Raw genomic sequence first — 47463 nt, 5'->3', positions numbered from 1 at the left:
GAGTTCCGGCAAGAGCGTCGCCACGTAATCGGCGAAACCCGGCCTGGTCTTTTCGTCGAAGTCGAGCCTCGGTGTGGCGCCCAGCGTGATTTTCGCCAGAGGGCGTCCCTTGCTGTCTGCGACGGCGCGAACCTTGTCCGCCTTCCTGGCCTTCGTCGCCGCTCGGCGCGCCAGCCGCTCGTAAAGTCTGCGGAACCGCTCATCCGAATCGGCGGCGCGAAACGCAACGGAGGTGATCTCGTCCTGAGCGATCACCACGGCCGCTTCACGCTTCAGAAATTCAGCGAGCGCCATCCAGCGGGGTCGCCCTGCTTTCGGAGCCGGTCCAATGGCGCTGGCAATGTGCACGGGTACCGCTTCAGCCACCTGCAAGAGCCGCGTCATCTCGGCTTTGTGCAAGGAGAGAGAGCGCTGCACCACTCCCCGATCAAAGCCGTGACGCATCAGCCCATCGGCAAAAAAGGCCCGTTCGATGAAGGAGAGATTGCGCCGCTCGGTGTTTTCCTTGCCCTGGGCAAGCACCAGTTCATCGTCATTCAGCGTCCGTACGATCGCCTGGACAGGCCGCTTGAGACGCCCGGCCGCGCGAACGCGCCGATGACCGTAGGCGACCTGGAAGCGGTCGTTCTTGGTGGGGTGTGGGCGCAACAGAACCGGCACTTGCTGGCCGTTCTCGCGCATGCTTTCCACCAGCGCATTGAAGTCTTCGTCGCCATCGTCCTCGCGGCTCAGACGGTCGCGCACGAGCGAGGGGTCGATCAGATCCGGATCGATCTCGACTATGCGTTCGCCCTTGGCAAGACTTTCGCGAATTGCGCGAGCGTCCTCGACCTCCCGGCTCATCGAGGACAACGACAACCCCATCGCCTTGACCGCGCCGGAGGAACTGCGCGGCGCCTCCGTCTTCGTTGGTACGGGTGCCGATTTCGTTTCCGGTGCCTGCGGTGCGGGCGTCGGGCTGGGCGAGGGAGCGTCACCCTCGCCTGAACCGCCGAACAACGCCTTGAGATGGTCCTTGCGCTTGCTCATGCGCTATCTCCCGCGGCGTTGCGGCCCCAGGCGGCTTCCACCAGCGCCTCGACCTCGGCGTTGACAGATGTCAACGCTTCCATCGCACGGTCATAGGTGGAGCGCGTGAAATTGTCTCGGCCGACTTCATAGAGCGTCTGTTTGGTCAGACCGGCATCGGAGATCGCCGTCGATTTCACCATGGGTGCCGTCAGCACACGCTCGCCGAACTGGGATCGCAGGAAGCCGACGATCTGCGTCTGCGGCCCGTCATTCGGCTCATACCGCGTCACCAGGTAGCGCAGGAAATCGAAGTTCAACGACCCGCCCGCCTCGCGTACGACGGAAAGCAGATCCGCCGTCATGTAAAGAAACTGGCTCATCGACGCGACGTCGAGCATCTGCGGATGCACGGTCACGATCACCGAAGTAGACGCGCACAGCGCCGAGAGCGTCAGGAAACCGAGCTGCGGCGGACAGTCGATTACGACGACGTCATAATCGTCGGCAACCGAGGCGAGGGCGGCTTGAATGCGCGCGAAAAAGAACTCGTCGGCTCCGCCGCCAGCCTGCCGTTCCGCCAGCATGCGCGGTGTCGTGTGCTCGAACTCATGCAGTTCGAGATTGCCCGGCACCAGGTCGAGCCCGTCGAAATAGGTCTTGCGGATGATCTGTGAAAGCGGGCGGCGTTCCTCATCGTAGCGGATCGCGCCGTAAAGCGTGTCGTTGCCCGACAGATCGATCTCCGGCTGGTAGCCGAACAGGGCGGAAAGCGACGCCTGCGGATCGAGATCGACCGCCAGCACGCGATAGCCCGACAGGGCCAGATGCTGCGCCATATGCGCGCTCGTCGTCGTCTTGCCCGAACCGCCCTTGAAATTGGTCACCGAGATGACCTGCAGATGCTCGTGTTCGGGATCGCGCCATTTTACATAGGAGCGCGCCTTGGCGAGATTGCCCTTGGTCCGTGCTTGCGCCGCCAGATGCTGGCGCAGCGCATTGATATCGGAGAGTGCGTAATAACGCCGCCCGCCCGGACCGGTTTCCGGTTGCGGCCCTTCGCCGGCGATGGAAAGCTGACGCAGATAACCGTCGGACACGCCGATCAGCCGCGCGGCTTCACCGCTCGAAAATGTGCGCAGTGTTTTCTGGGCGGCCGGCGGGAAAAGCCGGTCGCGCATGACACGTAGTTGTTCGGAAAGCCGCGCGGCGTCCGCAGCGATGGCCTCGTCGGCTGCGAGCACGCTCTCAGCGCCCGCGCTTCCCGTCGCTGCCTCCGCCATCTTATCCAACTCCCGCTCTCCTTCATGGTCGCTGGCGATATCCATGCCGCGCCGCTCCTCGTTTTCCGTTTCAGCCATGCGCCCGTTGACAGCTGTCAACATGGCGCAGCTCATTGGCGAACGCAGCGCGTTATGCTTCATTCCACCCCGGAAGCGACGCAGCGCTTCCAGGAAATGATTGCGCAACGTAACCCGATTCGCAGGCGCTGGGCGAGTGGCCTACGCTTGAGGGGCGAGATACGCTCAAAATGCAAACGCGCTGCGACCTCGTCTGAAACCGGCAACAACCGCAATTAACAGGACTGTATTCTTGTTACGCCGTTTTCACACAATCGCCTGCAATGCCGTAACCAATGCCACAGGAACGCATGGTGGCGTCAAGAAGTTTTTGGTTAACAAAGGGTTAACGATAAACCTGTCCGCGCCGCGACAATCGATGCCCGCGCCGAATAATCCCGCACTTACCGAAACTTAAATGGAGTGCGGGAGCGGCGCACCGAAAATCTCCACCCCGATCCCGCTGAAAAAAACATCTCCGGCCGGGAAACCGATCGCCCGATTTGACCCGTAAAGACACGATGCGGCAGGTTTGGAGAATCACACGGAGCAGGGGAGGGGGCCCACCGTGTCTGTGCCGAAGCCGGTTAGAACCGGTAGAAACGTCACGTCCCCTTCGGTAAGGCCGACCGTCTCTCGCACGTCTTCATTCAGCGGGCCGCGCCCGAACCCGTAGCGTTTCTGGATGACGGGTCGATGGACCGGCAGACAAGGCCACCCCGAGCGGACATCTAAAACCTGTTGATGGCCCCGGCCGCCTCGCCGGCCAGCGGTGCAAACCGGCGGCAGAAGGTCTCTGCGTCCCATTCGCTCAGCGATCCGGCAATATGAATCGCGCCCAGAGGCGTGCCGTCCGGCGCCACCAGCGCGGTAGCGATGGCGATCTCGCCCTGGAGAATCTCCTCGAGTGCCAGTGCATAGCCGTTCTCGCGCGCCTCCTGGACCTTCGCCCGGATCGCGCCGGGATCGGTGATCGTCTTCGGCGTGATCTCCCGGCGCTCCGAGCGCTCGATGATCTCGTCCACCTCCGCATCGCTCATATGCGCCATCACCGCACGCCCACCCGACGTGCAGTAGATCGGCACGCTCTGCCCCACCAGTGTGGCGAAGAACGTCTCGCGCTTGCTTTGAAGGCGCGCTGCGTAAACGAGCCGCAGCCCATCGCGCAAACTCAGATCCACGCGCTCGCGCACGGTGCGCCGCAATTCCATCAACACCGGCGAGGCGCGCGCCACAAGCGGATTGAGCCGCAGATAATCGCGCGTGTGATCGAGAATGCGAATGCCCGGCACATAACCGCGATCGTCGGCGTCGCGTTCCACATAGCCGAGCTGGCGCAAGGTGTGGACAACCCGCTGCGCGCCGCTCTTGCCCAGACCGCCGGCCGCTGCGATCTCGTTCAGCGTCAACGGCTTTCCCGCTGCGTGAAAGGCCGAAAGCACCTGCATTGCCCGTGCGATCGCCTGCACGAAGAGTGGATCGCTCTCATCGATGCTTGTGCTCGGCGGCACACCGTATTCCGCCTTCTGAATATAACGCACGCATCACCCCCATTTTTCGCCCAGAATTCGTTTGACTCTGGAACGACTGCACATCTATCGTATTATCGATACGAATGTATCGTACAGCGATACTTGGTTCTCCACCCTATCACGCATTTTCCGGGCGTCGACCCGAAAATGCTTTCGTGCAGAAGCGGGGCTTGTGAATGCGGCGTTGCATTTCGATTGGCACTCTCACTTGCGGAGAAGCCTCATGAGCAAGAGGGTCGCGCTCGCCGGCTTCCTGCATGAAACGAACACGTTCGCCCCGTCCCGAGCCACCTATGCCCAGTTCGAGCAGGGTGGCGGCTATCTGCCCATTTCGCGGGGAACGGAGATCCTCGAGCGCTGCCCGGGTGTCAATCTGGGCATTTCCGGTGCCGTTGCCCATGGTGGAAAGGCAGGCTGGGAAATGGTTCCGGTTCTGTGGACCGGCGCCATCCCTTCGGCTCACGTCACGCGCGACGCCTATGAGCGTATAGCCGGTGAGATCGTCGACGGCATTGCCGCGGCCGGGCCGCTCGACGGCGTCTGCCTCGATCTTCATGGCGCCATGGTCGCGGAACATCTGGACGACGGGGAGGGGGAACTGATCGCCCGCGTGCGCGCCGTGGTCGGGGCGGATGTCCCAATCGCCGTCAGCCTGGATCTGCATGGCAACACAACGCAGCGCATGGTCGATGAAGCGGATCTTCTCGTCGCGTTCCGCACCTACCCCCATGTGGACATGGCCGAAACCGGGCGGCGCGCGGCCGAAGGGCTCGACAGGCTGATGACGCGTGGCCGTCCCTTCGCCCATGCGTTCCGGCGGCTTCCCTACCTGACCTCCATTCCCTGGCAGTGTACGTTCATTGAGCCGGCAAAAAGTCTCTATGAAGAAGCCGCGGCACTCGAGTCCGAAACTGTTGTCAGCGTGTCCTACTGGATGGGCTTTCCCGCCGCCGACATCGCCGAATGCGGTCAGACCGTGCTCGCCTACGCCGAGACACAGGACGCCGCCGACCGCGCTGCGGATCGTCTTTATGCGCGCATCGTGGATGCGGAAGAGGCCTTTGCCGGCCGTGCCTTCACGCCGGATGAGGGCGTGCGCGAGGCCATGCGCATCGCCGAAACGGCGGTCCGGCCGGTCGTCATCGCCGACACGCAGGACAATCCGGGCGCAGGCGGCGATTCAAACACCACCGGCATGCTGCGCGCGCTTTTAGGAAACGGAGCAAGCCGCGCCGCCATCGGCATGATCGTCGATCCACTGGCGGCGCTTGCCGCCCATGCGGCGGGTGAGGGGGCGGAGATCGCCATTCCGCTCGGCGGCCAGTCCGGCGTTCCGGGCGACGAACCCTTCACCGGCACCTTCCGTGTGGAAAAGCTGTCCAATGGCGATCTGCATGCCACCGGCCCCTATTACGGCGGCACGCATATGAATGTCGGGCCGTCCGCCTGCCTGTCGATCGACGGGGTGAAAATCGTCGTCGCCTCGCACAAGGCACAGATGGCGGATCTGGCCATGTACCGTTTCGTCGGCATCGAGCCGACGGAGATGGCCATTCTGGTCAACAAGAGCTCGGTGCATTTCCGCGCCGATTTCGACCCCATCGCCGAAACCGTGCTCGTGTGCACGGCGCCGGGACCGATGCCGCTCGACCCCGCCGACCTGCCATGGACCAAACTCGCAGACGGGATGCGGCTGTCGCCCAACGGACCGGTTTTCCGCCGCGCCGCTTCAACACCGGCGATGGAGGCCTGACACGCATTCAACGCGGCACAAGAACCGCGACAACCACGTCACCACGAAACGCAAACTTCACATGCAAGAAAAGAGGGAACATCATGTTGCGTATTCAGGAGAGACTTCACCACTTAAGGAGTGCCGCGCTTGGCGTTGCCGCCGGTGCCGCGCTGATGGCCGGCATGAGCACAGCCGTACCGGCGTTCGCCCAGGACAAGACGATCACAGCGGTGATGCATTCGGGCTTGCGCGTGCTCGATCCCATCATCACCACCGCCCACATCACCCGCAATCATGGCTATATGATCTACGACGTGCTTGTGGCCGTGGACGAAAACTTCGAGCCGCAGCCGCAGATGGCCGACTGGACCGTCTCCGACGACAATCTCACCTATACATTCACGTTGCGCGACGGCCTGAAATTTCATGACGGCGCGCCGGTTACGGCAGCCGATGCCGTCGCTTCGCTCCAGCGCTGGGGCAAGCGCGACTCCGGCGGCCAGCTCATCTTCGATGTAACCGAGAGCCTCGAGGCGACCGACGACAAGACGATCGTCTGGAAGCTGACGAGCCCGTTCCCGGCCCTCCTCGACACGGTGGGCAAGCAATCGGCCGTGCCGCCCTTCATCATGCCCGAGCGCGTGGCGAGTGGCTCTTCAGACGAAGCCATCACCGACTATACCGGCTCCGGCCCGTTCGTTTTCGTCGCCGACGAGTATCAGCCCGGCGTTTCCGTCACCTACCGCAAGTTCGAGGACTACGTTCCGCGCGAGGGCGAGGCGAGCTGGATGGCCGGCGGCAAGAACGTCAATGTCGACCAGGTCAAGTGGGTCACCATGCCCGACGCCCAGACCGCCATCAACGCCCTGATGTCGGGCGAGATCGACTATATCGAACAGGTACAGATCGATCTCCTGCCGCTGCTCGAAGCCAGCGAAGAGGTGACGGTCGAGACCCGCGAGGATCTGGGTTACCAAACGATCGGCCGGATGAACTTCAAACATCCGCCCTTCGACAATGCGAAGATCCGCCAGGCCGCGCAAATGGCGCTCAGCCAGGAGGCGGTGCTCGCCACGCTGATCGGCGACCCGAATTACTACAAGGTCTGTGGTGCCATTTTCGGCTGCGGCACGCCGCTGGGCGATGAATCGGGGTCCGACACGCTGACCTCGGGCGGCGACATCGAGGGTGCAAAGAAGCTGCTCGAAGAAGCTGGTTATGACGACACGCCAATCGTGCTGATGCAGCCAACGGATGTCGTCAGCCTGACCGCCCAGCCGGTGGTCGCCGCACAGGCCCTGCGCGAAGCCGGTTTCAATGTCGACATGCAGGCGATGGATTGGCAGACGCTCGTCACCCGCCGCGCCAGCCAGGCGAAACCCGCCGAGGGCGGCTGGAACATCTTCTTCACCAACTGGATGGTGCCGGAGATCAACTCGCCGCTGATCAGCCCGATGTTGAACGGGCGCGGCGACGACGCCTGGTTCGGTTGGCCCGAGGACGAAAAGGTCGAGGAACTGCGTGCAGCCTTCATCGCTGCCGACTCGCCGGAGAAGCAGAAGGAAGTGGCCGTCGAGATCCAGAAGCACACGCTGGAAAACGTGCTTTATGTTCCACTCGGCCAATATGTCATCCCGCAGGCACGCAGCAACAAGCTGACCGGCATGATCCCGTCTCCCGTTCCGGTGTTCTGGAACATCGAAAAGGCAGACTGATCGCCTGAACTCCTGCCTCGCCTGGTTGCCGGGCGGGGTCAGCTGCGGGGCTTTCGGGCATTTTGCCCGGCGCGATTCCTGTTCTCTCCCTGATCGGGATCGCGTGCCCCGCTTTTTTGCAAGGCGCCCATTCTGTGCGGGTCACACAAAGGACACCAGGTTCCGATGTTAGGTTACATCACCCGGCGTATTCTGGCCGTCATTCCGGTCATGATCATCGTCGCGATCTTCGTTTTCCTTCTGCTGCGGCTGACGCCCGGCGATCCGGCAGCCATCATTGCCGGCGACATGGCCACGCCCGCGCAACTGGAACGCATCCGCACCTCGCTCGGGCTTTCAGATCCCCTGCATGAACAGTTCATCACCTGGGTCGGGCTTCTCATGCAAGGAGAGCTCGGCACGTCGCTGATTTCCAGCACCCCGGTCACCCAGATGATCGGCCAACGCATATGGCCGACGATCAACATCGCGGTGCTGACCATTCTGCTTTCGGTGCTCATCGCCGTTCCCATGGGCGTGCTTGCGGCGTGGCGCCACCGCACATGGGTCGATTATGCGGTCATGACCTTCTCGGTGCTCGGCTTCTCGATCCCCGTCTTCGTCATTGGCTATATCTTCATTCAGATCTTCTCGATCGAGCTGCGCTGGGTCCCCGTCCAGGGTTATGTCGCGCCTTCGGAGGATTTTGGAAAATTCCTCTCCCGCGCCATACTCCCCTGTCTCACCCTTGCCACAATCTATGTTGCGCTCATCGCCCGCATGACCCGTGCCTCCATGCTCGAGGTGTTGGGCGAGGATTACATCCGCACCGCGCGCGCCAAGGGCGTGAAGGAGACGGTGGTGCTTTTCCGCCATGCGCTCTCCAACGCCGCCGTGCCGATCATGACGATCATCGGCACCGGTTTCGCGCTCCTGATCGGCGGCGTTGTGGTGACCGAAAGCGTGTTCAACATTCCCGGCATCGGGCGCCTTACGGTCGACGCCATCCTGGCGCGCGATTACCCCGTTATCCAGGGTATGATCCTGCTGACGAGCGGTCTTTATGTCTTCATCAATCTGCTCATCGATCTTTCCTATACATTTTTCGATCCGAGGATCCGCTACTGATGGTCGCCTCCCCACAACCCGCCTCCCGCATGCAATGGCTGTTTGGTGCCGTCGCCATGCCGCGCGGCTGGCGCGCCGGCGCCGGGCCGATCATCGCCGCCATAGTGCTTGTCGTCATCGTCCTGCTTGCGGCGCTCGCGCCGCTCATCGTGCCGCACGATCCCATGGCCATCGACGCCCTGCAGCGCCTGAAGGGTCCGAGCGAAACCTATCCGCTTGGCACCGACGCATACGGACGCGACGTGCTTTCGCGTGTCGTCACCGGCGGTCGGGTGTCGCTTTTCATTGGCGTGTCGGCGGCAATCGTCAGCGTTCTGATCGGTCTTCTGATCGGCCTCGTCTCCGGCTTTTTCCGCATGGCCGACGCCATCATCATGCGTATCATGGACAGTCTGATGGCCATTCCTTCCATCCTGCTCGCCATTGCCCTGGTCGCGCTCAACGGCCCCAGCATCTGGTCGGTCATGGGCGCCATTACCATTCCCGAGATACCGCGTGTCGTGCGCCTGGTGCGCTCGGTGGTTTTGTCGGCGCGTGAAGAACCCTATGTGGAAGCCGCCATCGCGCTCGGGTCGTCCATGCCGAAGATACTGTGGCAGCATCTGATGCCGAACACGCTTGCTCCGCTTATCGTGCAGGGCACTTATATCTGCGCCTCGGCAATCCTCACCGAAGCGATCCTCTCCTTTCTCGGGGCCGGCGTTTCGACCGAAATTCCCACCTGGGGCAATATCATGGCCGAGGGCCGCGTCTACTTTCAGCTCAAGCCCTCATTGATCTTCTGGCCAGGTCTCTTGCTTTCGCTATGTATCCTGTCGATCAACCTTCTGGGCGACACGGCGCGCGATATGCTGGATCCGCGCCTCAAGAAGCGGGAGGGATGATGGTGAACTTCAAGACCCGCAATTTCGACGATGTGCCAAGCGTTCTGGAAATCGAGGATCTGACCGTCCGGCTTTCCGGGAACGATACGACCGCGCCCGTGCTCGATCGCGTGTCGCTCAAAATTCGTCACGGTGAAACCGTATGCCTGGTGGGCGAATCCGGGTCCGGAAAATCGGTCACCTCGCTTTCCGTGATGGGATTGCTGCCAAAGGGCGCACTGGAGGCGACCAGCGGGCGGATCGGACTTGAAGGCAAGAACCTTCTCGACCTCGGTCCCCAGGCCATGCGCGACATGCGTGCACAGAAAATCTCGATGATCTTCCAAGAGCCGATGACGGCACTCAATCCGGTGATCCGCGTCGGCGATCAGATCGAGGAGGTGCTCAACACGCACACCAAACTCTCCGGAAAGGAGAAGAAGGCACGCGTTCTCGACATCATGAACCAGGTGCACCTGCCCGATGTCGAACGCATCTACCGATCCTATCCGCATCAGCTCTCCGGCGGCCAGCGCCAGCGCATCATGATCGCCATGGCGCTCATTCTGGAGCCGCAGCTTCTCATCGCCGACGAACCGACAACCGCACTCGACGTGACGACGCAGCAGCAGATCCTCACCCTCATTGCAGAGCTCCAGGAAAAGCACGGTACGGCGGTTCTCTTCATCACGCACGATATGGGCGTGGTGGCCGAGATCGCCGACACGGTTCATGTGATGAAACTCGGCAAAATCGTAGAGCAGGCGCCGGTCGAGGAATTGCTGCGCCGTCCCCAGAAGGATTACACGCGTGAGCTTCTTCAGGCCGTGCCGAGCCTTACCCCACGCCCACCGCGCGATGTGGCGGGTGACGATACCGTGCTTTCCGTCAACGGACTTCAGAAAATCTACGGCACGCATGGCGTTTTCAAGCGCGGCGACCTGACCAGGGCGGCAACCGATGTGAACTTCGCCATTGCACGCGGGCGCACGCTCGGCATTGTCGGCGAAAGCGGCTCGGGCAAGTCCACCGTCGCGCGCTGCATCATGCGCCTGATCGATCCGACAGACGGAGAAATCCGCGTTGCCGATCAGGAGATCGCCACATTGTCGCGCCGCGCGCTCAGACCGCTACGCCGTCACATCCAGATCGTCTTTCAGGACCCCTTCCGCTCGCTGAACCCGCGATGGACCATCGGGAGGAGCCTTGTCGAAGGCCCCCTCAACATGGGGTCGAACAAGAGAGCGGCGCTCGACCGCGCCGCCGAACTTCTGGCCCTTGTCGGCCTTCCGGACGATGCCATCGATCGCTATCCGCACCAGTTTTCCGGCGGCCAGCGCCAGCGGGTCGCCATTGCCCGCGCCATCGCCATGGAGCCCGACGTTCTGGTTGCGGACGAAGCCGTTTCCGCGCTCGATGTTTCAGTGCAGGCTCAGGTGCTCGATCTTCTGGATCAACTACAGCGCAAACTCGGCATCGCCATTCTGTTCATCACCCACGACCTGCGCGTCGCCGCCCAGATCTGCGACGAGGTGGTGGTGATGCAGCATGGCCGCATCGTCGAGCATGACAGCGCCGCCAATGTGCTTTCCGCGCCCAAACACGCCTATACGCGCGCGCTGATCGAGGCCGCACCGGGCCGCCAGTGGGATTTCGCGAATTTTAAAGAATTGCAGACCGTTTGACGCGAAAAGCGTCAGTTTGGAGGAAAAATGCCCATTTTGTCGAAAATCGCCGATTATGCGGATGAGCTGACAGACATCCGCCGCGACTTCCACCAGCATCCCGAAATCGGCTTCGAAGAAATCCGCACGTCCGGCATCGTGGCCGAGCTTTTGAGAAAGTGGGGCATCGACGAGGTTCACACGGGCCTCGGCAAGACCGGCGTTATCGGCGTTATCAAAGGCAAGAAGGAAGGCGACCGCACCGTCGGTCTGCGCGCCGACATGGACGCGCTTCCCATGGACGAACTGACCAATCTTCCCTACGCCTCGAAAAACCCAGGCGCGTTTCATGGCTGCGGGCATGACAGCCACACGACCATGCTTCTGGGCGCTGCGCGCTATCTTGCCGAAACGCGCGACTTTTCCGGTCGCGCCATCATGATCTTCCAGCCGGCGGAGGAGGGGCTCGGCGGCGCGCGCGCCATGCTGGCGGACGGGTTGTTCGACAAATTCCCCTGCGACGAAGTCTACGGCATGCACAACAACCCGCTCGCCGACCCCAACAAGTTCGGCGTCAAGCCGGGTCCGGCCATGGCCGGGGCAACCTTCTTCGATATCGCCATCAACGGCGTGGGCAGCCATGGCGCCATGCCGCATCACGCGCGCGATCCCATCGTTATCGCCACGGCCTTGGTGCAGAACCTGCAATCCATTATCAGCCGCAATGTGCAGCCGACGCAGCCCGCAGTGCTCTCGGTGACGCAGATTCATTCCGGCTCGGCCTACAATGTGGTGCCCGACAGAGCGGTCATCTCCGGAACCATCCGCTATTTTTCCGACGACGTGCGCGATCTGATCCATGACCGCGTCGAAAAACTCTGCGCCGGCTTCGCCGCCAGCTATGAAGTGGAGATCGTGCCGGACCTGCGCCCGATCTTCGACGTGCTGATGAATGATGCCGACCTCTCCGAAGCGTATCGGCAGGCGGCAGCCGAGATAGTCGGCGAGGAGAATGCGACCATCACAAAGGACCTGGTTACGGGCAGCGAGGATTTCGCCGACATGCTCAAATCCGTGCCCGGTGCCTATTGCACGCTCGGTCACAAAGGCTCGGTTCCCGTTCACAATCCGGGTTTCATTCTCGATGACGACATGCTGCCCGTGGGGGCAAGCATCATGGCACGCATTGTCGAAAAACGCCTGCCGCTCTGAGCCCGACACGGGAGCGCTTCCGCTTTTCGCTGAAATGCGGGAGCACTCCAACTTAATGTTTTTGCGCAGTTCCGAACGGAAAACCGGTTTCCACTTTTCCTGGAATTGCTCCAGTTCAGGACATAGACGATGAATTTGAAGAAACTGCCGTTCGACACGGACGCCATGCTGGCCGGGCTGAAACCGTGGATCCTTTGTGAAAGTCCGACCTTCGATGCCGATGCGGTGGATCGCATGGTGGATCTGGCGGCCTACGATCTTGCCGCAGTGGGCGCGGAGATCGAACGCATTCGGGGCCGCATGGGTTTCGGAGGTTCGGTTCGCGCGCGCTTCCCTCACAAGGATTTCGGCAAGCCGGGCATTCTCATCTCCGGCCATCTCGACACGGTGCATCCCATCGGCACACTGGAGAAAAATCCCTGGCGCATCGAAGACGGACGCTGCTACGGCCCCGGGATTCAGGACATGAAGGGCGGCAATTATGTGAGCATCGAGGCGATCCGCCAGCTTATCCTGGCAGGGATCGAAACGCCGCTGCCCATCACGGTCCTGTTCACCCCCGACGAGGAGGTGGGCACGCCTTCGACACGCGAATTGATCGAAATGGAGGCCCGCAAGAACAAGGTCGTGCTCGTGCCCGAGCCCGCGCGGCCCGACGGCGGCGCAGTGACGGGCCGCTACGCCATCGCCCGCTTCAACGTGAAGACGGCCGGCCGGCCGAGCCACGCCGGTTGGGCGCTCAAGGATGGCCGCTCGGCCATTGCCGCCATGGCACGCAAGATACTCGAAATCGAAAGCATGACGGGAGACGACTGCACCTTCTCGGTGGGCGTCGTCCATGCCGGCCAATGGGTCAATTGCGTGTCGTCTTCCTGCGATGCCGAAGTGCTTTCCATGGCCAAACGTCAGGCGGATCTCGACCACGGCGTCGAACGCATGCTGGCGCTTTCGGGCGAGGAGAACGATGTCACGATCGAAGTGACCCGCGGCGTGACCCGACCGGTCTGGGAACCGGACAAGGGCACGATGGCCATCTATGAACTGGCACGAGACATTGCTGGTGAGATCGGCTTCGAGCTCACCCATGCAAGCGCCGGCGGTGGCTCGGACGGGAATTTCACCGGCGCGCTCGGCATTCCCACCCTGGACTCCATCGGCGTCCGCGGGGCGGGTCTGCACACGCTCGGCGAACACATTCAGATCGACAGCCTGGTGGAGCGCGCGCAGCTCATGGCCGGACTCCTGACGCGGTTGAAATAGAAAAGCGCAGGGCCCGCTCGCTTCACCGCAGGATGTCCCCGGGGTTTTCGCGAATTCGGCGGCCGTGCGCATTCTCCGGCACTCGCCGCTGACGAGCGCCCGAAGCCTCCATACCGTGACATTCGTGAAGGTCTCTCAGCGCGGATCGAGCGACGGACACCGCATTACGAGGGGCAATAGGAGAACGGCCTCCTTTCAGGGTCGAGAAATAGCTGCCGCGTTCACCCCGAAGCGCCCGCGCCGCGTGCGCTCTCCGCGACCAGCCAGCGCTTGAAGTTCTCCATGGCCGGCGTTTGCGGACGATCGGAAGGCCAGGTCAGGTGGTAACGCCCGGCCGTCACCGTCGTGCTGAATGGTTGCGTCAATCGCCCATCGGCGATCTGACGCGTGAACATCGCGACCGGCAGGAGCGCGACGCCCGCTCCTTCGACGGCCAATTGCGCCAGAGCGATGGAAGAGTCGAGGACCGGCCCGGCAATGGGCGGACAGGGCAATCCGGCGGCCGCGAACCAGCCCGGCCATTCGGCACTGCGATAGCTTCTCAAAAGCACCGTCTGCGCCAGATCCGCCGGCTCCGAGAGGCGTAGCGCAAGGGCGGGCGCACAAAGCGGTGCCATGGGCGCAGCCACGAGCGGGATTGTATCGCTGCCCGTCCAGCCGCCATTGCCGAAGCGAACGGCCATGTCGAGCCCTTCGCGCAAAATGTCGACCCGGTTGTTGTTGGTCGAGATACGCAGATCGATTTCCGGATGGGCGTTCTGGAAAGCGGCGAGACGCGGCAACAGCCAGCCAAGCGCGAAGGTCGTGTTCACGCCGACTTTGAGAAGCTCCACATCGCGCCGCCCGGTAATGCGCGAAAGGGTGCGGGCAATACCATCCAGCCCATGTTCAAGCACGGGATATAGCAGGCGCCCCTCGTCGGTCGGTACAAGTCCGCCCGAAGCCCGTAGAAACAGGGCGGCGCCCAGGCGATCCTCGAGCCGCGCGATCTGATGGCTGACGGCGGCCTGCGTGACCCGCAACTCCTCCGCAGCCTTGGTGAAACTGCCCTGTCGCATGGCGACCTCGAACACGCGCAGCGCGTTCAGGGGTATATCCGCTCTGTCCATCGATATTACTTTATCTAATCGCAATCCTGATAATTTGTCGTTTGTCGCACCGATACAAGGCGAAATATAGGATCGTCATGACATTGCGTGATGTCATGCAAAGGGCAATGCGGGGCTTCCGCGCTGGGCGATGCATCACGGCACGCCAGCATACACAAGGAATGAAACATGAGAATTTTCACATCCGTTCTGTCGCGACTGGCGGCAGGGCTCACTCTTGGTCTGTCATTGCTTGGTTCCGCCGGCGCTCAGAACGGCGAGGCACAGCTTTCCGAAACGATCAGCCGTGTCGAAAACACTCTCGGCGCGCGGGTCGGCATCGTGATCCGCGATACCGGCTCGGATTGGACCTGGAGCCACCGCGCCGGGGAACGCTTCCTGATGAACAGCACGGTTAAGACCGTGATCTGCGGCGGCATCCTCGCAAAGGTGGATGAGGGCGCGCTCACGCTCGATGAAGCCTTGCCCATCCGCCAGTTCGACATCGTTTCCTATTCGCCCGTCACGCAAAAGCATGTGGGAAAGACCATGTCGATCGGGGACCTTTGCCTCGCGACGCTGGACATAAGCGACAACGCGGCAGCGAATCTGTTGATCGGGCGTCAGGGCGGGCCGGAGGCGGTCACAGCTTTCCTGCGCCGCATCGGCGACCCGATCAGCCGCCTCGACCGGTTGGAGCCGAAACTGAACACCTTCGAACCCGGCGACCCGCGCGACACGACAACGCCGGAAGCCATGGTCGAGACCTGGGAGACCTTGCTTCTGGGCGATGCGCTTACCTCCGCCTCCCGCGCGAAACTTGCCGCGTGGATGAGCCATGGCGGCGTCACCGGCGCATTGTTACGCTCATCGCTGCCGCAAGGCTGGGCGGTGTCCGACAAGTCCGGCGCGGGGAGTCACACGCGCAACATCGTCGCCATGGTGACACCGCCCAGCCGTGCACCCTGGCTCGTATCGATCTTCATTTCCGATGCGGATGTGGATTTCGAAACCCGCAATGCCGCGCTGAAGGATATCGGTGCGGCGGTCGCGGGTGTGCTTGAAAGCCGATAGCGACAAATGCCGAAGGGCGACGCTCAGAAATCGAGCGGCGCTCCGTCCACCACTTCCTTCATCACGAAGAAGGTGCGGGTCTGGCGCACGCCGGGCAGGGCGATCAACCGGCTGCCGTGCAGCCGGTTGAAATCGGCCATATCCCGCACCCGGATCTTCAGAAAATAATCGAAGTCGCCGGCAACAAGATGGCAGTCGAGAATGAACGGCAATTTGCGGACGGCCGCTTCGAAAGCCGAGAAGCTCTCCGGCGTGGACCGGTCTAGGACCACGCCGACCATGACCAGCGCGCCCCGCCCAACATGCTGCGGAGCGACCGCCGCATGGACGCCGCACGCATAGCCTTCCCTGAACAACCGCTCGGTGCGTCGGTGGCAAGTGGCGGCGCTGACACCGACAAGCTTTGCCAGATCGGCATTGCTCAAACGGCCGTCACGCTGCAGATGGCGGAGAATCCGCATATCCGTGCGATCGAGCCCACCTTCTGCGGAAGATTCTTCCATTTTGAAGCTCATTTTATAGGAATTCCGATATCAACCAGGCAATATATGTTCCCGGAGAGAAAAATCACCGAAAACTTTGAAAGCACCTTTCGAGCATTCTCGACTAGCGTTGCAAGCAAATCAGCCATTATGGAAAGGCTTGCCATGCTGGAGAAATTCGAACGCTACCCGCTCACCTTCGGCCCAACCCCAATCGAGAAACTGGAACGCCTTTCCGGGCATCTGGGCGGCGGGGTTTCGCTTTATGCCAAACGGGAAGACTGCAACTCCGGCCTCGCCTTCGGCGGCAACAAGCTGCGCAAGCTGGAATACATCGTGCCCGACGCCATCGCGTCCGGGGCGGACACGCTGGTTTCCATCGGTGGCGTTCAATCCAACCACACCCGCATGGTTGCGGCCACGGCAGCGAAGATCGGTTTCAAATGCCGGCTGGTCCAGGAAAGCTGGGTACCGCACGAGGACGCAGTCTATGACCGGGTCGGCAACATTCTCTTAAGCCGCGTCATGGGCGCGGATGTCGTGATGGTGGACGAAGGCTTCGACATCGGCATCCGGCAGAGCTGGGAAGATGCGCTTAGGGATGTGGAAGCGCAAGGCGGCAAACCCTATCCGATCCCCGCCGGCGCATCGGTGCACAAATATGGCGGACTGGGATATGTCGGCTTCGCCGAAGAGGTGCGTGCGCAGGAGAAAGAACTCGGTTTCTCATTCGATTATATTGTCGTCTGCACCGTGACCGGCTCGACCCATGCCGGCATGCTGGTGGGATTTGCCGCCGACGGGCGTGCGCGCAATGTCATCGGCATCGACGCGTCCGGCACGCCGGGCCAGACCCGCGCGCAGGTATTGGAGATCGCCCGCAACACGGCAAAGCTGGTGGAACTTCGCCGCGATATCGACGATGACGATCTGGTGCTGATCGAGGATTACGCCTATCCGGCCTATGGCGTGCCCTCGGAAGAGACGAAGGATGCGATCCGCCTTTGCGCAAGGCTCGAAGGCATGATGACCGACCCGGTTTATGAGGGGAAGTCCATGCAGGGCATGATCGACCTTGTGAAGACGGGTTATTTCCCCGAGGGTTCGAATGTGCTTTACGCGCACCTGGGCGGCGTGCCGGCGATCAACGGCTACAGCTACGCTTTCCGCAACGGATAGCGCTCCTCAAACGATCCTGAACACCGTGCCGCTGCCGGCATCGCGATAGAAATCGACACGCTCGCCGTTCCAATGATAGTCGATGTGCCGTCCCTGTAGGGGATTGGCCCCGCTGTCGGGATAGAAAAGTCCGGCGCATTCGCCGCCCTCGTGGCGTACGCTCGGATAGACGAGCCCCTGTGAGCCGGCTGCGCGCAGCCGGATGGAAAGCGCCTGAGCCTCGCCATAATCGTCCGGTGCGAGCGCTTTTTCCCAGCCGCCGCGCAGGTCGTGAAGCTCGGCCTCCACGTCGAGCAGAATCTCGCGAAACTGGGAGGTCCAGCCGGCCGGCTCTCCGGTCGCCGCCATGAAACGGGCGTGGTGGTGAATCGTCTCGAAAAGCGCGGTCTCGAAGGATGCCGCCACATAGAGAACCCCGAAGCGGCCATCGCTGAAACGGGTCGGCCGGTCAGGACTGACATGGGTAAAGGGCGCCATCAGAAAGGTTGAGCCCGGCCCGGCGACACGTCGATCCTCCGGCACAAGATCCAGATTGCCGATGGTCTCCATGATGCGCGGATTGGATTTCTGTTCGGCAGAGATGAGAAGGGGCCAATCGGCAGGATCGGCGATGTCCTCGAAAAGATCGATCGGCGGGAAAATGCTGCGGATGATCCGCACGGCACCGTGCCATTCGATTCGGGTGAGGGGAGGGGTCCGAACGTCGTTCACCAACCGCCCCGCTCGGCATCGAGATAGCGGCGCACACGCATCAGGTCGGTGAGTTCGCCACCCAGCATGATGTCGAGCGCCGAACGGCCGGCGAAAGCCTCATTGGGCTTTTCGATCCACCGGTAAGCGCGCTGCGGCTCACGAAAGACGAGCCGCAGCGCCTTGTGAATGCCCATCAGGTTTGAAAGGCGTGCCTTGCCGTCGCGATCGATGCGGCCAAGCTCGCCCGCTTTCCAGCGACGGTATGTGCGCAGCGGCAGATCCAGCAAGATCGCCGCCTGTTCGTCGGTGACGTCCCACAGGCGGAAGAGATTGACCGTGGCACGAAACATCGCCGCCGCCTCGTCATCCGTGATCGGGGCGGGGCGGAAATCCTGCAATCGTGTATCGACCGGCTGCAATTGCGCCACGGCATGTCTCCTTTTGGCATTAAATAGTCTATTTGATGCCAATTGGCAATATTGGACATCAGGAAGGATGGAAGGGCTGCAAGCCGCGGGTTCCGAACGCCCTGTGGAACGATGAACGCTCGAAGGAAAATAATACCAGTTCAAAACCTGTGAAAAATTTGCCATCATACGCGCCGGGCGGAACGACTGAGGAGAACGGAATGGACGAGGCGGCACTTCTCGACTTCATGCGCAACCATATCGCCAAGGGCAATAACGCCGAACCGCTTTACCGCCGGGTCGAGATGGCGCTGGCCGAGGCCATTCATTCGTCACGGCTGAAGCGCGGCGCCGTCATCCCCAGCGAGCGCACCCTTTGCGCGGCGCTTTCCATGTCGCGTGTCACCGTGCGGCGCGCCATCGAAGATCTGGAGTCCGACGGTCTCCTGCACCGGCGGCACGGCGCGAAGACGGTGGTATCGTCACGCCTGGAAAAGTCGTTGTCCACCATGACGAGCTTTTCCGAAGACATGCGTTCGCGCGGCCTGGAACCCGGCTGTATCTGGATTTCCAAGGAGATCGGGCGGCCTTCGCCGACGGAAATGATGGCGCTCGGAATTTCGGTCGCCGATCAGGTCGCGCGGCTGAAGCGCATCCGCACTGCAGACAACACCCCCATCGCCATCGAGACGGCGGCGCTGCCGCTGCGTTTTCTGCCGAAACCGGGAGACGTGGGGGAGTCGCTCTATCGGGTTCTGGAAGCGCGGGGCGCCATGCCCGTGCGCGCGGTGCAGCGCATGCAATCGACCCCGATAACTCCGGAGGAATCGCGCCTTCTCGAAGCGCCGCCGCAGACCAGTCTGCTGGTGATGGAACGCCGCTGTTTCCTGGAAGACGGGCAGATCGTCGAGTTCACGGAAACGAGATATCGCGGCGATGTCTATGACTTCGTCATCGAGCTGCACAGATAATACCAGTTCAAAACTGGTTGTTATCTGGTATTTAATTTGCCTATGATACCCTCATCAAACGGGGGAAAAAGCGTGCCAAACCGCATTCAAACGCTCGAAAACGGATTGATCGTTTCTTGCCAGCCGGTCACCGGCGGGCCGATGGATTCGGCGCCCATCGTTGTGGCCTTTGCGCTCGCCGCTCTAGCCGGCGGGGCGCAGGGCCTGCGCATCGAGTCGGCCGCCTATGTGCGCGCCGTGCGCGCCGCCACCGACGCGCCGATCATCGGGCTGGTGAAACGCGATCTGGACAATTCGCCCGTGCGCATCACGCCCTGGATCGAGGATGTGGATGCTCTGGCCGCGGCGGGGGCCGATGTGATCGCCTACGATGCGACCCAGCGCGAGCGTCCTGTGCCGACCGCCGCACTGATTGAGCGCATCCGCGCAACGGGCAAGCTCGCCATGGCCGATTGCTCGATCGTCGCCGATGCCCGGCAGGCGCTGGATGAAGGGGCCGACATGGTGGGTTCGACGCTTTCGGGCTACACCGATGGACCAGAGCCCACGGAGCCCGATCTTGAGCTGATCGGCGCCATGCGTGCGCTCACGCCCTACGTTGTGGCGGAGGGCTGCATCCGCCTGCCGCGCCACGCCGGCGAAGCGTTGAATGCCGGTGCACGGCTGGTGGTTGTGGGCTCGGCCATCACCAGGCCGGAGCATGTCACCTCCTGGTTCCGGGCCGATATGGACGGTGCCGTGGGAGTGCGCCCATGAACGAGGCGGGAGCGGTTCTGGCGCTGGATATCGGTGGAACGAAAATGCTCGCCGCCCTCGTTCGCGGCGAAACCGTTGGCGACAGCCTGACCCTGCCGACACCGAAAGGGCAGGGCGGCCCTGCCGAATGGCTGGAAGCGCTGTTCTCCCGGATCGCGCACTGGCAAGGGACTTACGAGAGTGTTGGCGTGGCGGTGACGGGGATCGTTGACGACGGACTCTGGTCGCCGCTCAACCGCAGAACGCTCGACATTCCCGACCGCTTTCCGTTGTTGCAGACGGTGGTCGGACTTTCGGGAAAACCGGCCATCGCCGCCAATGATGCGCAGGCCGCTGCATGGGGCGAATACCGCATTTGCGATGAGGCGGGCGATCTCGTTTTTCTGACGATCTCCACCGGCATTGGCGGCGGTGTCGTTCTGGATGGCAAGTTGAGGACGGGTCTCGCTGGCCATTTCGGCCTCATGCAGGGGCAGGATTTCGACGGCGCGCTTGAAGATCATGTCTCGGGCAATTTCATCGCCGCGTCGGCCGATGCCCATGAACCGGGGGCGACCGCGCGCGAGGTGTTCGAGGCAGCGGCAAAAACCGAAAGCTGGGCCGAGGCGATCGTCGACCTTTCGGCGCGGCGCGCGGCCATCCTCTGCTGCAACATTCAACTCACCTTCGACCCGGAGCGCATCGTGATCGGCGGAGGCATCGGGCTGGCGCCGGGCTACCGGGCGCGCATCGAGGCGCATCTTGACGAGATGCCCGAAAGGCTGAGGCCGCGGCTTGTGCCGGCAAGGCTCGGGGACAAGGCCGGGGTGGTGGGGATCGCCGACCTCGCACTTCGCAACACGACACAAAACCAAACGAAACAATGAATGGGAGAACGATCATGAAACCTGCCACACGATTTACAGCCGCTCTGGCCGGAAGCGTTTTCGCGGCCGGACTATGGGCCGGCGCGGCCAATGCCGAAGTCACCGTGCTCGGCTGGCCGGGCGGACCGGAGGAAACGGCACTGCGCGCCGCCGCCGATGCCTATAATGCAAAGGACGACGTGAGTGAGGAAAACAAGGTCGAGCTCCTGTTCTTCAACCGCGACGGCTTCTGGGACAAGCTGCAGGCGGACCTTGCCGCCGGTTCCGACGCGTTCGACCTGAACCTGCTCGCCACCTATTCGATCGGCCGCTACGCGCCGTTCATGGAGCCGGTGGAGCTTTCCGATGGAGCACAGGCGCTCTATGGCGATGCGGTTCTTTCCACCATGCAGTTCGACGGCAAACAGTATGGCGTGCCGACCGACCTTTCGCTGCACTTCATGTATTACCGCAAGGACCTGATCGACGCGCTGATGAGCGATGACGACGCAAAGGCGCGCTATGCAGAGATCAGCAAGGAGCATCTGGGAACGGCACTGGAGCCGAAGAACCCGGACGACTGGACCTGGGACGACTATGCGGCGACCGCGCTCTATTTCACCAAGGCGGTGAACCCCGACAGCCCGACGCGCTATGGCACGGTTCTCCAGATGAAGAACCTGCTCTTCAACATCATGGTGTGGCAGTCCACCGCGCGCTCTTATGGCGGCGACTGGATGGATGCCGATGGCAAAATCACGGTGGACTCGGAAGCTTTCCGCAAGGGGCTTGAGCTTTACAAGACTCTCTACGATGCCGGTGCGACGCCGCGCGATTCTCTTTCCTACGAATTCGCCGAGGCCAATGCCGCCTATGCGGCTGGCCAGGTGGCGGCCATGGTGCAGTGGAACGCGGCGGCGGCCGACCTGACCGATGCGGAAAAATCGCCAGCCGTGGGCGAGGTGACAGCGACCATCGCCCCGCCGACCGGACCGGAAGCCCGTGCAACGCACATTCACGGGCTGGGGCTTGGCCTCAACAAAAGTGCGGAAAACAAGGAGGGCGCGAAGGCCTTTCTGAAATGGCTTTCGACCGAGGAGGCAGCCCTCATCTATGCCCGTGCGGGCGGTGCGCCGGCCCTTTCGGCTGAGGCGGTTTCGGAAGTCGCGGAAGAGCGGCCCGATCTGGTGCAGCTCGGCGAGTATGCCGGCGCCTATGGCTATGTCATGAATGGCGGCGCTTCGGCCAACGCGCTTGCGATCTACGAATTGCAGGCGAAGGAGTTCACCGGCTACTGGTCGGGCCAGCAGGATCTCGATACCGCGCTTGCCAATGTCGAGAAGGGCATGGCTGACCTTCTGAAATAGCGCCGGCGTCGGCCCTTTTCCTCACCTTCTCCCCTTGTCCGGGGAGAAGGTGCCGGCAGGCGGATGAGGGCAAGCGCCGACTGCCGAACCGACCCGGAAACCAGACCAAGAAGCACAATGCAAACGACCCATCGCCTCGAATGGACGCTGCTTGCGACGCCGCTGATGGCGTTTCTGCTGGTCTGTCTCGGTTTTCCGGCCATCGTGAATCTGATCTATTCGGTCTCCGACATCAGCTTCGAGACACTGCGCAGCCCGGAACTATCGGGGTTTGGCAATTTCGCAGCCGTGCTGACCGACAGCGGCTTCTGGCTTGCCAACTGGTTTTCGCTGCGTTTCGGCCTTCTGACGGCCATTCTCGAATGCCTGATCGGGCTGGGGCTCGCCGTCTTCCTCGCGCCTCTTTTCAAGGAGCGTAGCTGGCCGATCGCCATTCTCATGCTGCCGCTGATGGTCGCGCCCGCTCTGATGGGACTGATGTATCGCCTCGTGCTGCACGAGTTCGCCGGGCCCGTGCCGCATTATCTGTGGGCGTGGTTCGGCAACAGCCCGGCCTTTCTCGGACCGAACTCGGCCTTCTGGACGCTGATTGTGGTGGAGACGCTGCAATGGACGCCGTTTGCCTTCCTGCTTTTTCACATGGCCTATCAGGCCATTCCCGAAGAGTTGCGCGAGGCGGCTTCCATCGACGGCGCGACGGGCTTTGCCCGCTTCTGGCGCATCGAACTGCCCTTGATGCTGCCGACGCTGGCGGCGGCCCTTCTGATCCGCTTCATCGACGGATTCCGCGTGTTCGACAATGTCTACGTGCTGACCGGCAGCGGAGCAGGAGGCTCCACCACGTCGCTGTCGATCTACATTTATGAAGCCTTCTTCAAACAGGCGGCCATCGGCAAGGCGGTGGCGGCATCGGTGATCCTCTTTGCCGCATCCTTTGCCGTGCTTTACGGCCTGAACCGCCTCGCCCGGCGCAGGAGACGATGATGCTCAACGCGATCCGCTGGGCGGTGTTCGCCCTTGCCGCCTTGGCGATGAATTTTCCGCTTATCGTCACGCTGGTGACGTCGTTCAAGAGCGCGCGCGAAATCTCCACCAATCCGGGCCTGTGGATCAACGCGCCGACGCTGGAAAACTATGCAACCGTGCTGACGGTCTCAGACCGGCTGAACATTTTCCTGTATCTTGCCAACAGCTTTGCCGTGGCGGCGATGGGCACGCTTCTGGCCGTGGCGCTGGCGCTGCCGGCGGCCTATGCCATCGTGCGCGGACGGTTCGGCGAAAAAACGCTTCTGCCGCTGATCGTGAATTTGAGGGCAGTGCCGCTCGTCATCTTCGCCATCCCCATCTACATGATGTTCCAGTTTCTCGGCCTGCTCGACACGCGTTTCGGCCTCGGTCTGGTGATGACCATCGTCAACATTCCGCTGGTGCTGATCATCCTCGTCAACGCGATATCCGATGTGCCTTTCGAGATTGACGAAGCGGCGATGATCGACGGCGTAAGCCGCACAGGCATTCTGTTCAAAATCGTCGGGCCCGTCTGCCGGCCGGCCATCGTCACCAGCATGATCTTCGGTTTCATCACCGCCTGGAACGAATTCCTGTTCGGCCTGATGCTGACCACCTCGAAGGCCGTTCCCGTGACAGTCGGGGCATCGTTCTTCTTCGCCGCGTCCGGCGGCGGCGTGCAATGGGGCGTGGCGGCAGCGGTAATGATGGTGGGCGCGCTGCCGCCCATGCTTCTCGGCCTCTTCATGTACCGCAAGATCAGCGGCACGATGATGGCCGGCGCGGTGAAGGGATAAATCAGCCGCCGTTCTTTGCCCGATAATAAGCGACGAGCGCATTGGCATGACCGTGTCCGAGGCCATGTGCGGATTTGAGTTCCGCCACCATCTCCATATGCTTCTTGCCCGCCATCCCGCCTATGATCCGCAGCCAATGATCGATCGGCTGGCCGTAGGTCTTTTCGATTGAGGGGAAGTAGGAAGCAGGGCCTTTCACTTTGGGTTCTTCCGACACGGTCGATTTCTCCTGCAGGCTGGATTGCGCATTGTAACTGCAAGACGATTGAAATGTTCGCGCTCCGACAGGGGCGCGTAAATTTCACACGATCCGCGCTTCCGTCTCCGGATCGAACAGCACCGCCTTGTCGAGATTGAAGGCGAGGCGGGCCGATTGTCCGGCTGAAATCGGCGCATCGGCGCGCAGGCGAGCAATGATCTCGCGGCCGCCAAGCCGCGTGACCGCGAACGTGTCGGAGCCGGCAGGCTCGATAACCTCGATGTCGCAATCGAGTTCGCTTACATGCCGCGCATTGCGGTCGGCGCTGTCGGGGTCGGTCAACGCTTCAGGCCGGATTCCGAACACCACGTCCTTGCCGTCGCGGCCGGCGAGCGCGCCATTTGCACCGGCCATCGGCAGGGTTAACGGTTCGCCGCCCTCACGTTCCATCATGATGGCGACGTTTCCATCGCTCGCCTTCACCTTTGCCGGGATGAGGTTCATGGAGGGCGAGCCCATGAAATCGGCCACGAACAGATTGTTGGGCGTGTTGTAGATCTCCGCCGGCGTGCCGAACTGCTGAAGAACGCCGTCCTTCAGGACTGCGATCTTGCTCGCAAGCGTCATCGCCTCGATCTGGTCGTGCGTCACATAGACGATGGTCGTGCCCATGCGCTGGTGCAGACGCTTGATTTCAGTGCGCATATCGACGCGCAGCTTGGCATCGAGATTTGAAAGCGGCTCGTCGAACAGGAACACCATCGGATCGCGCACCAGCGCCCGGCCCATGGCGACGCGCTGGCGCTGGCCGCCGGAAAGCTGGCTCGGTTTGCGGTCGAGCAGCGCCCCGATCTGCAGCGTCTCGGCCACTTTGGCAATGGCCGCGTCGCGCTCCGCCTTCGCAATGCCACGGATTTCCATACCGAAACCGATGTTCTCGGCCACCGTCATGTTGGGGTAGAGCGCGTAGGACTGGAACACCATGGCGATGTCGCGCTGCGAGGGATGCAGGTCGTTCACCACCTTGCCGTTGATGCTGATCGAGCCGTCGGTGATGGACTCCAGCCCGGCGATTGTATTGAGCAGCGTGGACTTGCCGCAGCCCGATGGGCCGACGAGCACCAGAAACCCGCCTTCCTCGATCTCCAGATCGATGCCCTTGAGCACATCGACCTTGCCGAAAGATTTCCTGAGATTGTCGATCTTGAGAAAGGCCATGGCTTATCCTTTGACGGCGCCGGCCATCAGGCCGCGCACGAAGTAGCGTCCGGAGACGATGTAGACGATCAGGGTCGGGAGCGCGGCGAGGATCGCACCGGCGAAATGGACATTGTATTCCTTCACGCCGCCCGACGAGGAGACGAGATTGTTGAGCGCAACGGTCATCGGCTGCGAGTCGAAATCGCCGAAGGAGACGCCGAACAGGAAGTCGTTCCAGATATTGGTAAACTGCCAGATGACCGTGACCACAATGATGGGCGCGGAGGAGGGCAGGAGAATGCGCCGGAAGATCTGGAAGAATCCCGCACCGTCGATCTGCGCCGCGCGCACCAGTTCCGTGGGGAAGGCGGCATAGTAGTTCCGGAAAAAGAGCGTCGTGAAGCCGAGCCCATAGACCACATGGATGAGCACCAGCCCCTGCGTCGTGCCGGCGATGCCAAGCATGCCCAGTATGCGCGCCGCGGGAATGAGCGCGATCTGGAACGGGATGAAGCAGGACAGAAGGATGAGGCCGAAGACGATATCGTCGCCCCTGAAGCGCCATTTGGTGAGCACATAACCGTTGAGCGCGCCGAGAATGGTGGAAATGGCCACCGCCGGAACCACCATCAGGATGGAGTTGAAGAAATAGGGTTTGAGACCCGTCGGCTGCACGCCAACCTGCGCGCTCGACCAGGCCTTGGCCCAGGGCTCCAGCGTGAAGACACCGGGCAGCGAGAGCATGTTGCCCTGACGGATCTCGTCGAGCGGTTTCACCGAATTGACCAGCATCACGTAGAGCGGCAGGAGATAATAGACCGCGAACACGATCAGCACGGTGTAGAGCAGGGCGCGGGCAAGCCTGTTGCCGCTCGCGCCAGCGGTTTTCTCGGCGCTCATCTCTGCCTCCCCGGCTTAAGCTCGGAATAGAGATAGGGTATGATGATCGAGAAGATCATCACCAGCATGATGATGGCCGACGACGCGCCGATGCCCATCTGGTTGCGGGTGAAAGTGTAGGAATACATGAAGGTCGCCGGCAGTTCGGTCGCCTGTCCGGGCCCGCCGCCGGTCAGCGCGATGACCAGGTCGTAGGACTTGATCGCCAGATGTGCGAGCACCACGAAGGCGGACAGGAAAACGGGGCGCATCATGGGAATGATGATACGGCGATAGATGGTGACATTGGAGGCGCCATCCATCTGCGCGGCCTTGATGATCTCGCTGTCGACGCCGCGCAGACCTGCCAGGAACATGGCCATGACGAAACCCGACGATTGCCAGACGGCGGCGATCACCACCGTGTAGATCGCCAGTGTGCGGTCCTTGATCCAGGCGAACTCGAAACCCGCCCAGCCCCACTGATGCATGGTGTTTTCAAGCCCGATGCCGGGATCGAGAAACCATTTCCAGGCCGTGCCGGTGACGATGAAGGAGAGCGCCATCGGATAGAGGTAGATCGGTCGCAGGAACCCTTCGCCGCGAATTTTCTGGTCGAGCAGGATCGCCAGGAAGAGACCGAGCACGGAGCAGATAACGATGTAAAGCGTGCCGAAGATCGCCAGATTGGTAAGCGCCCGCCACCAGTGGCGCAAATTCCATAATTTCTCGTAATTCTCGAACCCGACGAAACCGTAGGACGGCAGCATGCGCGAGTCGGTCATCGACAGGAAGAACGTGTAGAGAATGAAGGCGTAAACGAAGATCAGGATCAGCGCCATGCTGGGGCTGAGCACCAGGCGCGGAATGATCTCCTGCAAGCGATTGCGGTTCATGCGGGGTTTCCGGTCGAACGATGTGGCGCGGCGCTACCCCTCGCTGGCCGACAGCACGGAGAGGGAGTGCGGATGAGCGTGAACGCTGCCCTGGTTCGGCATTCAGGACGCTCAGGCGGAACGCGACACGCTCCGCCTGACAATCCAAAGCCTTGCACCTTACTGTGCCGCGGCGACGGCGTTCTGAAGCTCTTCGACCGCCTCTTCGGACGTCAGTTCGCCGTTGAAGTGCTGCGTGACGACGTCGTTCACTGCATTCTTCACCGCCGCCGGCGCGCCGTGGCCGTGCGCCATGGAACCGAACAGCGAACCGCTCGAATTGGCTTCCGCGAGATCCGCCATGCCCTTCTTGCCGCAATCGTCGAAAGCGTCGTTGGGCACATCGGTACGCGCCGGCACCGAGCCCTTCACCACGTTGAAGGCGGACTGGAACTCGGGGTCCATGACCGAAGACGCCATCATCTTCTGGGCCTTCTGCTTGTCCTCGCCGACCTGGAACATGACGAACTGGTCGGAATTGAACGTTACCGAACCCTGCGTGCCGGGGAAGCGAATGCAGACGAAGTCCTCGCCCGGTGTCTTGTCGGCCTTGAGGAACTCGCCCTTGGCCCAGTCGCCCATCATCTGCATGCCGCCCGTGCCTTCGATAACCATGGCGGAGGCCAGGTTCCAGTCGCGGCCGGAGAAGTTGTCGTCGACATAGGTACGCAGCTTCGCCATGCGGTCGAAAGCTTCCTTCATCTTGTCGGAGCCGAGCGCTTCGGGGTCGAGATCGTTGAGGGCGGCCTTGTAGAAATCGTTGCCCAACGAAAGCACGACAGCCTCGAACACCGTGGCATCCTGCCAGGGCTGTCCGCCATGGGCGAGCGGGGTGATGCCGTTCTCCTTCATCTTGTCGAGCACGGCGACGAGCTCTTCCCATGTCTCGGGCGCCTTGCCGCCGGCGGCATCGAGCGCGGCCTTGTTGATCCACACCCAGTTGGTGGAGTGGACGTTGACCGGCGAGGCGATCCAGTTGCCGTCATATTTGGAGAAATTCTGCAACGCGGAGGGCACCACATCGGCCCAACCCTCTTCCTCGGCGACATCGTTGAGATTGCCGACCACGTCTTGCTCGGCCCAATCGAGAATGTCGAAACCGAGCATCTGAACAGCCGTCGGCGCATTGCCGGCGGTGACGCGGGCGCGCAGCGCGGTCATGGCAGCTTCACCGCCGCCACCGGCCACCGGCATGTCCTGCCACGTGACGCCCTTGGATTCGAGGTCTTCCTTCAGCACGTTCAAGGCGGCTGCTTCACCACCAGACGTCCACCAGTGCAGCACCTCCACACTGTCTTCGGCCATCGCACTGCCGGCGGTGAGAGACAGGACGGCTGCGCCAGCCGCGAGCGCGGCGAATTTGCGAATGATCATGATACTCCTCCCAATGGGATCGCTTGCTCCTTTGCGATCTATCTATTTATAACGTTATAAATCCCATGGAGGTCAATCAGATTCTTGTCCGATTGAAGGGAGGAGACAAAACTTTGAAAAACAAAATGAATTTACGTCACGCATCGTCCCGCCATGAGCGGAAACATAAATTTATATCGATTGAAATGCGAAAAATCGGCGAATCCGGCGCCATCAAGGGCGGTTCGACAGCTCCCGGGAGAAGATGAATGGCGCGCCGATCCGACCGCCCCACCTTGCGAACCATTGCGGAGATGACCGGCCTCGCCGTCACCACCGTCTCGCGCGCGCTGCTCGATGCCCCGCAGATCGCATTGGAAACGCGACAGCGCGTGCAGCGTGTGGCGCGGGAGATCGGCTATCAGCCCGATCGTGCCGCGCGACACCTGCGCACCGGTCGCACCAATGTGATCAGCTTCGTGCTCGATCCGCACGACGAATTGCTCGGCTTCAGCACCTCGATGATCAGCGGCCTCGCGCGTGCCCTGCGTGACACACAGTATCATCTCGTAATCACGCCTCATTTCGCAGAAGCGCCGGCGATCGATCCCATCGAGTACATTCTTCGCAACCGCATGGCCGACGGCGTCGTCTTTTCACGCACCGAGCCGAAGGATCCGCGCGTCAAACTTCTGATGGAGAACGATTTTCCGTTCGTGTCGCACGGGCGAACCGATCTGGGCCTCGATCATGCCTTTGTCGATTACGACAATGCCGCCTTCGCCCGGATCGCCGTCCAACGTCTCATCTCGAAAGGCCGACGGCGGCTGGCGCTCATCCTGCCGCCCCAACGCTTCATGTTCCATTGGCACCTGCGTGCGGGTTTCCTCGAGGCGGTGACCGAAAACGGTGTCGCGTGGGAATTGCCAAGCGACATCAATCTCGACAGCAATTCGGCCGATCTCTACACGTGGCTGACTCGGCGATTGAGCCAGCCGGAACCGCCGGACGGCGTGGTGTGCGCGGGTGAGGTTTCGGCCCTTTCCATCATGGCGGCGCTGAGCGATCAGGGCCTTACGGTGGGCAAGGATCTCGATCTCGTCGTCAAACAAACGTCTCTGCTCTACGACGAGGTGAGGCCGCGCATAGACGCGGTCTACGAAGACATCGCCGAGGCCGGCGAAATGCTCGGACGGCTCCTGATCCGCAGGATCGCCGGGGAAAAGCCGTGTACATTGCAACATCTGCAGGAACCGGTTCCACGCTTCGCCGATCTCAACCGGGGCACCCGTACCGCTATCGGGACGAGGCAAACCGCATGAGGCCGAGCTAGACCTGCTCTGACGCGCCGTCCTCCAAAAGCCCGCGCAAGGCGGAAACCATGTCGGAAACTTCCTGATTGTTTACCACGTTGATGGAAAGCAGCTCCATCGCCCGCACGCCGTGCACCACCAAAAGGGCGATCACCGCAAGGGACGGATCGCTCGCGCTGGCCTTCATCTGGTCGAGCACCACACGCTCATAATCCTGCACCGGCGCCAGGAAGTCGGGATTTTCCGCCAACGCCGCCAACAGGCCGGAAGGGGGCGGCTGACGTTCCTTCCGCTCTTCGACAAACAGATCGATATAAGCCTGCACCACGCCGTTGGTGCTGTCCTCGTGCACCCGCCGGCGCTCCTGAAACTTGTCGTATTCCTCGCGAATGAAGTCTTCGACAAGCGCTTCGAAGAGTTTGGACTTGCTGGCAAAATGATAAAGCAGGCCGCCCTTGGACACGCCCGCGCGCGCGGCGACCGCGTCGAGCGACATGCTTCCGGCTCCGGCCTCACGCACGATTTCAGCCGCCGCCGTGAGAATTTTCTCACGAGCGCCGGAGGTCGATTTTACCATTCCTGACATCCTGCAGGTTGACAATACCGTCCAGACGGTACAGTAAAGCGGCGACATTTGGCAAGCCGAGATCGCGATATCCTCTTGTTCGAGGACTACAAGATCGCTATCTGCGCCACTCTTATGTTAATTAATCGATTAATTCCGAACGCCTCCGGGGTCTGACGACATGATCAAGCGTCTTCTCATCGCCATTGTCCTGCTTGCAATCGTTGCAGGTGGCATAGTCGGCTTCAACATGTTCCGGGATCAGGCGATCCAGCAATACTTCGCCGACATGCCGGTTCCCACCGTCACCGTTTCGACCGTAGAGGCCGAGGAGGCGAGCTGGACGCCGGCAATCGAAGCCATTGGCACCGTCAATGCCAACCAGGGCGTGGATCTGGCGGTGGAGACCACCGGCATCGTCACCGACGTCCGCTTCGAAGCGAACCAGCAGATCAATGCGGGCGACGTGCTTCTTCAACTCGAGGACAATATCCAGCAAGCCGATCTTAGCGCCACACGCACGCAAGCCGCGCTCGATCAGCAGGCGCTCGATCGCGCCCGTGAGCTGCGCAACCGCGGCGTGAGCTCCGGCGTATCGCTTGAAAACGCAGAAGCCGCAGCACAGGCATCAGCGGCCCAGGTAGAGAAGGCGGAAGCGGTTCTGCAACAGCGTCAACTGCGCGCGCCGTTCTCCGGCACAATCGGCATTCCGCGCGTCGATACCGGCCAGTATCTCTCGCCGGGTGCGATCGTCGCCACGCTGCAGGACATCGAGACGATGCGCGCCGACTTCACCGTACCCGAACAGCAACTCGGTCTCCTGAAGATCGGCCAGCCCGTTCGGCTTTCGCTGAACAACGACAGCGAGACGTTCGAAGGCGAGATCACGGGCATCGACCCGAAGGTCGACCCTTCCAGCCGTCTCGTTTCGGTGCGGGCGCGTATCGACAACACGTCCGGCAAGCTCACACCCGGCCAGTTCGTTCAGGTGGCGGTCATCCTGCCCGAGGAAGAAGGCGTGATCTCGCTGCCGCAGACCGCCGTCGTTACCAGCCTTTACGGCGACTACGTGTTTGTCGCCAGGAAGCCGGAGAACGCACAGGAGGGTGAAGACGGAGAGGAAAAGCTCGAAGCACGCCAGGTTTTCGTCAATGTCGGCCGCCGCAGCGGAGACCGGGCGGAAATCCGTTCGGGCATCGAAGCTGGCGATGTCGTCGTGACGGCCGGTCAGAACCGCTTGTCCAACGGCACGCCGGTCGCGATCGACAATACGATCAACCCCGGCACGCAGGAAACCGCAAAAGAGCCGGCTGACGAGACGCCGAAGAAGGAAGAGGCGGCAGCTCAATGAGTTTTTCAGATATCTTCATCCGCAGGCCGGTCCTATCGACCGTCCTCGGACTGCTCATCCTGCTGCTCGGCTTTCAGGGTCTGTTCAACCTGCAGGTTCGTCAGTATCCGGAGGTCGAGGAGACGGTTATCACCGTCACCACGGTCTATCCCGGCGCGAGCGCCGACCTCATTCAGGGCTTCATAACCGCGCCGATTTCGCGCGCCGTGGCGACGACCGAAAACGTCGATTATGTCACGTCGCAGAGCCGTCCATCCTCGAGCACGGTCAGCGTGCAGATGCGGCTCGGTTCCGATCCGGACGTCGCTTTGACCGAGGTCATGTCCAAGGTCCAGCAGGTGCGCAGCGAGCTGCCCTCCGAAGCCAAGGACCCGACCATCGTCAAAGGCACGGGCATGCAGTTCGCCACCATGTATCTGGCGATGCAGAACCCGAACATGTCCAACGAGCAGCTCACGGAATACATCGAGCGCGTGATCCGTCCGCGTATGTCGACCATTCCAGGCGTTGCGGAAGTGCAGATCATCGGCGCAGCGAACTATTCGATGCGCGTGTGGATCGATCCCGTGCGTCTTGCAGCCCGTGAACTGACGGCATCCGAGGTGCTGGCGGGCATTCAGGCATCGAACTTTCTTGCCGCGCCCGGCAAGACCGAAAACGAATACGTCGCCTATGCGATCTCGATGGAATCGACCTTGCAGACGCCGGAAGCTTTCGGTGCCCTGCCGCTGAAGGCGAAAGGCGACGATGTCGTGCGCCTGCGCGACGTGGCCGAGATCGAGCTTGCCGCCGAAAGCACCGATATGGTCGTCAGTTTCAACGGCCAGCCGGGTACATTCATCGGTGTCTTCCCGACACCGGGCGCCAACCCGCTCGACATGGCGGGCGCGGGAACCGAAGAGGTGCCGTCGATCCAGTCGAGCCTGCCCGAAGGGATGAGCATCGAGGTTCTGTACGACGCGACCGAATCCATCAGCGCATCCATCGACGAGGTCTTCAAGACCATCATGGAAGCGGTGCTGATCGTTGTCGTCATCATTCTTCTGTTCCTCGGCTCGTTCCGTTCGGTGCTGATGCCCATCGTCACCATTCCGCTGTCGCTGATCGGTGTCTGTTTCATCCTCTTCACACTGGGCTATTCGATCAACCTCCTGTCGCTGCTTGCCATGGTTCTGGCCATCGGCCTGGTGGTCGACGACGCCATCGTCGTGGTTGAGAACATCCATCGACACATCGAGGAAGGGCTTTCGCCACGGCGCGCCGCTTTCGTGGGCATGAAGGAGATCACCGGCCCGGTCGTCGCCATGACGATCACCCTGGCCGCGGTTTTCGCGCCATTGGCATTTACCGGTGGCCTTACGGGCTCGCTCTTCCGCGAGTTCGCGATGACGCTCGCCGGCGCGGTGGTTATCTCCGGCATCGTCGCTCTGACGATCACGCCGATGATGTCGGCGCGCATACTCAAGCGTGGCAATCACAGCCGGTTCCAGGTGCTCGTGGACACCACGTTCGACCGGCTTGCCAACTTCTATGAACGGCTGGTCAGCGGATCGCTCAAATACCGTCCCATCACGCTTCTGGTGGTTCTGGTGCTTCTTGGGCTCACCGGCTTCATGTTCATGAACACGTCCGGCGAGCTGGCGCCGGAGGAGGACGAGGGCGCGCTCTTCTCGCTCGTGACCGCACCGTCCTATGCGACAACCGACTACACCACGCTCTACACAACGCAGATGCGTGAACTGACCAAGGATCTGCCCGAGCTGAAGGCCAACTTCTCGATCGTCGGCTTCGGCGGACAAACCAATTCGGGCATCGCGCTGTGGGCGTTCAAGGATTGGGCGGACCGCGAGCGGTCGCAAAAGGAAATCCAGCAGGATATCCAGGCGCGGCTCTCCAAGATCGCCGGCGTCGAGGCGCTGGTTTTCGCGCCGCCCTCGCTTCCCGGTTCCGGCGGCGGTCTGCCGATCTCGCTGGTCATTCAATCGACAAACGATTCGGCGCGTGTCTTCGAGGTGGCCGAGAAGATCAAGGAAGAAGCCCAGGCTTCGGGCCGTTTCATCGTCGTGCAGAACTCACTCGCCTATAACGCGCAGCAGGTTGTCGTGACCGTGGATCGAAACCGGGCCGCCGCGCTCAATCTGCCGGTCTCCGACGTCGGTACGACTTTGAGCCTGCTCGTCGGCAGCGGTTCGATCGCGCAGTTCGACCGCGATTCCAACAGCTACGACATCATCATGCAGGTGCCGCAGGAATATCGCGAGAATCCCGAACGGCTGGGCGATTTCTTCGTGCGAAGCGCCACCGGCGAGATGGTGCCGCTTTCGGCTGTGATCACCGTGTCGACCGACGTTTCCGCCGCCGCGATCGAGCAGTTCAACCAGCTCAACTCGGCAACGATCTCGGCACTGCCGGTGCCCGGTGTCTCGACCGGTGACGGTCTTGCCGTGATCGAGGACATCGCACAGGGTGAGCTGCCGGACGGCTTCTTCGTCGAATATTCCGGCCAGTCGCGGCTCGAGGTGGAACAGGGCAACACCATTCTGATCGCCTTCACGCTTGCCGTGGTGGTCATCTATCTGGTGCTTGCGGCGCAGTTCGAGAGCTTCCGCGACCCGCTCATCATCATGATGACGGTGCCACTTTCCATCTTCGGCGCCATCCTGCCGCTCAACCTGGGCCTGTCGACACTCAACATCTACACCCAGGTGGGCTTGATCACACTCATCGGCCTGATCACCAAGCACGGCATTTTGATGGTGGAGTTCGCCAACCAGCAGCGTGAGGAACACGACCTGTCACGCGTCGATGCGATCGTTGCCTCGGCAAAGGTGCGCCTGCGTCCGATTCTCATGACCACGGCCGCCATGGCGCTGGGCGTGGTACCGCTGATCATGGCTGCGGGCGCCGGTGCGGCGGCACGCTATTCAATGGGTCTCGTCATCTTCACCGGCCTCATCATCGGCACCACATTCACCCTGTTCGTGGTTCCGATGTTCTACACCTTCATCGCGAAGGCGAGGCTGGTAAGGGAGGAAGACGAAGACGACCCCCGTAGCCGACAGGCACAGCCAGCGCCGGCAGGCGAATGAACCGTGAGAAAGGCCCCGCTTCGGCGGGGCCTTTCTTTTGCCATGACAACGGACTCATTTTTTGTTTTTTCCGGCAATCCGAATTGATTGGAACAGCGCACCGCTTCCTTCCTTCTCGCCACATTCTTCATGACTGTGGCACCAGGGATGAACCCGGGGTCGGGCATTTCTAAAACCCGTAAGGGCAGATACCCGAAAGGAAGGAGTTCCATGATGATGCTTCGAACACGACTGCGCACAGTTGCCGCCGCATTCGCCATTTCCGCCGGTGCGGCAATGATCTCGCCGGCGCTGGCGCAGGACGCGGTGCCATCGCCGTCACCGGCTCCACAGGCCCAGGCATTCAACGATCAGAAGCTGCAGGCCTTCACGGTCGCCTTTCTCGCCGTGAGCGATGTGAAGGAGCAGTATAGCCAGCGCTTCCGCGATGCGCCCTCGGACAACGAGAAACAGCAGGTCCAGGCGGAGGCCACCCAGCAGATGGAACAGGCCGTCGACCAGACGGAAGGCATTTCCGTTGACGAGTACAACCAGATCATCCAGTCGGCCCAGACCGACGAGGCCCTGGCGCAGAAGCTGAACGGCATGATCGGCAACGCTGCCAAGCCGCAGAACTGAGCCGACACGGCGTTATAAGGCAGGAGATGAAAAGGGCGTCCTCAGGCGCCCTTTTCGAGTTCCTGGAACAGCGCGACAACCGCATCGCGCGCCACGGCGATGTGATATCGCAGAGCCTCGCGCAGCACGGCGCCGTCGCGATTTCTCAGCGCCTCCATGATCGGCTCATGCGTTTCGGCCATGCGCTGCGGATCGTCATAAAGCTTGCCGATCAGGGTAATACCGGCGCGCATTTCCGTGGCCAGCTCATCGTAAACCTTGATCAGGCGCGCATTGCCGCCAGCTTCGCATAGCATGCGGTGAAACGCGAAATCCTCGAAAATCTGGGTCTCGATAGATGCCTGATCGGCCGTTCCGTAAAGGCGGCCCAACTGCTTTTCCAAGGCGACAATGTCGGCTTCGGTCGCCCGTTCGACGGCCAGGGATCCCGCGTGGAGCTCGAGGCCGATACGCAACTCGTAAATGTCGCGCATCTCGGTTGCGCCGAACGTGCGCACGAAGAAACCACGACGCGGCGAGAAGGTGACGAGCCCCTGGCTTTCAAGAAGCCGCGCCGCCTCGCGCACCGGCGCGCGGCTGGTGCCGAACTCACGCGATAATTGCAGTTCCGTCAGCCGCGCACCCGGTTTCAATTGGCCGGTCACGATCGCCTCGGTGATTTGCCGGGCGATCTGTGTGACCAGATCCGTCGTGGACACTTCCGAGAACACGTTCACCGTTGTCGTCCTTGAAATTCTCATTCCAGCGCATTGCCACAAAGGCGCAGCGTCTTCCATGGAAGTATGACACGCCAAATGCCGATTGTCGACAATTGACACTTCGTCGCGCCTGTGCTTGCCTGTTGCGCATACAAACGGCTCTGAGGGGAGCCGAAACGCACAGTCAAATACCGTTCGACGCGTGGGCGGTTCGCGCAGGGAGACATCGATGAACGTTCAATCGCAACCTGTAACCGGGACCGATGCCGAGCAGCCCCGTGAACGCATCGAACTCGCCGCTGCCTATCGGTTGATCGCGCACTACAATCTGGATGACAGCATCTTCACGCACATCTCGGCCCGCGCGCCGGAGGATGAGGGCGAGCATGCCTTTCTCATCAATCCGTTCGGCCTGCGTTTCGACGAGGTGACGGCGTCGAGCCTCGTCACCGTGGATATCGACGGCGATATCCTGCGCGACAATTACGGCGCCGGCATCAACAAGGCGGGCTTCACCATTCATAGCGCGGTGCATGCGGCCCGCCCGGATGTGCACTGCGTGCTGCACACGCATACGGTGGCGGGCGTGGCCATCTCCTCCATGGAAGAGGGCATCCTTCCGCTGAACCAGTGGTCGCTGCAGTTTCACAATCGGCTCGCTTTCCACGACTATGAGGGCATTGCGCTCGATCTGGCGGAGCGCGAGCGGCTTGTGGCCGATCTCGGCGAACGCAATGTCATGATCCTGCGCAATCACGGTCTGCTCACATGCGGCCGCACGGTGGGCGAGGCCTTCGCGCTGATGTTCAACATGGAGCGCGCCTGCCGCGCCCAGCTCGCCATCATGTCGTCCGGTGGAAAGCAGGTCCGCATCGCCGAGGAACTGGCCGAGAAGACCGCCCGTCAATACGAAGGCTGGGACACGCATCACACCGGCAACAAACCCGATCCGCAATGGGACGCCTTCCAGCGCCTCGCCATCAAGCACTATCCCGACCTCGTCGCCTGAGGCGGGAGAAAAGCAAAGCCAACTTTCCGGCACGGTCAAAGGAGAACGGCCTTTCGCCGGGCAGCAAAAAAAAGGGGAACGAAAGCCATGCTGAAACGACTGACGACACTCGCCGCGGCCATGCTGGTCTCGACCGCGCTTCATGCCGAGCCCGTTGAGGGCGGGCGAGCCAATGTGGTGATCCAGCCCGAGCCGCCGAGCCTGATGATGGGCCTGGTGCAGAACGGCCCGACCCAGATGGTCGCCGGCCAGATCTACGAGGGCCTGCTGCGCTACGACGAAAAGCTGCAGCCCATGCCGCAGCTCGCAAAGTCCTGGGAAGTCTCCGAGGACGGCCTGACCTACACGTTCAAACTGCACGACAACATCAAGTGGCATGACGGCGAACCCTTCACGTCCGCCGACGTCGTGTTTTCCGCCGATGTCTTTCTGCGCGAAACCCATGCGCGGCTGCGCACCTCGCTCGAGCATGTGGAATCCATCACCGCGCCGGACGACACGACCGTGGTCTTCAAGCTGAAGCAGCCCTTCGGCCCCTTCCTCGGCATCTTCGAGGCCGGCACGATGCCCATGGTGCCCAAGCACATCTATGAAGGCACGGACTACAAGAACAATCCGGCCAACAACACGCCGATCGGCACCGGCCCGTTCAAGTTCACCGAATGGGAGAAGGGTTCGCACATCCTGCTCACCAAGTTCGAGGACTATTACGAGGAAGGCAAACCGTATCTCGACGAGATCTACTGGCACGTCATTCCCGACGCTGCCTCGCGCGCCGTCGCTTACGAAACCGGCGTGGTCGATATTCTGCCCGGCGGTTCTGTCGAGAATTTCGACGTGCAGCGCATCGCCGACATGGACAACACCTGCATCACCGACAAGGGCTGGGAGTATTTCGGCCCGCTCTCCTGGATGTGGCTGAACAACCGCGAAGGGCCGACCGCCGACAAGCGTTTCCGCCAGGCTGTCATGTACGCAATGGACCGCAACTTCGCCCGCGACGCGCTTTGGAACGGTCTCGGCAAGGTTGCGACCGGCCCCGTCTCCTCGTCCACGCGCTTCTATACCGACGACGTGAACCAGTACGACTACGATCCGGAAAAGGCCAAGGCCCTGCTCGACGAGATGGGCTATGACGGCGAGACGGTGCGTCTTCTGCCGCTGCCTTATGGCGAAACCTGGCAGCGCTGGGCCGAGGCCGTGAAGCAGAATCTCGGCGAGGTCGGCATCAATGTCGAGATCGTTTCCACCGATGTCGCCGGCTGGAACCAGAAGCTGGCCGAGTGGGACTACGACATGGCCTTCACCTACCTGTACCAGTATGGCGATCCGGCACTCGGCGTTGCCCGCAGCTACATTTCCACGAACATCGCCAAAGGTTCGCAGTGGAACAATGTCGAGGGCTACGAGAACACGGAAGTCGACGCGCTCTTCGACAAGGCCGCGGTTGCCGTGACAGCTGAGGAGCGCCAGACGCTCTACACGGAGGCACAGCAGAAACTGGTGGACGACGTGCCGGTCGCCTGGCTGCTCGAGCTCGGCTTCCCGACGATCTATCGCTGCAACGTGAAAGATCTCGTCACCACTGCCATCGGCGTGAACGACGGCTTCAAAGACGCCTATATCGAGAAATAGGCCAACAGCCTGATCCGGATGCGCGGGAAAAACGTCCCGCGCATCCCTGCCTTGGTTCTGATCCTGCAGGGGCTCGATGCTACGCTTCATACTCATGCGCCTGGGCAAGGCGGCGATCATCCTGATCGCCATCCTGACGCTCAACTTCTTCCTGATCCATGCCGCGCCCGGCGATCCCGCTGCGGTGATGGCAGGCGAGGCGGGGGCCGCCGACGCCAAGTTCATCGCGCAATTGCGCGAACAGTTCGGCCTCGACAAGCCGCTGCTGACCCAGCTTGGAATCTACCTCAAGGGCGTGCTGCAGTTCGATCTCGGCTTTTCCTATCGCCAGCAGATGCCGGTGGCCGACCTGATCCTCGACCGGTTGCCCGCCACGCTGCTTCTGACCATGACGGCCTTTGTCATCTCGCTGCTTCTGGGCACGCTGGCCGGCGTTCTCGCCTCCGCGCGGGTCGGCAAATGGTCGGACACGGCGATCTCCACCCTTGCACTGCTTTTCTATGCGACCCCGCTCTACTGGGCGGCACTGATGGCGGTGCTTCTATTCTCCGTCTATTTCAACTGGCTGCCGGGTTTCGGCTACGAAACGGTCGGGGCCAACTATACCGGCTTCCGCCGCGCGCTCGACATCGGCCAGCATCTGATCCTGCCGGCAACCACGCTCGGCCTGTTCTTTATGGCGGTCTATATGCGCATGACGCGTGCCTCCATGCTGGAAGTCAGCCAGCTCGATTTCGTCAAGACGGCGCGCGCCAAGGGGCTGAAATCTTCGATCATCCAGCGCCGCCACATCTTCCGCAACGCCATGCTGCCGGTCGTTACGCTGGCAGGTCTCCAGGCGGGCCAGCTCGTCGGCGGCGCGGTTCTGACCGAGACCGTCTTTGCATGGCCCGGCATCGGCCGGTTGATGTTCGAGGCGCTCGCCCAGCGCGACTACAATCTGCTGCTCGGCGTGTTCTTCGTGTCTGCTGCCATGGTGCTCCTGTTCAACCTCATCACCGACATTCTCTATCGGTTCGTTGACCCAAGAATACGGGTGGCATGATGGCTGATTTCTGGAAACGCTTCGCCCGCAATCGTGGCGCCGTCATCGGTCTTGCCATTCTTGCCGTCGTCATTCTCGTGGCGCTTCTCGCGCCGCTCCTTTTTCCGCAGTCGCCCTGGCGCATGGTGCAGCGGCCCTTCCTGCCGCCCTTTTCCATGGATCAGTATCCGCTCGGAACGGACGCGCTCGGCCGCGACGTCATCTCCGGCCTTGCCTACGGCGCGCAGGTGTCGCTCCTGGTCGGCCTCGTCTCGACGGTCGCGGCCCTTCTGATCGGCATTCCCATCGGGGCGCTTGCCGGCTATTTCGGCGGCTGGGTGGACGACGCGCTGATGCGCTTCACCGAATTCTTCCAGACCGTGCCGAGCTTCGCGCTCGCCATCGTTCTGGTAGCGATCTTTCAGCCTTCGATTGAGTCAATTATCGCGGCAATCGCCATCGTAAGCTGGCCGCCAGTCGCCCGCCTGGTGCGCGGCGAAGTTCTGTCGCTGCGATCGCGCGAATACGTCGAAGCGGCGATCCTTTCGGGCCAGTCAAACCTCACCATCATCCTGCGTCAGGTCCTGCCCAACACGATTTCGCCCATCATCGTGCTGGCCTCGCTGATGGTGGCAACGGCGATCCTTCTGGAATCCTCGCTTTCCTTCCTTGGGCTCGGCGATCCGAACCTGATGTCGTGGGGTTACATGATCGGCGCGGCGCGCACGGTGATCCGGCAGGCCTGGTGGCTTTCCTTCTTCCCCGGTGTCGCCATTCTGCTTACCGTTCTGGCGCTGAACCTGATCGGCGAAGGGCTGAACGATGCGCTCAACCCCCGCCTTGCGCGGCGCGGCAAATAGGAGGGCGCGATGACAGAACCTGTGCTCAGCATCAAGAACCTGAAGATCGCGCTTCCCGAAGGCGCCGACCGCGATTTCGCCGTCAACGACATCTCTTACGATCTCTATGCCGGCGAAATTCTTTGCATTGTCGGCGAATCCGGTTCCGGAAAATCCATGTCTGCCAACGCCACAATGGGACTTCTGCCCGATCTGGTGCGACCGGTGGGCGGCGAGATCATTTTCGAGGACACCGATCTCCTGAAGCTGTCGGAAGCCCAGATGATGGATCTGCGCGGCAAGAAGATCGCCATGATCTTTCAGGAGCCCATGTCGGCGCTGAACCCCCTGATGCGCGTGGAAGATCAAATCGCCGAAGTGTTCGAGGCGCATGGTCTGCTAGCGCCGAAAGAGCGCGCCACGCGCGCCATTGAACTCTTGACGGAAGTGGGCATTCCCGACCCCGAAAAGGCCGCGCGCGCCTACCCGTTCCAGCTTTCCGGCGGCCAGCGGCAGCGCGTGATGATCGCCATGGCGCTGGCGCTCGAACCGCGCATGCTTATCGCCGATGAGCCGACCACCGCGCTCGACGTGACCACGCAGGCGCAGATTCTGGAGCTGATCCGCAATCTGCAGGAAAAGCACGGTATGGCGGTGATGTTCATCACCCATGATTTCGGCGTCGTCGCCGAGATCGCCGACCGCGTGGCGGTGATGCAATATGGCAAGATCGTCGAGGCTGGCACCGCCGACGCGGTTTTGGACAATCCGCAGCATGAGTACACGCAAAAGCTGATCGCGGCGATCCCGAAACTTGCCGCCGAGGCGAGCGAGGAAACGGCGGGCAAGACGCCGATCCTCGAAGTGGAAGGGCTCAACAAGACCTATGTGACCGGCGGCGGTCTGCTCTTTTCCAAGCCGCGTATCGTTCATGCGGTCAACGATGTGAACCTGACGCTCAGCGAAGGCGAGACGCTGGGCATTGTCGGCGAATCCGGCTCGGGCAAATCGAGTGTCGGGCGCTGCCTCGTGCGGCTGATGCAGCCCGACTCCGGAACGGTGAAGCTGGCCGGGCACGACATGGCGCAACTCTCCGGCGAGGCGCTGCGCGAGGCGCGCAAGTCGATCCAGATGATCTTTCAGGATCCCTATGCCTCGCTCAACCCGCGCTCCAAGGTGGGCCGCATCATCGCCGAGGGACCGATGGCGCATGGGGTTTCCAAGCAGGAAGCCTATGCGCGCGCGGTGAAACTTCTGGAACTGGTGGACCTCGATGCGCTCGCCATCGACCGTTATCCGCACGAGTTTTCCGGCGGGCAGCGCCAACGCATCGGCATTGCCCGCGCTCTGGCGCTGGAGCCGCGCGTAATCATTGCCGATGAGGCGGTTTCGGCGCTCGACGTTTCCATTCAGGCGCAGGTGCTCGATTTGCTGGCGGAGCTGAAGGAGCGGCTCAATCTGGCTCTGATCTTCATTACGCACGATCTGCGGGTTGCGGCCCAGATCTGCGACCGCATCGCCGTGATGCAGAAGGGCAGGGTGGTGGAATTGGGGCCGGCGCACGCCATCTTCAACAATCCTCAGAGCGACTACACGCGCACCCTGATCGAAGCCATTCCCGGCCGCGAGAAGGAGCTGGCGGCGGCGGGGTGACGCGGTGACGACTGGAGCTCATTTCAGCGCGGTGCGTGCCCATTCCCTCGCCCTTCGACAAGCTCAGGATGAGGGAAGGGGCATGGAGAGGCTGGTGTCTGTAGTATCGCATATCCAAACGCTCGTGCATCCGCCGTTCGCCCTCATCCTGAGCTTGTCGAAGGGCGAGGGCGGGATGACGCGCGCCATCGCTCGCCACTCTCAACACTAATCCGTAGGAACCACCAATTTGGACGAACAACTGGCACAGAGAATCCTCGCAGCTGTCGAGGAAGGCTTTGAGGAACAGATCGGCTTCACCGAAGAGCTGATCCGCTTTCCCTCGCTGCGCGGAAAGGAAAAACCCGCACAGGAATTCGTGCACAAGGCGCTCGAAGCGCGTGGCTATGCGGTGGAAACCTTCCATATCGATGAAGACAAGATCAAGGATCATCCGGGCTTTTCGCCCGTGGCCGTCGACTATTCCGACGCGGTGAACGTGATCGCCACCCACGAGCCGCGTGAAAACAGAGGCCGGTCGCTGATCCTGAACGGTCATATGGATGTGGTGCCGGAAGGCCCGCACGACATGTGGGAGGTTTCGCCGCCCTATGAGCCGAAGCGCGAGGGCGACTGGCTTTACGGACGCGGCGGCGGTGACATGAAGGCCGGCATCGCGGCCAATATTTTCGCACTCGACGCGCTGCGCCGCATCGGCCTGCAACCGGCGGCGAAAGTGCATGTGCAGAGCGTGGTGGAGGAAGAATGCACCGGCAATGGCGCGCTCGCCTGCCTGGTGGAAGGCTATACGGCAGATGCCGCCATCATTCCCGAGCCGGAAGACGAAATGCTGGTGCGCGCCAACACGGGCGTTTTGTGGTTCGAGGTGAATGTATCGGGCCACCCGGTGCATGTGCGCGAGGCGGGCACCGGCGCCAACGCCATCGAGGCGAGCTTCCGCGTAATCGAAAGCCTGAAACGCCTGACCGCGGAATGGAACGCCGAGAAGGCGAACTATCCCTATTTCGAGGAACTCGATCACCCGATCAATTTCAATGTCGGCAAGATCGAGGGTGGCGACTGGGCCTCCACCGTGGCGGCGTGGTGCAAGCTCTCCTGCCGCATCGCCATCTATCCCGGCGACGACCCGAAGGACCGGGCAGCGCAGATCGAGGCGCATCTGGCGCGCGAACTGGCCGATGATCCCTTTCTCGGAAACCGTCCGCCCGAGTTGATCTGGAACGGATTTTTCGCGCGCGGCTATGTGCTGGAGGAAGGGACCGATGCCGAAAAGGCGCTGGCCGAAGCGCACCGCGCGGCGACCGCGAGCGAACTGAAAAGTTTCGTCACGCCGGGCTATCTCGATGCGCGGGTCTTCGTGATCTATGCGGGCATGCCGTGCCTTGTTTATGGCCCGATCACCGAGAACATCCACGGTTTCGACGAGCGCGTGAGCCTTTCCTCCATCAAGCGGGTGACGGGCGCGATCGCGCTTTTCATCGCCGACTGGTGCGGGGTGGAACCCATCGAGACGGAGGCTGCACATGGCTGACGGGCAAGTGATCGAGGGCGTTTATCTGAGCACCGCCTTCGATCTTCACGCGCTTTATGGCCATGCGCTGGCACCGCATGCAGGCACGATACGCCTGCGCCATCCGCATGAGATCGACGATCCTTCGGCGATCCGTTTTGCCCTCAGCTGGCGGCCGGCGGATGATGCGTTTGACCCTTATCCGAATCTGCGGCTTGCGCATTCCATTGCGGCGGGTGTCGACAGCATCATCAACTGCCCGAGCCTGCCGAAGGACGCGCTGGTGGCGCGCGTGCGCGACCCGGACCAGGGCGACATGCTGGCAGGCTTCGCGGCATGGCATGTGATCTGGCATCACCGCAACATGCGCCACCACATCGTGCATGAGGCTAAGCACGAATGGGCGCGGCTCATCCCGTCCATCATGAAGCCGCCGCGCGAGACGCCGGCGGGCATTCTGGGTTTCGGCCTGATGGGGCGGGCCATTGCCCGTGCGGTGACGGCCATGGGGTTTCCGGTGGTGGCTGCCGCGCGAAGCGCGCCCAGGGAGACGCTGCCCGGCGTGCGCTTCGAGAGCGGGGAAGGAGCCGCTCAGCGCGTTGCGGAACAGGCCGCCATCCTGATCAACGTTCTGCCGCTGACGCGAGAGACACGCGGGCTGCTTAATCTCGATTTCTTCAACCGCATGCCTGAAGGCGCCGCACTCATCCAGCTTGGGCGGGGCGAACATCTGATCGAGGCCGATCTTGTGCGCGCGCTCGACAGCGGGCGCATCGTCTCTGCCTCGCTCGACGTTTTCGACGTGGAGCCATTGCCGAAAGAACACCCCTTCTGGGCGGATGAGCGCATTCTCATCACGCCGCATCAGGCGGGTGATTGCTCGCCGCACACCATGGCCGAACAGCTTTCCCGCGCCGCACAGGCTGTGGTGGCGGGAGAAATACCGGAAACGGTGGTCGACAGAGCCAACGGATATTGAAGGACGACAATGAAAGCCATTTTCGACGAACGCCAATTGCGGCACACGCCGGAGCGCTATTTCCGGCGCGGGGCCTATATGCCCCATCCCGAACAGGCAGAACGGGCGATCCTGATCCGCGACATGCTCATCAGAAACGATTTTCCGATCGAAACCCCGCGCGATTTCGGCGACGGGCCGATCAAGGCGGTGCACGACCCGGATTATGTGGATTTCTGGAAGGACGCATATCGGCGCTGGCGCGCCGAGGCGCCGGATCAGGAGCCCATTCCGAACTGCCATCCCGGCCCGCGCAGGGGACGGCCGTCCTCCTCGGTTTTCGGCCAGCTCGGCTGGTGGGCGACCGACACGTCGGTTCCGCTGACGGAAGGCACATGGGATGCCGTCTACTGGTCGGCGCAAACCGCGCTTGAAACCGCCGAGCGCGTAAAGGAAGGCGAGCGCATGGTCTATGGCCTGTGCCGACCGCCGGGGCATCATGCGCTTTCCAATGCGTCGAACGGCTTCTGCCTCTTCAACAACGCGGCCATCGCCGCGCAAAGCCTGCGCGAACGTTTCGGCAAGGTGGCGGTGCTCGACATCGACACGCATACGGGCAATGGCACGCTCGACATTTTCTATGATCGCGGCGACGTTTTCGTCTGCTCGCTGCACACGGACCCCGACCTCTACCCGACCTATTATCTCGGCTATGAGGACGAGCGCGGCGAGGGCGAAGGCGAGGGGGCGACGCTCAATCTCTGCCTGAAACCCGGTTCGGATACGGAAACGATCCTTGGCCGCTTCCGCGAAGGGCTTTCGGCCATCACCGCGTTTGGCGCGGAGGCGCTGGTGATTTCGCTCGGGCTCGACATGGCTGCGGACGATCCGCTCTCGGAAGTCGAGCTTTCCGGCGAGGGCTTCGCCACCATGGCGCGCGAAATCGCGGCTCTGGGGCTACCCACGGCGTTGATACAAGAGGGCGGCTATCTCGGCCCGTCGCTCTCGAAAAACGCGGAGATCTTTCTCACCGCCAGCCGCGACGCGCTGGCGGGCGAGATGGCCTGAGACCGGCAGTTCTCATCCCGGCCGGCCAGTGCTTGCGGCCGGGATGAGAACAGCGGCGGCCTATTCCCGCACTGTCACCCGCCGCCCCTCGCGCGCCGACAAGGCAATGGCGTGGATGACCTTTTCGAATTCCAGCGCCTCCGCGAAGTCCGGCCCAATGCGCGCTCCGCCAACGATCTCGCGCAGGAACGTACCGGCCTCCAGAACCTTTAGATCGTTGAAGCCGAGCTGGTGCCCGGGTGCCGGGCAGAATGCGCCATAGGCGCCATGTGCGGGCCCGGTGAGGATCGTCCGAAACCCCTGCTCTTCCGCAGGCCCCTCGTTGCGATAAAGCTGAAGCTCGTTCATGCGCTCCTGCTCGAACACGATCATGCCCGTTGTGCCATGCACTTCGAAACCGAGCCTGTTCTTGCGGCCCCAGGCCGAGCGTGAGGTTGAAAGCACTCCTTGCGCACCGCCGGCGAAACGCACCAGCGCCGACGCCACATCCTCGTTCTCTACCGTGCCGCGCCCGCTTCCATTGGACAGTGGACGCGTCTTATGGATCGTCTGCATGTCGGCAATCAGGCTTTCGACCGGCCCCATCAGCCCATAAGCCATGGAAACCAGATGGCAGCCGAGATCGCCGAGCGCGCCAAGCCCCGCGTCTTCGATGCGCGCGCGCCACGTCCAGGCGATCTCGGGATCGGCCTGATAATCCTCGTCCACGAATCCGCGAAAATGCACTGGCGTACCGATGGCGTTATCCGCGATCAGCTTTCGCGCATGCTCGAACGCCGGGTTCTTGATGTAATTGTAGCCGACCATGGTTCTAACGCCAGCCTTGCGCGCTGCTTCCGCCATGATGCGGGCCTCGTCCAGTGTCAGGCCCATGGGCTTTTCACAATAGACATGTTTGCCGGCTTCAATAGCTGCCAGCGCCATCTCGCAATGCATGCGGTTTGGCGTGGTAATGGAAACGATGTCCACTGCGGGATCGCACACCAGCGCGCGCCAGTCATCGGTGGCACGGGCAAAGCCGAACTGTCCGGCCATCTGCTTTGCCCGCTCGGCCGGCATATCGCAGAGAAGCTCGAGCCGCGCTGCAGGCACGTCTCCCAGCACCGCCCTGGCGGCGCGAAAGGCAAGCGCGTGGGCTTTGCCCATGAATCCCGTGCCGATCAGGCCGATGCCGATATCGCGCATGGAAATTCTCCTCCACTATTGGAATTTTTATTCCAATTGCGTAAGGTCGTCCGCACCATCTTGTCAAGCCAGAGGGGACGGGCATGTCAGAGCTTTCCGCGCCGGAGACGATCGAGGAACTGCTCGACCGGATGCTCGACGTCTCCGACGGCCTGCCGAAGCGGCTGAAGCAGTGCGCCGACTATGTCGCCGCCAATCCTGACCGCATTGCGGTTTCAACGGTGGCCGAAATGGCCGATGGTGCCGGTGTCAAACCTTCTGCCTTCATGCGCTTCTGCC

The 47463-nt window shown here is 61.9% G+C and carries 42 protein-coding genes and 1 pseudogene; 28 read left to right on the top strand and 15 right to left on the bottom strand.

From position 1 onward, the window contains the following. The 3 genes from repB to QZ638_RS04625 form a co-directional block, all read right to left on the bottom strand. On the bottom strand, positions 1–1029 hold a 1029-nt coding region (gene repB, locus QZ638_RS04635), incomplete at its 3' end, for a plasmid partitioning protein RepB (RefSeq protein ID WP_295807476.1). Further along, positions 1026–2291 (bottom strand): plasmid partitioning protein RepA, encoded by a 1266-nt coding sequence (gene repA / locus QZ638_RS04630; RefSeq protein ID WP_295807483.1) that lies wholly within the window; start codon positions 2289–2291, stop codon positions 1026–1028. The genes repA and repB, both read right to left, overlap by 4 nt. A gap of 788 nt (positions 2292–3079) precedes the next feature. Beyond that, positions 3080–3889, bottom strand: coding sequence for an IclR family transcriptional regulator (locus QZ638_RS04625; RefSeq protein WP_295807474.1), 810 nt, complete (start codon positions 3887–3889; stop codon positions 3080–3082). Between the two features lie 214 nt (positions 3890–4103). On the opposite strand from QZ638_RS04625, the gene QZ638_RS04620 reads away from it, so the two are divergent. The 7 genes from QZ638_RS04620 (at position 4104) to QZ638_RS04590 (ending at position 13436) form a co-directional block, all read left to right on the top strand. Continuing rightward, positions 4104–5633 carry a M81 family metallopeptidase gene (locus QZ638_RS04620; RefSeq protein WP_295807471.1) on the top strand — a complete coding sequence of 510 codons (1530 nt, stop codon included), beginning with the start codon at positions 4104–4106 and terminating at the stop codon, positions 5631–5633. An 83-nt stretch (positions 5634–5716) separates the two neighbouring features. Further along, positions 5717–7330: an ABC transporter substrate-binding protein gene (locus QZ638_RS04615; RefSeq protein ID WP_295807468.1), complete on the top strand. Its 1614-nt coding sequence runs from the start codon at positions 5717–5719 to the stop codon at positions 7328–7330. Between the two features lie 165 nt (positions 7331–7495). Continuing rightward, a complete protein-coding gene (locus tag QZ638_RS04610; protein ID WP_295807465.1) occupies positions 7496–8437 on the top strand; it encodes an ABC transporter permease in 942 nt (313 codons plus the stop codon). 29 nt (positions 8438–8466) lie between these two features. Then, a complete protein-coding gene (locus QZ638_RS04605) occupies positions 8467–9321 on the top strand; it encodes an ABC transporter permease (RefSeq protein ID WP_295807481.1) in 855 nt (284 codons plus the stop codon). Between the two features lie 2 nt (positions 9322–9323). Beyond that, on the top strand, positions 9324–10985 hold the full coding sequence (locus tag QZ638_RS04600) for an ABC transporter ATP-binding protein (RefSeq protein WP_295807463.1): 1662 nt from the start codon (positions 9324–9326) through the stop codon (positions 10983–10985). Positions 10986–11012: 27 nt separating this feature from the next. Further along, a complete protein-coding gene (locus tag QZ638_RS04595; protein WP_295807461.1) occupies positions 11013–12176 on the top strand; it encodes a M20 aminoacylase family protein in 1164 nt (387 codons plus the stop codon). A 129-nt stretch (positions 12177–12305) separates the two neighbouring features. Next, the gene (locus tag QZ638_RS04590; protein ID WP_295807459.1) at positions 12306–13436 is read left to right on the top strand and encodes a M20/M25/M40 family metallo-hydrolase; all 1131 of its coding nucleotides are present in this window, start codon (positions 12306–12308) and stop codon (positions 13434–13436) included. 221 nt (positions 13437–13657) lie between these two features. On the opposite strand, the gene QZ638_RS04585 is transcribed toward QZ638_RS04590, so the two are convergent. Next, positions 13658–14545, bottom strand: coding sequence for a LysR family transcriptional regulator (locus QZ638_RS04585; protein WP_295807457.1), 888 nt, complete (start codon positions 14543–14545; stop codon positions 13658–13660). A gap of 168 nt (positions 14546–14713) precedes the next feature. Between QZ638_RS04585 and bla the strand changes: the two genes are divergently transcribed. Then, entirely contained in the window at positions 14714–15598 is an 885-nt protein-coding gene (gene bla, locus QZ638_RS04580) for a class A beta-lactamase (protein WP_295807455.1), read from the top strand. A 23-nt stretch (positions 15599–15621) separates the two neighbouring features. Here the strand turns inward: bla and QZ638_RS04575 are convergent, their stop codons facing one another. Next, the gene (locus tag QZ638_RS04575) at positions 15622–16101 is read right to left on the bottom strand and encodes an Lrp/AsnC ligand binding domain-containing protein (RefSeq protein WP_295807479.1); all 480 of its coding nucleotides are present in this window, start codon (positions 16099–16101) and stop codon (positions 15622–15624) included. 144 nt (positions 16102–16245) lie between these two features. Between QZ638_RS04575 and QZ638_RS04570 the strand changes: the two genes are divergently transcribed. Then, entirely contained in the window at positions 16246–17259 is a 1014-nt protein-coding gene (locus QZ638_RS04570; protein WP_295807453.1) for a 1-aminocyclopropane-1-carboxylate deaminase, read from the top strand. 6 nt (positions 17260–17265) lie between these two features. Here QZ638_RS04570 and QZ638_RS04565 read toward each other — a convergent pair whose 3' ends face one another. Together QZ638_RS04565 and QZ638_RS04560 are read right to left on the bottom strand one after the other, a co-directional pair. After that, positions 17266–17973 carry an RES family NAD+ phosphorylase gene (locus tag QZ638_RS04565; protein ID WP_295807451.1) on the bottom strand — a complete coding sequence of 236 codons (708 nt, stop codon included), beginning with the start codon at positions 17971–17973 and terminating at the stop codon, positions 17266–17268. Then, positions 17967–18380 (bottom strand): MbcA/ParS/Xre antitoxin family protein, encoded by a 414-nt coding sequence (locus QZ638_RS04560; RefSeq protein WP_295807448.1) that lies wholly within the window; start codon positions 18378–18380, stop codon positions 17967–17969. The genes QZ638_RS04565 and QZ638_RS04560 overlap by 7 nt, the downstream gene beginning before the upstream one ends. A 200-nt stretch (positions 18381–18580) precedes the next feature. Here QZ638_RS04560 and QZ638_RS04555 point away from each other — a divergent pair, with 200 nt between their 5' ends. From QZ638_RS04555 to QZ638_RS04530, 6 genes are all read left to right on the top strand, one after another. After that, positions 18581–19330: a GntR family transcriptional regulator gene (locus tag QZ638_RS04555; protein WP_295807446.1), complete on the top strand. Its 750-nt coding sequence runs from the start codon at positions 18581–18583 to the stop codon at positions 19328–19330. Between the two features lie 72 nt (positions 19331–19402). Beyond that, on the top strand, positions 19403–20086 hold the full coding sequence (locus QZ638_RS04550) for a putative N-acetylmannosamine-6-phosphate 2-epimerase (protein ID WP_295807444.1): 684 nt from the start codon (positions 19403–19405) through the stop codon (positions 20084–20086). Continuing rightward, on the top strand, positions 20083–20952 hold the full coding sequence (locus tag QZ638_RS04545) for an ROK family protein (RefSeq protein ID WP_295807441.1): 870 nt from the start codon (positions 20083–20085) through the stop codon (positions 20950–20952). Before QZ638_RS04550 ends, QZ638_RS04545 begins: the two co-directional genes overlap by 4 nt. A 14-nt stretch (positions 20953–20966) precedes the next feature. Then, complete coding sequence (locus QZ638_RS04540) at positions 20967–22298, top strand: extracellular solute-binding protein (protein ID WP_295807439.1); 1332 nt, start codon at positions 20967–20969, stop codon at positions 22296–22298. A gap of 117 nt (positions 22299–22415) precedes the next feature. Then, the gene (locus QZ638_RS04535; RefSeq protein WP_295807437.1) at positions 22416–23282 is read left to right on the top strand and encodes a carbohydrate ABC transporter permease; all 867 of its coding nucleotides are present in this window, start codon (positions 22416–22418) and stop codon (positions 23280–23282) included. Beyond that, positions 23282–24103 (top strand): carbohydrate ABC transporter permease, encoded by an 822-nt coding sequence (locus QZ638_RS04530; RefSeq protein ID WP_295807435.1) that lies wholly within the window; start codon positions 23282–23284, stop codon positions 24101–24103. The genes QZ638_RS04535 and QZ638_RS04530 overlap by 1 nt, the downstream gene beginning before the upstream one ends. A 1-nt stretch (position 24104) precedes the next feature. Here the strand turns inward: QZ638_RS04530 and QZ638_RS04525 are convergent, their stop codons facing one another. The 5 genes from QZ638_RS04525 to QZ638_RS04505 form a co-directional block, all read right to left on the bottom strand. Continuing rightward, positions 24105–24320: a DUF4287 domain-containing protein gene (locus QZ638_RS04525; protein ID WP_295807432.1), complete on the bottom strand. Its 216-nt coding sequence runs from the start codon at positions 24318–24320 to the stop codon at positions 24105–24107. Positions 24321–24404: 84 nt separating this feature from the next. After that, entirely contained in the window at positions 24405–25520 is a 1116-nt protein-coding gene (ugpC, locus tag QZ638_RS04520) for a sn-glycerol-3-phosphate ABC transporter ATP-binding protein UgpC (protein ID WP_295807428.1), read from the bottom strand. Positions 25521–25523: 3 nt separating this feature from the next. After that, positions 25524–26402 (bottom strand): carbohydrate ABC transporter permease, encoded by an 879-nt coding sequence (locus QZ638_RS04515; protein WP_295807426.1) that lies wholly within the window; start codon positions 26400–26402, stop codon positions 25524–25526. Next, entirely contained in the window at positions 26399–27277 is an 879-nt protein-coding gene (locus QZ638_RS04510) for a carbohydrate ABC transporter permease (protein WP_295807424.1), read from the bottom strand. The genes QZ638_RS04515 and QZ638_RS04510 overlap by 4 nt, the downstream gene beginning before the upstream one ends. A 159-nt stretch (positions 27278–27436) precedes the next feature. Beyond that, positions 27437–28690 carry an ABC transporter substrate-binding protein gene (locus QZ638_RS04505; protein WP_295807422.1) on the bottom strand — a complete coding sequence of 418 codons (1254 nt, stop codon included), beginning with the start codon at positions 28688–28690 and terminating at the stop codon, positions 27437–27439. A gap of 248 nt (positions 28691–28938) precedes the next feature. Here QZ638_RS04505 and QZ638_RS04500 point away from each other — a divergent pair, with 248 nt between their 5' ends. After that, positions 28939–29991, top strand: a complete 1053-nt coding sequence (locus QZ638_RS04500; RefSeq protein ID WP_295807419.1) for a LacI family transcriptional regulator — start codon at positions 28939–28941, stop codon at positions 29989–29991. A gap of 7 nt (positions 29992–29998) precedes the next feature. Here the strand turns inward: QZ638_RS04500 and QZ638_RS04495 are convergent, their stop codons facing one another. Then, the gene (locus QZ638_RS04495; RefSeq protein ID WP_295807417.1) at positions 29999–30559 is read right to left on the bottom strand and encodes a TetR/AcrR family transcriptional regulator; all 561 of its coding nucleotides are present in this window, start codon (positions 30557–30559) and stop codon (positions 29999–30001) included. A gap of 169 nt (positions 30560–30728) precedes the next feature. On the opposite strand from QZ638_RS04495, the gene QZ638_RS04490 reads away from it, so the two are divergent. The 3 genes from QZ638_RS04490 (at position 30729) to QZ638_RS04480 (ending at position 35605) form a co-directional block, all read left to right on the top strand. Continuing rightward, complete coding sequence (locus QZ638_RS04490; protein WP_295807415.1) at positions 30729–31898, top strand: efflux RND transporter periplasmic adaptor subunit; 1170 nt, start codon at positions 30729–30731, stop codon at positions 31896–31898. After that, positions 31895–34987 carry an efflux RND transporter permease subunit gene (locus QZ638_RS04485; protein WP_295807413.1) on the top strand — a complete coding sequence of 1031 codons (3093 nt, stop codon included), beginning with the start codon at positions 31895–31897 and terminating at the stop codon, positions 34985–34987. The genes QZ638_RS04490 and QZ638_RS04485 overlap by 4 nt, the downstream gene beginning before the upstream one ends. Positions 34988–35197: 210 nt before the next feature. Beyond that, positions 35198–35605 (top strand): DUF4168 domain-containing protein, encoded by a 408-nt coding sequence (locus tag QZ638_RS04480; RefSeq protein WP_295807411.1) that lies wholly within the window; start codon positions 35198–35200, stop codon positions 35603–35605. Between the two features lie 41 nt (positions 35606–35646). Here QZ638_RS04480 and QZ638_RS04475 read toward each other — a convergent pair whose 3' ends face one another. Further along, on the bottom strand, positions 35647–36321 hold the full coding sequence (locus tag QZ638_RS04475; protein ID WP_295807410.1) for a GntR family transcriptional regulator: 675 nt from the start codon (positions 36319–36321) through the stop codon (positions 35647–35649). 211 nt (positions 36322–36532) lie between these two features. Here QZ638_RS04475 and QZ638_RS04470 point away from each other — a divergent pair, with 211 nt between their 5' ends. From QZ638_RS04470 to QZ638_RS04435, 8 genes are all read left to right on the top strand, one after another. Next, on the top strand, positions 36533–37312 hold the full coding sequence (locus QZ638_RS04470) for a class II aldolase/adducin family protein (protein WP_295807408.1): 780 nt from the start codon (positions 36533–36535) through the stop codon (positions 37310–37312). 87 nt (positions 37313–37399) lie between these two features. Beyond that, positions 37400–38947 (top strand): ABC transporter substrate-binding protein, encoded by a 1548-nt coding sequence (locus QZ638_RS04465; RefSeq protein WP_295807406.1) that lies wholly within the window; start codon positions 37400–37402, stop codon positions 38945–38947. Positions 38948–39023: 76 nt separating this feature from the next. Continuing rightward, positions 39024–39992 carry an ABC transporter permease gene (locus tag QZ638_RS04460; protein ID WP_295807403.1) on the top strand — a complete coding sequence of 323 codons (969 nt, stop codon included), beginning with the start codon at positions 39024–39026 and terminating at the stop codon, positions 39990–39992. Continuing rightward, entirely contained in the window at positions 39992–40831 is an 840-nt protein-coding gene (locus QZ638_RS04455; RefSeq protein WP_295807400.1) for an ABC transporter permease, read from the top strand. Before QZ638_RS04460 ends, QZ638_RS04455 begins: the two co-directional genes overlap by 1 nt. Before the next feature lie 9 nt (positions 40832–40840). Beyond that, on the top strand, positions 40841–42463 hold the full coding sequence (locus tag QZ638_RS04450) for an ABC transporter ATP-binding protein (RefSeq protein ID WP_295807397.1): 1623 nt from the start codon (positions 40841–40843) through the stop codon (positions 42461–42463). A 229-nt stretch (positions 42464–42692) separates the two neighbouring features. Continuing rightward, positions 42693–43994, top strand: a complete 1302-nt coding sequence (locus tag QZ638_RS04445) for an ArgE/DapE family deacylase (protein ID WP_295807395.1) — start codon at positions 42693–42695, stop codon at positions 43992–43994. Then, complete coding sequence (locus QZ638_RS04440) at positions 43987–44952, top strand: NAD(P)-dependent oxidoreductase (RefSeq protein ID WP_295807392.1); 966 nt, start codon at positions 43987–43989, stop codon at positions 44950–44952. The genes QZ638_RS04445 and QZ638_RS04440 overlap by 8 nt, the downstream gene beginning before the upstream one ends. A 9-nt stretch (positions 44953–44961) precedes the next feature. Further along, positions 44962–45999: a histone deacetylase family protein gene (locus tag QZ638_RS04435; RefSeq protein WP_295807389.1), complete on the top strand. Its 1038-nt coding sequence runs from the start codon at positions 44962–44964 to the stop codon at positions 45997–45999. A gap of 60 nt (positions 46000–46059) precedes the next feature. On the opposite strand, the gene QZ638_RS04430 is transcribed toward QZ638_RS04435, so the two are convergent. Then, positions 46060–47184, bottom strand: coding sequence for a Gfo/Idh/MocA family oxidoreductase (locus tag QZ638_RS04430; protein WP_295807387.1), 1125 nt, complete (start codon positions 47182–47184; stop codon positions 46060–46062). Between the two features lie 83 nt (positions 47185–47267). On the opposite strand from QZ638_RS04430, the pseudogene QZ638_RS04425 reads away from it, so the two are divergent. After that, positions 47268–47463: pseudogene (locus tag QZ638_RS04425) on the top strand (RpiR family transcriptional regulator); the annotation flags it as partial.

The sequence above is a fragment of the uncultured Nitratireductor sp. genome, from assembly GCF_913053745.1.
Lineage (GTDB): Bacteria > Pseudomonadota > Alphaproteobacteria > Rhizobiales > Rhizobiaceae > Nitratireductor.
Note: the sequence above shows the minus strand (reverse complement) of the source record. Positions and strands in the feature narration are given on the sequence as shown.

Bases quoted from the DNA above. Each gene is read 5' to 3' on its own strand.
- QZ638_RS04515 (WP_295807426.1), bottom strand. From the start codon at position 26,402: ATGAGCGCCGAGAAAACCGCTGGCGCGAGCGGCAACAGGCTTGCCCGC.
- bla (WP_295807455.1), top strand. From the start codon at position 14,714: ATGAGAATTTTCACATCCGTTCTGTCGCGACTGGCGGCAGGGCTCACT.
- QZ638_RS04460 (WP_295807403.1), top strand. From the start codon at position 39,024: ATGCTACGCTTCATACTCATGCGCCTGGGCAAGGCGGCGATCATCCTG.
- QZ638_RS04535 (WP_295807437.1), top strand. From the start codon at position 22,416: ATGCAAACGACCCATCGCCTCGAATGGACGCTGCTTGCGACGCCGCTG.
- QZ638_RS04435 (WP_295807389.1), top strand. From the start codon at position 44,962: ATGAAAGCCATTTTCGACGAACGCCAATTGCGGCACACGCCGGAGCGC.
- QZ638_RS04510 (WP_295807424.1), bottom strand. From the start codon at position 27,277: ATGAACCGCAATCGCTTGCAGGAGATCATTCCGCGCCTGGTGCTCAGC.
- QZ638_RS04465 (WP_295807406.1), top strand. From the start codon at position 37,400: ATGCTGAAACGACTGACGACACTCGCCGCGGCCATGCTGGTCTCGACC.
- QZ638_RS04500 (WP_295807419.1), top strand. From the start codon at position 28,939: ATGGCGCGCCGATCCGACCGCCCCACCTTGCGAACCATTGCGGAGATG.
- QZ638_RS04440 (WP_295807392.1), top strand. From the start codon at position 43,987: ATGGCTGACGGGCAAGTGATCGAGGGCGTTTATCTGAGCACCGCCTTC.
- QZ638_RS04490 (WP_295807415.1), top strand. From the start codon at position 30,729: ATGATCAAGCGTCTTCTCATCGCCATTGTCCTGCTTGCAATCGTTGCA.
- QZ638_RS04620 (WP_295807471.1), top strand. From the start codon at position 4,104: ATGAGCAAGAGGGTCGCGCTCGCCGGCTTCCTGCATGAAACGAACACG.
- QZ638_RS04450 (WP_295807397.1), top strand. From the start codon at position 40,841: ATGACAGAACCTGTGCTCAGCATCAAGAACCTGAAGATCGCGCTTCCC.
- QZ638_RS04545 (WP_295807441.1), top strand. From the start codon at position 20,083: ATGAACGAGGCGGGAGCGGTTCTGGCGCTGGATATCGGTGGAACGAAA.
- QZ638_RS04495 (WP_295807417.1), bottom strand. From the start codon at position 30,559: ATGGTAAAATCGACCTCCGGCGCTCGTGAGAAAATTCTCACGGCGGCG.
- QZ638_RS04430 (WP_295807387.1), bottom strand. From the start codon at position 47,184: ATGCGCGATATCGGCATCGGCCTGATCGGCACGGGATTCATGGGCAAA.
- QZ638_RS04540 (WP_295807439.1), top strand. From the start codon at position 20,967: ATGAAACCTGCCACACGATTTACAGCCGCTCTGGCCGGAAGCGTTTTC.
- QZ638_RS04575 (WP_295807479.1), bottom strand. From the start codon at position 16,101: ATGGAAGAATCTTCCGCAGAAGGTGGGCTCGATCGCACGGATATGCGG.
- QZ638_RS04615 (WP_295807468.1), top strand. From the start codon at position 5,717: ATGTTGCGTATTCAGGAGAGACTTCACCACTTAAGGAGTGCCGCGCTT.
- QZ638_RS04605 (WP_295807481.1), top strand. From the start codon at position 8,467: ATGCAATGGCTGTTTGGTGCCGTCGCCATGCCGCGCGGCTGGCGCGCC.
- QZ638_RS04470 (WP_295807408.1), top strand. From the start codon at position 36,533: ATGAACGTTCAATCGCAACCTGTAACCGGGACCGATGCCGAGCAGCCC.
- QZ638_RS04610 (WP_295807465.1), top strand. From the start codon at position 7,496: ATGTTAGGTTACATCACCCGGCGTATTCTGGCCGTCATTCCGGTCATG.
- QZ638_RS04480 (WP_295807411.1), top strand. From the start codon at position 35,198: ATGATGATGCTTCGAACACGACTGCGCACAGTTGCCGCCGCATTCGCC.
- QZ638_RS04455 (WP_295807400.1), top strand. From the start codon at position 39,992: ATGGCTGATTTCTGGAAACGCTTCGCCCGCAATCGTGGCGCCGTCATC.
- QZ638_RS04590 (WP_295807459.1), top strand. From the start codon at position 12,306: ATGAATTTGAAGAAACTGCCGTTCGACACGGACGCCATGCTGGCCGGG.
- QZ638_RS04570 (WP_295807453.1), top strand. From the start codon at position 16,246: ATGCTGGAGAAATTCGAACGCTACCCGCTCACCTTCGGCCCAACCCCA.
- QZ638_RS04595 (WP_295807461.1), top strand. From the start codon at position 11,013: ATGCCCATTTTGTCGAAAATCGCCGATTATGCGGATGAGCTGACAGAC.
- QZ638_RS04505 (WP_295807422.1), bottom strand. From the start codon at position 28,690: ATGATCATTCGCAAATTCGCCGCGCTCGCGGCTGGCGCAGCCGTCCTG.
- repA (WP_295807483.1), bottom strand. From the start codon at position 2,291: ATGGCGGAGGCAGCGACGGGAAGCGCGGGCGCTGAGAGCGTGCTCGCA.
- QZ638_RS04530 (WP_295807435.1), top strand. From the start codon at position 23,282: ATGCTCAACGCGATCCGCTGGGCGGTGTTCGCCCTTGCCGCCTTGGCG.
- ugpC (WP_295807428.1), bottom strand. From the start codon at position 25,520: ATGGCCTTTCTCAAGATCGACAATCTCAGGAAATCTTTCGGCAAGGTC.
- QZ638_RS04485 (WP_295807413.1), top strand. From the start codon at position 31,895: ATGAGTTTTTCAGATATCTTCATCCGCAGGCCGGTCCTATCGACCGTC.
- QZ638_RS04555 (WP_295807446.1), top strand. From the start codon at position 18,581: ATGGACGAGGCGGCACTTCTCGACTTCATGCGCAACCATATCGCCAAG.
- QZ638_RS04585 (WP_295807457.1), bottom strand. From the start codon at position 14,545: ATGGACAGAGCGGATATACCCCTGAACGCGCTGCGCGTGTTCGAGGTC.